Consider the following 43,859-nt stretch of genomic DNA (forward strand, 5'->3'; position numbering starts at 1 on the left):
ATTGACAGGTTATAATTTCTTCTATCATAACCCTGCACTTGGTTTCTTATTCAGTTCTCAAAGGTCTTTGTCTCTCTCAAGACAACTCCTACATTCTAGCAAATCTAGAATAGCTTGTCAACACTTTTTTTGAAGTTTTTTACTTCTCGTGTTCGCCACCCCTTCCGAAGCAGCTTATTTATAATATCATCTCTGACTTATCTTGTCAATAACTTTTTTAAAGTTTTTTTCAAACTTTTTTCAGTTACTGAACAATTTCCTTGAGACTTTATTAGTCTATCAAGTTTGTGAACCAATGTCAATACTTATTTTCTATGCAATAAGTGAAAGCAAAAAGAAGATCTCTAGTATCTCCTTTTTTCATTTTTTATAGAGCTGCTCGCATGCGTGCTTGTGAATTTTCGACATTTCGTATTGAGCGCGGTAAGAACGCACGGATGTCATCTTCTTTATAACCCACTTGCAATCTCTTATCATCAATTAAGATTGGACTTTTCAAGATTCTTGGGTTTTCTTGAATCAAATCAATCACTTCACTAACACTGAGCTCGTCGATATCACAATTTAGAGCTTTAGCATAGCGATTTTTTGATGAAACAATGCTCTCAACACCATTCTCTGTTTTTGATAGGATGTTTAAGATTTCTTCTTTTGTAAGTGGTTCTTTACCAAGGTTTTGTTCTTTATAAGGAAGTTGATGGTTGTTCAACCATGTTTTTGCTTTTTTACAACTTGTACAACTTGAGATTGTATAAATCTTAATCATGTTAATTCTCTCTTTCTGTCACATGATACTATTATCTTATCATTGTCCTTAGTTTAAGAAATCGGTCTAGCGACCTATTTTGAATCTAAGGGGACTTTTTCAATTATCATAGATCTTTTTTTGCTTAGATTAAATCAAAGAGAAAAAGAGCTCTTAGGCTCTTTTACACTTATTCTTCAATTTCAATGGTTGAATCAAGGTCTAAAACAAGTTCATCAGATGTTTCTTCAACTTGTGCTTCTTCAACACTATCCTCTTCATCTGGTTCAATCAAACCATAGTGTACACGTACTTTATGATCAATTTCTTCAAAAATATCTGGATGATCTGCCAAATATTTTTTAGCATTTTCAGATCCTTGACCAATCTTCTCTCCATTATATGAGAACCATGCTCCGGCTTTTTGAATAATTCCTAAATCACTAGCGATTTTTACAAGCTCACCTGTTTGTGAAATCCCTTCACCATACATAATTTCGACAAAGGCTTCTTTAAATGGTGGGGCAACCTTGTTTTTGACAACCTTGATTTTAGTTTCCTTACCAACATTTTGGTCTTTTTTATCACCAGTCCCTTTGATTTGCGTATTTCCACGTACATCAAGACGTACTGATGCATAGAATTTCAAAGCACGTCCACCAGGGGTCGTTTCTGGATTACCAAACATAATACCAACTTTTTCACGCAATTGGTTAATGAAGATAGCAATTGTTTTTGTTTTATTAATAGATGCAGATAGCTTACGCATGGCTTGACTCATCATACGCGCTTGAAGTCCAACATGACTGTCACCAATATCTCCATCAATTTCTGCACGTGGTACCAAGGCCGCAACTGAGTCAACAACAACCAAATCAACTGCACCTGAGTCAATCAGCTTACCTGCAATTTCGAGACCTTGCTCACCTGAATCAGGTTGTGACAAAAGAAGCTCATCGATATTAACACCTAGGGCTGCCGCATAAGCAGGGTCAAGGGCATGCTCTGCATCGATAAAGGCAGCGATTCCGCCTTCTTTTTGTGTCTGAGCAACAGCATGGAGGGCTACAGTCGTTTTACCTGATGATTCTGGTCCGTAAATTTCGATAATACGACCTTTAGGATAACCACCTGCACCAAGAGCAATATCCAAAGCTAGCGAGCCTGAGCTCATAACCTGAACCTTCTGCTCTGCACGCTCACCAAGACGCATAACTGCACCCTTACCAAAATCTTTTTCAATATTCTTCAAAGCATCATCAAGTGCTTTACGACGCTCATCTCCAAATTTCTTTGTAATTTCTTCTGTTTTCTTTGTTTTCTTAGCCACTTATTTTCCTCTTCTTTCTATAGTTAAGACAAACTTAAATCAAGTTGTCTCTTGTAATAAAGCTTGGCGAACTAGGTTAAAGGCATAGAGGGTACTAATATATCTAACATCAGAACGACTTCTTCCACCTATAACAACCTTGATTGACCTTACTTGATTCCTATCAGCAATACCAATAAATACTGTACCTGCTGGGTGTCCTTCTAATGAATCTGGTCCAGCTACACCGGTAAGTGCAATTCCGTAATCGCTATCTGTTTTAGCTCGGGCACCTTCAGCCATTTTTTCTGCAGTAAAATGACTGACAACACCATGTTCTTCTAGTTGCGACAAGGGAATATCCAACATTTTAGATTTTTCTTCAATGCTGTAAGTAACAAAGCCGCCTTTAAATACTTGTGAGGCTCCTGAAAAATCAGCAATACTAGCCTGAAATAAACCTGCTGTTAGGCTTTCAGCTGCAGTGATAGTCTTGCCATGGTTCTTAAGCAAACGGAAAGTTTCAAAGGCTAAACTATTAGACTCTCCATATCCATAAATAAAATCAGATAAGGATTTGCTATCTAGAGTTTTAGTAGAACGAATTTGTTTTTCTAAAACATCTAGTTTTTGATCTGCTTCTTCTCGTGAAGAAGCCTTTGTTGACAAGCGAAGTGTTACTTCCCCCACTTTAGCGTATGGAGCTATGGTTGGATCTGTTTGGTTAACAATAAAATCCTTCAGAATAGTCACCAATTGACTTTCTCCAACGCCAAAGAATCTTAGGACTCTCGAATAAAGACTTGCGTGATTCTCAGTAAGTGCTGGAACAAGTTCTTGATTCACCATAGGTTTAAGTTCACTTGGTGGCCCAGGTAGGACTACATAGGTCACCCCTTGAGTAGTAATGACACCTCCAACTGCAAGACCTGTAGGATTTTGCAAGGGGATAGCCCCCTCAACAATTTGCGCTTGACGTTCATTATTAGGCGTTCGTGTGTGTTTAGGGCGAGTAGCAAAGAAACTGTCCAGCTTTTTACTTGCCTCCTCATCAAAAACAAGTTTTTTTCCTAAGAACTTAGCTAGGGTTTGCTTGGTTAAATCATCCTCCGTAGGGCCAAGTCCACCACAAAGTATGACTAAGTCACTACGTTTACTAGCTTGGTCTAGAACTGAGAGTAGGCGTTTTTCATTATCACCTACTGCGGTGTGAAAATACACATCGATTCCTAGTTCAGCTAGTTTCTCAGATAAAAATTGGGCATTGGTATTGGTGATTTGCCCGGTTAGGATTTCGGTTCCTACTGCAATCAATTCAGCTTTCATTGGTTCACCTATATTACTATTCGTAAAATAATCTCAAAAACATGTTCGTTTATAAACTAACATGTTTTTCTCGTCTTGTCAATCAAATCTACTCATTTATTTGAAGTCACAGTTATTTTCATGATCATTCACAAATCCTGCGGCTTGTAAAAATGAATATATAGTAGTCGGTCCTAAAAATTTGAACCCTCTCTTTTTTAAATTTTTGGCAATCTGTTGGGATAAATCAGTTGATGATGGGACGTCCTTATATGTTGGAACATTATTTATCAAGGGCTTTCCGTCAAAGAACTGCCAAAAATAATGGGACAGGGAGCCAAATTCATCTTGGAGTTTTAGTACTTGTTTGGCATTATTTACGGTTGCTTCTAGCTTAAGTTTGTGACGAATAATATCCGGATTTTGAAGCGCTTCTTCAAGTTCACTTAGGCTAAACTGGGCAACACGCTCAATATCATAGTTATGAAAAACACGATTAAAGGACTGACGTTTATTTAAAACAGTTAACCAAGAAAGTCCTGACTGATAACTTTCTAAACAAAGTAGCTCAAAAAGTTTTTGATCGTCACCAATAGGGTTCCCCCACTCCTTGTCATGATAATCACAATATAATTTATTGTTTGTTGGTACCCAACGACAACGATTGACCATTGCTTACCTCATTTCATCAACATCTTAAGAGCTGATTTAATGTATTGCTCTGCCGTTTCATTAGTACCTTCGAAGAAGGCTTTGATTTTCTTAAGTTCTGCAGCTTTATAACCAAGAGCTAGCAAAGCTTCCATAGCCTCATCCAACTGATGATTTCCTTCAGGTTGACTTGGTGTCGTCTTGGTCGTTTCTGTTGGTAACTCTGCAAATTTCCCGGCCAAGTCCAAAACCATTTGCTGGGCTGTCTTTTTACCAATCTTTGGAAACTTCATCAGGTACTTGATGTCACTATTATCAATGGCAGCCACCAAGCCTTGATTATCATCTACAGCAACAATGGCTAGAGCAGTCGTCGGACCTATTCCAGAAACTGAAATAAGCTTAAGGAAGACCTCTTTCTCATCTTCAGTATGAAAACCAAAAAGAAGGTGGGCGTCATCCCTAATAACCTGATGAAGGTAGACTTGGATAGTCTGATTCATCTGGTCAGAAAAACTATATGGGTTCGCTACAGTGACAATATAACCTAAGCCGTTTGCTTCTATAACAATATACTTGGCGGTAATTTTCACTAGAGTTCCCTTGATGTAATCATACATAGCGTGTGATTTCCTTTCTCGTTCGTTTCTTCAATGGATTGCTTTGTTATTTTATACTTATAAGATAATTGTCTTGAGTGTTTATTTTGTCATCTCAAGCACTGCTGTACTATTGTAACAAAAAATCCACTCGAAAGTGGATTCTGTTTGCTCTATTTTAAGGATGACTACTCGTCTTTAAAGTATCTGTAATCATCTTTAGACCTAATAGAATATATGTTACAACGCCTAAAGTAAAGGCAATGCTAGAAACATTTACGAGAGTATTCTCCAAACTTGGTTGACCTAACCAGGCCAAAATATAGAAAATCAAGCTAGTCGCTAAAAATGTTAAGCCAACAAGTAAAAAGTGTTTATTAGTTTTTGTTAGGTGTCTCATCACTCTACCTCCTAACTTAAAAATCAGGCAATCATCCTACAATGATATGCTAAAACATTAGAAGATTCCTTATCTTCACCACTATTATAAATCTAACATTCCTATTCGTAAAGCAAGACCAAAAAAAGTTTTAATACTTCCCTAGGTCACGTAGACTTGTATGATTTTCTTGGATACGACGGAACATTTTTTCCATATCAGACTTGGTAAAGTTGACAAGTACTGGACGTCCGTGAGGGCAATTGTAGGGATTTTTACACTGTGCAAGCTGTACTAGGAGGTCACGCGCAGAGTAATCATCAAGTGCATGATTAGCCTTGATTGAACGTTTACAACTCATCATGATGGCTAGCTCAGCACGGTAGGTCTTGACAGACACTTCATTCGTCAAAAGAAGCATGTCACACATTTCATAGACCGCTGATTCAATCTCTTCTTCCTTCATCCAGATAGGATGTTCACGAAGAATGAAGGTGTTATTCCCATAAGGCTCTAAATAGATACCAACCTGGTTCAGAAGGGACATTTTTTCTTGTAAACTAATGTAATCTGAACCTGAAAATTCAAAGAGATAGGGAACCAAGAGCTGTTGTAGACTGCTGTCAACCTCACCGATCTTTTCACGATAGTACTCATACTTGACACGTTCTTGAGCAGCATGTTGGTCAATGATGTAAAGTCCACCTTGTCCTTGCGCAAAGAGATAGGTTCCATGCATTTGACCAAAAAACTCCAACTCAGGGAAGGTTGATGTTTCCTCATTATCCAAAGTTTCAAGCATGCGCTTCATTTTCGACTTGTTTTTATAATCAAGTTTTTCGTGTTCGTCATCACTTTCATCTACTGAACGTTGTGCCTGTTTAACAGAAGGTTGTGGTTTGTTTTCTACCGATGAAACTGGAGACTCTGACTCCGATATAAGAGGTTTGATATCTTCTTGGACTGTCTCTGGTTTGACAAAAAAATCATTACGACTGCTATCATAGTAAAGATTGGTTTGTTTGAGTGGAAGACTGGTTTGAACTGGCTTAGCTGCACCTCTGGTACTAGACTTGGCCAAATTTTCAAGGGCATCAGGAATCAAATCCTGCTCTCTAAGGCTTTGAGCAATGGCTGAGCTGATAAGGGCCATGAGCTCTTTTTCTTTAGAGATACGTACTTCCTGCTTTGTTGGGTGAACATTGACATCGGCCAAGTAGGGATCAATTTGAATATCAATAACCGCAATAGGAAAGCGTCCTACCATGAGTTTAGAACCATAACCATCAAAAATAGCACGGTTAAGCAGGAAGTTTTTAATATAACGTCCGTTAATGAGAATCGTGATGTAGTTACGATTCGCACGGGTCAACTCAGGGAGACTAACATATCCAGAAACTTCAAAATCAAGGTCAGAATTTGAAATTTCCACCATTTTTTTAGCCGTTGTTAAACCATAAATCCCGGCAATAGCTTGACGGAGGTCTCCAGTACCTGATGTCTGTGTCAACTGACGACCATCATTAAGCAAGGTAAAGGCAACCTCGGGATGAGCTAGACTTAGACGATTGACAACATCGACAATATGAGCCAACTCAGCCTGTAAACTCTTCATATACTTGAGACGAGCTGGGGTGTTATAAAATAGATTTTCAACGGTAATCTTTGTTCCAACCGGTGTTGAAATAGGATCCTGACTCTCAATTTTTCCACCTTTAGCAACCAGTTTAGTCCCATAGGCTTCTCCAGCCGCTGCTGTCACAATAGTTAGGTAGCTGATAGAAGCTATTGAGGGTAGGGCCTCACCTCGAAAACCAAGGGTTCGAATACGAAAGAGATCTCCTTGATTTTTGATTTTACTTGTTGCATGACGGCGCAAACTCATGGCCACATCAGCTTGAGCCATTCCTTCGCCATTATCTGTGATTTGAATTTTTGAGAGGCCTGATTCTTCAACTTCAATGGTAATCTGGGTGCTGCCTGCATCAATAGCATTTTCCACCAACTCTTTAACAACACTGGCTGGGCGCTCTACGACCTCACCAGCAGCAATCTGGTTGGCTAACACCTCAGGTAATTCGATGATTTTTGGCATAATTATTATTTTCCCTTCTAAAAGGTTGAGAGATCATTGTTTCTAACTGTTACTGATGCTTCCTATAAAGCCATAACTCACACACAACTGTTAGCCAAGATAAGGCTGTGGCTATAACAATCATATCCCCATGACGAAGGTTGAACCAAATGAGCCCAGAAAAAATCAAGAGATAGATGACTTGGAAAATCCATTGGTAGGTTTTGGGTGAGCTTGTCGAATCCATAAACTGCTTCACAAAGAAATAAAGCAAGAGCAAGTTCAGTGTTAGCGCCTTTTCAAAAGGTGTAAAAAAGCTCAAAATCAGACTGCAGACAAGAAAAATTCCTGCTAGCCATTTCACTATAGATTTCATGTGATTACCTCGTCAGTACGTTTTCATTAAGTATAGGGGTTTTCTAAAATATTTTCAACCACTTAAACACTATATAGGACCACATAGACGAGCGCTATTGCTGTGGACTAGTAAATAGTGTTTAATAAAGGTGTGAAAGGGAGGAGGCCTCCTCAATTACAAATAAGAAAGGATAGTTATGAAAATAAAAGTTCAGATTGACTCGGTATTTCAAGAAGAAATGTTGCAGATTCAGGCACCTAGTCGGACGCCAAAGATTCAGCAAGTCGTCGAGTTTGTTGAAAGTTTGGATGACAACCAGCGACTCAAAGGAAAAAAAGATGGAGAAACTTATCTTATTGAACCCAAAGCTATTTCCAGAATTTACATCGAAAATCGGCAGGTTCTAGCTGAAACTATTCAAGGAGAGTACCATTTAGGCTTACGTCTCTATCAAGTTTTAGAAAAACTCCCATCTTACTTTATCAAAATCTCACAATCAGAGATTGTCAACCTCAAAGAAATTGAGCGCTTCAACATTACCCCTAACGGCCTCGTTGAAATTCACCTTAAAAACAAGGAAACCACTTACTCATCACGCCGTTACCTCAAAGCAATTAAGGAGAAATTACAATGAAAAAGCAACTTTTTAAATCAGGCACAAAGGGCATCCTTATCGGACTTGCCGTATCCATGATTATGTCTCTTATCTGGGCACCAAGCTACATGCCTCTAAATCCCCACTCAGCCATTGGACAATGGATGACGTCACATCAGGTTCACGGATCTATAGTATTAGCCTACTGCCTCATTACTTGGTTTGCAATCGGTATCCTCTTTGAAGTCGCTAGTTATATTTTCCGTAAGGCTGAGTGGAGTTTGCTTCGCGCAACCATCACTCACTACGCTTTGACCTGTCTAGGTTTCATTCCACTAGCTACCCTCAGCGGATGGTTCCCTCTACGTTTGACTTTCTACTTGGAGCTAGTCATTGAATTCAGCCTTATCTATCTGCTCGTTTGGGTCTTCTCTTATTGGAAAATGAAAAAGGATATTGAAGAACTCAACCAAGAATTGAAACATCTGTAAAAGACAAGAAGCCTGTCAATTGACAAGCTTCTTTTATAGTTTCTGTTTTAAATCTGCTACAGCCATCATGACCTGCATCGGTGTCATATTGTAAATGTCCAAGTCTCGTAACTCTTGAAGAACTGGATTTTCAGTAAAATCATCAAAGAGAGAGATTTGCTCATTAATATGCGTTTCAGTGACAGGCTTCTCTTGAGGCGATACCTTTTCCTGAGGTTGGATAGTAACTGTCTCGCCCTCTAATTGTGTCAAGATGGTGTCAGCACGTTCCAGTAAATCTGCTGGTAAACCTGCAATCTTAGCCACATGAATACCATAAGATTTATCGGCTGGACCATCGACAATCTTGTGAAGGAAAGTCACCTCTCCGTCCTTTTCAAGTGTCGCCACATGAACGTTGACAAGGTGTGTCAAAGTATTTGACAGGGCTGTCAACTCATGATAATGGGTAGCAAACATGGTTTTAGCTCCTACCTTGTCATGAATAAACTCAATGATAGACTGAGCTAGAGCCATACCATCATAGGTGGCTGTTCCACGTCCCAACTCATCAAAAATAATCAAAGAATTAGGTGTCGCCCGCTTAATAGCCTGGTTAGCCTCCATCATCTCAACCATGAAGGTTGACTGACCTGAAATCAGGTCATCTGCAGCACCAATACGTGTATAGATGGCATCAAAAACTGGCAAATCAATACTATCTGCTGGTACGTAAGACCCCATTTGAGCCATAACGACTGACAAAGCTAACTGACGCATATAGGTAGATTTACCACTCATATTTGGTCCTGTGATGAGCTGAACATTGGTCTGACTGTCAAAGGTAATCGTGTTTGGAATGTATTCCTGAACGCCCATAACCTTCTCAACCACCGCATGACGACCTTGATCAATAACAATACGATGCTCATCATTGAACACAGGACGAACATAATGATTAGTCTCTGCTGTAACTGCCAAACTCTGAAGCACATCGACTGTCGCAATGGCCTTAGCCAAAGATTGCAAACGGTCAATATAGCGTTCAACCTGCTCACGGACACGCATGAAAATATCATATTCGAGCGTTGATGACTTTTCACGTGCCTCGAGCATCTCACCTTCAATCTTAGCCAACTCAGCAGTTCCAAAACGCTCTGAATTTTTCAGAGTTGCCTTGCGGAAGAAATGGTCAGGAACCAAGCTAAGGTTAGAGTTGGTCACATGGAAGTAATAACCATCTTTACGGTTATAATCAATCTTTAGTGTTGTAATACCAGACGCTTCACGTTCCTTGGCTTCGATATCCGCTATCCATGACGTTCCCTCACTCATCACCTTGCGATACTTGTCCAAGGTCTCATCAAAACCAGCACGGATAATGCCACCTTCTGTAATGGTTGCAGGGGCATCAGAATCAATAGCCGACCGAATCAAACTCTCTAATTCTGGCAGAGCATCTAACTCTTGTAAAAGACGTGACAAGGCATCGTCATTAAAAGACTCCAAAATCGCCTTAATCACCGGTACTTGAGCCAAAGTATGACCTAGCTGAATCAAATCTTTTGGATTAGCCTTGCCAAAGGAAACACGACTGGCCAGGCGCTCAATATCGTAAACACCTTTTAGACTCTCAGTCAAGTCACTACGCTCGAAGAAATTGTCCAAGAAAACTTGGATAATATTCTGACGCTCGGTGATAGTGGCTTGATTCACTAAAGGACGATCAATCCAAGTTCGCAAGAGACGCATTCCCATAGCTGTCTTGGTTTCATCCAAGAGCCAGAAAAGGGAACCGTGTTTCTTGCCCGTTCTAGCATTTTCTAGTAAATCCAAACTCGACTTGGTCGCATAGGACATCTGCAAGTAATCCTTAATCTCATAGTGCTGAGCCTTTTGTAAATGACTAAGCTCACGCATCTGAGTACGGTGCACATACTGGAGAAGTTTACCCGCCACACTGCTTTCCAAATCTGTCAAGCTAGTGTCAATCAAGTGGACATCATCGTAAACCTCTGTTTCCTTGGAAAGTAGAAGGTTGAGTTGCTTCACCAAAACTTGTTCATCAGCTTCAGGTAAATCATAACCAACCACTACTTCACGTGCCTTAAGGTTCTGAATTTCACTACAAACTGAACTGAAATCGTCCAACTCTGTCGCAAAAAATTCACCCGTTGACACATCCATATAGGACAGACCGAATCGACTTCCAGCCTTGTCAATGGCTACCAAGAAATTATTGGCATTATCAGGTTTAGAGCTGTCAACCACTGTACCTGGCGTGATAACCTGAACCACCTCACGCTTAACCACACCAACAGCCTGTTTAGGATCCTCCATCTGCTCAGCAATAGCTACCTTGTAGCCCATCTCAACTAAGACATCAATATAGGCTTGAGCTGAATGATAAGGAACACCAGCCATAGGAATGGGATTATCGGCGTTCTTATTACGACTGGTTAGGCTAATTTCCAAAATCTGGGCAGCCTTAACGGCATCCTCATAAAATAATTCGTAAAAATCACCCATACGAAAGAGCAAAAAAGCATCTGGATAATTTTCCTTGATATCCAAATACTGCTGCATTCCTGGAGATATTTTTTCCTTAGCCATGTCTTAACTCCTCGTTAATCCTTTCTTCGATAGACTTGGTCACATATTGGATCAAGTCACTGGCATCCTGCATTTTTTGACGGTAGTCCTGAACAATAGGCAAATTTTCCAGCTCATGCTGAATCAAATCTGCTTGCTCACCTGCCTCCTCATAGGCACGTTGTTTCTCAATTTTTTGAAAAAGCACTGCTTCTTGTTGATAAGCCTTCATCTGTCCAGCTAGATGACTGATTTGAGGTACCTGTCCAATGGCCTTCTCAGCCTCTTGAAAAGCAAGAACCGCCTCATGGTGTTTGAGGAGGTCGATTAACTCTTCTTTGGCTTTTTGGAGATCCTGATGAGGAGTGTTCATCAGTGAAACTCGCTTTCCAGTTTTTCAGCAACCACAGCATCCTTACAGATTACCAAGAGGGTATCTGCGCCAGCAACGGTTCCTAAAATTTCAGGGTTACCATCACTATCAATTAGGTTGGCCAAAACATCAGCTTCACCCAACTCTGTGTGGAGGACCAGCATAAACTGAGCACGGGAAACTGATTTAACATAGTCCTTAACCGTAGGATCCAAACTTGGAAGCACATGCTCAGACAAACTATAGTATAGTCTACCTTCTTCATCACGAAGCTTCAAGAGGCCAATCTCACGCAAGTCACGTGACAAGGTAGCCTGAGTAACCGTGATACCTTCCGCCTCTAGGCGTTGCTTAATTTCCTCTTGTGTCCCAATCTTATCTCTTGAAATCATCTGTTTGATAACAGCTTGACGATCTCTCTTCATTATCTTTCCTCTTTTTATGTATATTCTTTGCATATTATAACAGAATTTTTGTATTTTTTCATGCAATACTTCCTAATAGATGCTTTCTTGTCCCTACCCTATTAACTAAAATAATGGTAAAATAGGTATGAATGACAAGATTTGAAATGGAGTACCTATGAATACTAAAGAACTCATTGCAGCAGAAATTGCCAAAGTTGTTCCCGAATTGGAACAAGAAAACATTCAAAATCTGCTTGAAACCCCTAAAAATGCTGACATGGGGGACCTCGCCTTTCCTGCCTTCTCATTGGCTAAAGTCTTGCGCAAGGCTCCTCAAATGATTGCAGCAGACATCGCTGAAAAAATCGATGCCTCAAACTTTGAAAAAGTTGAAGCTGTTGGTCCTTACATCAACTTCTTCCTTGATAAATCAAAAATCTCAGCGGATGTTCTTGGACAAGTCATCGCTCAAGGCAGCCACTACGCTGACCAAAACATCGGTCACGGACGTAACATCGCCTTTGATATGTCTAGTCCTAACATCGCTAAACCTTTCTCTATCGGTCACTTGCGTTCAACAGTTATCGCTGATGCTCTTGCCAACATCGTAGCTAAACAAGGCTACAAACCAGTCCGCATCAACCACTTGGGTGACTGGGGTAAACAGTTTGGTATGCTGATTGTTGCCTATAAGAAATGGGGTAGCGAGGAAGCTGTCAAAGCTAACCCTATCAACGAACTCCTTCAACTTTATGTGCGTATCAATGCCGAAGCTGAAGAAGACCCATCTGTAGACAAAGAAGCTCGTGAATGGTTCCGCAAATTGGAAGCTGGTGACGAGGAAGCAACTGCCCTTTGGCAATGGTTCCGTGACGAAAGCTTGGTGGAATTCAACCGTCTTTACGATGAACTCGGTGTTTCTTTTGATAGCTACAACGGTGAAGCCTTCTACAATGATAAGATGGATGAAGTCGTTGACATCTTGACAGAAAAAGGACTTCTCCAAGAATCTCAAGGTGCCCAAGTGGTTAACCTTGAAAAATACGGTATCGAACACCCAGCCCTCATCAAAAAATCAGATGGTGCGACACTTTACATCACACGTGACTTGGCTGCTGCCCTCTACCGTAAACGTACTTACGACTTTGCCAAAGCCATCTATGTGGTTGGTAATGAACAATCTGCTCACTTCAAACAGTTGAAAGCTGTTCTTAAAGAAATGGGCTACGACTGGTCTGACGACATGACTCACGTTGCCTTTGGTCTTGTAACTAAGAACGGTAAGAAATTGTCAACTCGTAAGGGGAACGTTATCTTGCTTGAGCCAACTATTGCCGAAGCTGTTAACCGTGCCCAGGCTCAAATCGAAGCTAAGAATCCAAACTTGCCTAACAAGGAAGCTGTTGCTCATGCTGTAGGTGTCGGAGCTATCAAATTCTACGATCTTAAAACAGACCGTATGAATGGTTACGACTTCGACCTTGATGCCATGGTATCCTTCGAGGGAGAAACTGGACCTTACGTTCAATATGCACACGCTCGTATCCAATCTATCTTGCGCAAGGCTAACTTCACGCCATCTGCAGATGCTACATACAGCCTAAACGACGTTGAAAGCTGGGAAATCATCAAACTCATCCAAGACTTCCCACGTATCATCAACCGTGCATCAGACAACTTTGAGCCATCTATCGTTGCTAAATTTGCTATCAGCTTAGCTCAAGCCTTTAACAAATACTATGCACACACACGTATCTTGGACGAAAGCCCAGAACGTGACAGCCGTTTGGCTCTTTGCTACGCAACAGCAACAGTCCTCAAAGAAGCTCTTCGCCTTCTCGGTGTTGAAGCTCCAGACGAGATGTAATCTATACTTAAAACGCCTAAGGGCGTTTTTTTAATTGCCAAAAAAAGAACCCAACACATGGTGTTGAGCTCTTTTGGAGATTATGAAAAAGAAAAGTTCGTTGTTCTACAAAAAGTGTAAGCCAACGAGATTCACTGAACTACGTTCAGTAAAAGTTATTTAGGAGACTTAGAGTATAACTTGCCTTCCTTAAAGAAACCTTAAATCGCAGAAAAAAATCCCCTAAGGGATTTTCACAGCAGTTCAAAGACCACTGAAAAGATACGATTGTACAGGCTTCCCAACCTCTTCTTCCTAATCCTCCAAGGTGACCGCTTGTCCAATAGAATCTTTATATAACTATATTACCTTGTTTTGGAAGGGTTTTCAAGTATTTTCTTAAAATTCCCTAATAAAAGCTCAAAAAACAAGAAAAAAGCCTAGATTTCTAGACTTTCTTCGGGGAGATTAGTTATGAAAAAGTTTTTTTTACTACTAGCTCACCAAAGCTAGTTGTTTTATTAGGATGGTTATAATATAAACTAATAAACTTAAAACTTGCTTAAAGTTTTATTCTCTTGCTTCACTTTTTAAAATAATAAGCAAAATAAGTAATAGTAAGGACCCACTAGGGATATCCATATCTAAAAACCAAGAGGGGGCTTTGATACTTCCAAGATCATTCATGATGCGGATGATATTATAGGCAATGCTTACTATTAAGAGGCTAAGTTCCGGTAAATAGTTAAGTCGTCCTTTTAAGATTGCTAACTTCTCCTTTCTGATAGTTTTCTTACGATGACCCTATTATAAGGCTGAAAAAGAAACAAAACTAGTGACATAAATGTCACCATCAAAAAAAGCAGGGCAAACCTGCTTTCTGTTATTTTGTTTAGATTAGTCACCCAAACCGATGCGTTCGAAGATTTCATCAACACGTTTAGTGTAGTAAACTGGGTTGAAGATTTCGTCGATTTCTTCTTGAGTGAGGCGTGATGTTACTTCTGGATCTGCTTCAAGAAGTGGCTTGAAGTCTACTTGGTTATCCCATGATTGGGCAGTCTTTGGTTGAACAAGATCGTAAGCTTGCTCACGTGTCATGCCTTTTTCAATCAAAGTAAGCATAGCACGTTGGCTGAAGATAAGACCAAATGTAGAGTTCATGTTGCGAATCATGTTTTCTGGGAAGACTGTCAAGTTCTTAACGATGTTTCCGAAACGATTGAGCATGTAGTCAATCAAGATTGTTGTGTCTGGTGCGATGATACGCTCAGCTGATGAATGTGAGATATCACGTTCGTGCCAAAGGGCTACATTTTCATAGGCTGTTACCATGTGACCACGGATCACACGCGCAAGACCTGTCATGTTTTCAGAACCGATAGGGTTACGTTTGTGAGGCATTGCTGAAGATCCTTTTTGACCTTTAGCAAAGAACTCTTCCACTTCACGTTGTTCTGATTTTTGAAGACCACGAATCTCTGTTGCCATACGCTCAATAGAAGTTGCGATGCTCGCAAGAACTGCAAAATACTCAGCATGAAGGTCACGAGGAAGGACCTGTGTAGAGATTTCTTGAGCACGGATACCCAATTTGTCGCAGACGTATTTTTCAACGAATGGTGGGATGTTGGCAAAGTTACCAACCGCACCAGAAATCTTACCAGCTTCCACACCAGCAGCAGCATGCTCGAAACGCTCGATGTTACGTTTCATTTCGCTGTACCAAGTTGCCAATTTAAGACCAAAAGTTGTAGGCTCAGCGTGCACACCGTGCGTACGACCCATCATGATAGTGAACTTGTGTTCTTTCGCTTTGTCAGCGATGATGTTAAGGAAGTTTTCAAGGTCCTTGCGGATGATATCGTTGGCTTGTTTGTAGAGGTAACCATAGGCAGTATCTACTACGTCAGTAGAAGTCAAACCATAGTGAACCCACTTACGCTCTTCACCAAGCGTTTCAGAAACCGCACGTGTGAAGGCAACCACATCGTGACGAGTTTGCTGCTCGATTTCCAAAATACGGTCGATGTCAAAGTCCGCTTTTTCACGAATCAAAGCCACATCTTCCTTAGGGATTTCCCCCAACTCAGCCCATGCTTCGTCAGCCAAGATTTCCACCTCAAGCCAAGCACGGTATTTATTTTCTTCAGTCCAAATGTTCGCCATTTCTGGGCGAGAGTAACGTTCGATCATGTTTCTTTTACCTCTTTAAACTAGTCTATGATAACTTTAGCCGCCAATAAATATACTTCTCCATCCTCTTCATAAACTTCTCCCAAACTAACAATTAAAAAGAGTTCTGGTATCTCTCCCTTAGGTAAGTTTTCATCATTAGGAAAATCTGGATCAGTAACTGTTAGATAATAGTTTAACAAATCTCCTTTACTATTCTTATATTGAAATTTTATTTTTGGATGATTTTTTCTCTCACCATTAAATTCATTTATCTCAAAACTTGCATTATAAACTTTGATGAATGATAAAGATTTGTGTTTAATATTATTACTATTATAAAAATTCAATCTATTTTCTATTTTTATTGATGGCCTACCTGGATGAGCTCCTCTAGGGCGCTGATTGATTCCCAAAATTGTATTTGTACAATCACATCCCCACTTATTAATAATATCCGGCCATGTCATTCGTCCAAGTAATTTTACATAATATTGCTCATCAATAAGAACGTTCTCAGGTTGGTGTTCCACATCACTTTCTTCAGATAATAACTCTATTTCAATTATATCTAACTCTCTACATTCATAACCATCTTTTGTTATTAAATCTTCACTATCAATAACTCCTCTACTATTCTCCAAGCGGACCCATTCTCCACTATCAATATCCCTACCTGCTACACAAAAACCATTATGTTTATCAGATTTTGTTAAAATAACTACTCTTCTATTCATATTTACTTCCTCATAAATGGACAACTTTACATTCTATCCTTTTTACAATCTCATCAACAAGTAATCTCCTATGACAATGTTCAGGAGTATGTTCAGAACAAAGTATAACTACTTTTGAATAACCACAATAATTTTTTATAAAATTATCAACCATACCACGAGTCTGAATAAGTTTATTATACTTAAGCTCATAGTCATCCCAACTCATATTTCCCTTTTTGTAATCACTCAAAATATCCTTTGTAGGCGCATAATTTATTTCATGTACATATTCACAATTTGCTAGTTTTCTTAAAAAATAAGGTAAATCTCTTCCTTTTGAAAAACCAGCTAACTGAGATTGGTTATTCAACCGAGTATCAATTAGTACTTCTATTTCTTCATTAATAATTTTTTCAAAGAAATCTTCTGCAGATTTTTTCGTAAAACCAATAGTGTAAATAATCATTTCTAATGCTCTCATTCTAAAAGATTCTATAACCTATTTTTTCATTTAAATCATGATAGGCATCCTTAAGATATTCAGAATCATTCTTTTCAATAATTTCTAGTGATTCATTAGAATCTGCTACATCATCAAAACAGACCTCACAATCTCCTTTTCCAAATAAATCTAATGTTCCTTGCCCCTTTACAAAATCTTCACGGGGCTTTTGTTTATTTATCTTAATAATGTACGAATTCAATATATCCTTAGACATTTGACTCTGTGTTTTTATACTACCATCAGCTAAAATATGATAAGTTTCTATCCCATCTAACTCTAAATCTCTAGCAACCATAATTGTTCTATGACAGTCAATGGGATCCTTTTCTGTACACATTAATGCAATATTATGTTCAGTGATACCTCTGGATATTAATCCTTTTTTCGCTTTCAAAAATGGTACAGTTTTACACCACAATTCAAAATCTAGATAACCGTTAGGGTAACAATATCGATACTGTTCTCCCAATTGACGAGCTCCGAAATATTCTCCCATCTCATAGTAAGAGATTCCATATTTAGGTAATTTCTCCTTCAAATTACTAGAATTATACTGTGGAGCATAAGCTGAAAAAGGAACACTCCTAACATCAAACACCCAATCAATATTATATCTTTGCAATCGTTCAACCAAATAGGTGAAATCATAACTAGAATGACCGATTGTAAACAATCGCTTCATAGAATAGCCTCTCTTCTAAGTTTTATATTTGTATGTTTAGTTCAGAAAAGGTTCCGTAGTACTTTGAGACTCTTATATTATCAGTTGACATCTGTACCCAAATTCAGTCACATCATTTAGTTCATTCCTAAACAAAGTTGCATGAACCATTTTGAAAGTCCTAACTGGTTTCTATTTTACCATACCTCTGGAGGCTACACCTTAGATTTTTTGTAACTTAAGCTCTAAGTAATTCACCATATGTTTCTTGCCCATAGACCATGTCACGTTTCGGTAAGTACAAATGTCTGACGTTCTCTTTTGGTTTTGTCCTATCAAATATTCAACATTCTGATTTAATCGCGAGACCTAATATCTTTGCTTTCTATGTTTATGTATAATATTCTCTTGATATTGTACATAAATTAAGCGACGTAAGAATCCCTTATTCTAACTCCTCTTTCCCAATCCACACTGATGGATAGTGATCGAGTGTATTCAAATCAGTATCCATCGGCAAATCATAGATAGCTAAATAGTTTTCAGGATATTGAGCAACCAACTCTTCATACTTAGCTCTCACTTTTTCGTGATTGCTACTAGCATACAAGACTTCGACGACTGCTCCAGTCTTATCTTTTTCAACAAATGCGTTGACGATGAGTTGAATCATAAAATCTCCTAAATCGAAATTCCCTTCATATTTGCTTCCAGAATGGGCATCTCAATACCTAACTCCTGACCAGTCTGATAAACACTTTGACAACAATAGAAGATGTCCTGTTTATCATTGTGCAAGGTCATAATTTTTCGGGTCAGCTCATTTTTCGCAAACATGACTTTCATGGCTTTTCCTGCTATCCAAGCGGGAATTTTGTATGGCAAGAGTTCGGCTTTGTAAAGCTTCAAATTCACACCACGCGCTTCTACGACTTTCAAAGCTTCTCGAATGGCCTTAATGGCCAATGATAATTCCGAAGAACTATTCATCAAGTTCAAAGCCAATTCTTCTGGATTTTCCAAATTTCCTGAACGTGCAGCTGTCGAAGTAACACCCGCATTAATCGCCATGTGAATCCAAATCCACTCGACCATATCATGAGGAACTTCCCACTTCAAATCTGCAGAACTCAACAAAGTCGTCAAATCAGAATAGTTAGAAATGTACGCTTTTTGCTCACTTTCGAGCATTAAATGGTCAAACAAGACACCATCCAAATGGTCCTCTTGCATGTGACCTCCAGCTGTTGGAAAGGCCAGAATATAGTCATAATCTCCTGCCCACTCTTGGACATCTTTTCGTGTATTCCAGAAATTGCAGAAGAAAACGAGGGTGCCTTTGATATTATTTTTTCGCAAGGTTTCCACGGCTTCTTTGACAAAACCATGACGAACACTGAGAAAAATAAAATCATATTCCGAATCAGCTTTCGCCACATGAACCTCATAGGTATCATGCTTGTTCTCACCTTTGGAATGATAGCGACCATCTAGCAAATCAACCGAGAGGGATTTGGGAGCATTGTTCCGCTTACTGTCTCTAAGGACATGTTCTACTTGATGACCTGCTTTTTGAAAAGCATAGGCATAAGTCGTTCCAATGACTCCGAGTCCTAGGATTGCTATTTTCACCTAAAAATCAATTCCTTTCCCGAACTCAACCACATTGTCTGGATCATTACTAAACAAAGTCACATGACCCATTTTGCGATTGTGCTTCGCTTCTAGTTTACCATACATGTGGAGGTGGGCGCTTGGATTTTCTGTGACATAACGCTCAGCTGCTTCGACGTGTTGGCCGAGGACGTTGAGCATGACAGCTGGTGCATGGAGATGGATTGCTGGAAGTGGTGCTCCGAGAACGCCCAAGATATGTGTGTCAAACTGTGAAAAGTCACAAGCTTCGATTGAGTAGTGGCCAGAATTGTGTGGGCGTGGTGCGATTTCGTTGACGATGATGTCATCAGCTGTCGCAAACATTTCCACACAGAGGGTACCAGAGAGGTTAAGTTGTTCAGCAATCTTCACAGCCATAGCTTTAGCTTTCTCAGCTAGACTATCAGAAATGCGAGCAGGCACGATGGTTTTAGAGAGGATATTGTTGCGGTGGATATTTTCCTGAACTGGGAAAACTGTCACATCCTTGCCGTTACCAGACACGATGACTGAAATTTCAAGGTCGAAGTTGACGAACTCTTCCAAGACACACTCTGCTGAGTTAGCAAGTGCATTTGCCTCTTCCAAATCGTCGGCTGATGTGATGACTTTTTGACCGTGGCCATCGTAACCACCTGTCGCAGTCTTGAGGACGTATTTTTTAGAAAGGTCAATATCTTCCAAATCAAGGCTAGATGTCACGACCTTGTAAGGTGCAACTCTCACTTGGGCCTTGTTTGAGAGGAAGTCCTTTTCAAAGATACGGTTTTGTGAAATGCGAAGCAGGTCTGTCCCTTGTGGGAGCTGACCGTCTTTGATAACAGCGTCAAGGCCATCAGCGTCGACATTTTCAAACTCATAAGTGAGAACATCACAGCGGTCCGCCAACTGGCGAAGGGCGTCTACGTCGTCGTAGGGTGCCACGATAACCTCAGACACACGAGAAGATGGACAATCTGCTGCAGGATCAAGGGTGATAACCTTGTGGCCCATGTAGACAGCTGAAATAGCCATCATCTGACCGAGCTGGCCACCACCGATGATACCAATGGTTTTAGTTGAGCTCATTTGTAGACTCCTCTGCGATTTTTCCTTGTTCTTCAGCAAAGTTAGCAAGTGCATCCGCAATGGCCTTGTCTTCTACTGAGAGGAGACGGAGGGCAAAGAGGGCAGCGTTTGTCGCACCAGCTTCACCGATAGCCATGGTTGCGACAGGTACACCACCCGGCATCTGAACGATAGAATAGAGCGAATCTACACCGCTAAGAGCACGTGATTTGACTGGCACACCGATGACTGGAAGGGTTGTTTTAGCAGCAACCATACCTGGCAAGTGAGCAGCGCCACCAGCACCAGCGATGATGACCTTGATGCCACGGCTACGTGCTTCTTCGGCATGTTTGAACATGAGGTCTGGTGTACGGTGAGCGGAAACAACTTTCTTTTCGTAAGCAACACCGAAGTTGTCGAGGACTTCAGCAGCTTTTTGCATGGTTGCCCAGTCGGATTTTGAGCCCATGATGATGGAAATTACTGGTTTAGTCATAATTTTTCCTTTTTCTTCCTTTTTTGACAATCACCTTAGGTTGTGAGGGACGGCAGCAGCCACCAAAGGTGTCTCATGCCTAAATCGGAAGCCTTAAGTCTTCCGATTTCACTAAACGATTGGCTTTGTCAGCCAATCGTTTTTTCACAACAGTGGTGATTGTCGCTCATTAGCTCGCTTTCGCTCGCCTTTTACGACCTACGGTCGCTGATTATTTGTTTGCTTTGCTACCGATATCGTTTCGGTAGAAGAGGCCTTCTGTGTTTTGTTTGTTGAGTTCGTTGTAGATGATGTTTTGGCCGTCTTTGACGGTGTCTGCTGTTGTGACTAGCATGTAGACACGTCCGCCGTTTGAGAGAAGATCTTGGCCATTTTCAGCGAATTTAGCACCGGCATAGTAAGTGATGATGTCGCCTTCTGTCTTGGCTGGAAGCTTGACACCCTTCTCATAAGCCAGTGGGTAGCCGTTTGAGGCTACAACCACACCAAGTGTCACACCCTTGTCCGTCCAAGTGATAGTTGGCTCTTTGCCTTCCAAAATATCGGTGATATTTTGTGCAAAGTCAGAGGTCAAACGAGGCAAGATGATTTGTGTTTCAGGATCGCCAAAGCGTGAGTTGAACTCGATGACTTTAGGGCCGTCAGCTGTCAAGATAAGTCCCGCGTAAAGGACACCAGTGTAAGGACGACCTTCTTTGATCATGCCTTCAAGAACTGGCTTGACAATGGTGTCAACCGCTGTATCAACCACACTCTGTGGCAAGTGAGGAACTGGCGCATAGGCACCCATCCCACCAGTGTTAGGACCCTTGTCGCCATCATAAGCACGTTTGTGGTCCTGAGCCGTTGGCATAATGTAGAACTTGTCCCCATTGACAAAGGCAAAGAGAGAGAACTCTTCCCCGTCAAGGAATTCCTCGATGACCACACGCGCACCTGAATCACCGAATTTATTGTCCAAAAGCATCTCGTGAGCGGCTTCAACTGCTTGCTCAACCGTTTCAGCAACGACGACACCTTTCCCAAGGGCCAAACCGTCTGCCTTGACGACGATTGGAGCACCTTTTTCCTCGATGTAGGCCTTGGCTTCCTCGAAATCTGAAAATGTGCCATAGGCTGCTGTCGGAACGTCGTATTTGACCATGATTTCCTTAGCGAAATCCTTAGACCACTCCAGCTCAGCCGCAGCCTTTGTCGGACCAAAGGCTTTGAGACCAGCTACATTGAAATCATCCACGATACCAGCTGCAAGGGCATCATCTGGACCGATAAAGGTCCAAGCAATATCGTTGACTTTTGCGAAGTCAATCAGCTTAGAATGTTCGGAAATTCCGATATTGATCAAATCCAGACCATCTAATCGCATCCCGTCATTACCAGGAGCCACAAAAACCTGCTCAACGTCTTTAGACTCCAACAATTTCTTAGCAATCGCATGCTCACGACCGCCAGATCCAACAACCAAAAGTTTCATTTGAAAGATACCTCAATATCAAATAAGACTAGGGGCAAATGCCCGTTAACGACAATCATTCGGAAAAATTAGCAATTTTCACGAATTATACATAACCATTATAACATATTTGTTCGGAGATATGGGTGTGTATCCAAATTTGAACATAAAAAAGGCATCCCTTCAGGTAGCGGAATGTACTGCTCCCTCAAAGCTAGACAATTTATCATAACGAAAAAGTAGTAAGTACTTTCTCCCGTCGGAGATTTCCTCACTACTAATCTTAATTTTTTTATAACAACTTGATATAGTCGCTTTTAGAACTAAAGATGTGGGAGACTACAATCTCTTTTCTACTTTCGTCTATAAAATAAAGTATGACATAGCGTTTAACGACAAGTGCTCGTGTCTCAAATGTGTCATTGATTCTTTTACCATAACGTTGATCTGCATTAAAACCAGCCTCAGGAAAAGTCTTCAAACTTTCCATTCCTTGCAAAAGCTTCGAAACTATCTTCTTGGCAGCAGTTTCATTAGAAAGTACATCACGAATGTAGTCATATATACTTCTCAAAGAAGAGCGAGCACGCTTAGTGAGTGAAAGACTATAGGTTGTATTCATCCTTAACCTCCTCAAGGGGTATTATATTACCCGCCTGATACTCAGCTACACTCTCTGCTACTTCAGCTTTAAGCTGCCTAAACAGTCTTTCTTTTAGCAATTCATCCTCCGTCATTACTGGTATTTGCTCGGTAGCAACAATCGTCTCCAAAAACAAATTAAACGATTTACTCATATCTAAATTATTTGCCTTTACAATTTTTCTTGCCCTTTCCAACAAAATCGGGTTAGTTTGGAAATTTACTTGAACACGCTTCTCTACAACAGTCATAATTAACTCCTTATATATTATTTTATATAATTATATATAGTTTTTTGAAAATAGACAAATTATCTTCATTTTCCAGAAAAACTACGAATAGGTAGGTGGAGGTTAAAAATGAAGAAAAAATTACTTAATTGTCTTTTACCGCTAGCTTGTCTAGCGACTGTTTCGGTTTCGTGTAGCTCCTCTGCTCAGGCGGCTGTCCTCGGAGATGACTACCCTTCCTCTTGGAAATATGGAGGCTTCGGCGTTGATCCTTGGACTATGTACTGGCGTCAGTGTACATCCTTTGCGGCCTATCGCCTCAGTAACACCAATGGTTTCAACCTACCTGTAGGCTATGGGAATGCCATTACATGGGGAAGCATCGCACGTGCCAATGGTTACCGTGTCGACATGAATCCTGCCGTTGGAAGTATCGCTTGGTTTTCAGACGGTGTCAACGGAGCTGGATATATGGGACATGTTGCTTGGGTAGCCGAGGTAAATGGTGATCAGGTGACTATTGAAGAATACAACTATAATGCTGGGCAAGGGCCTGAGAAATACCATAAACGCAGTTTCCATAAGAGTCAAGTGTCTGGTTATATCCACTTTAAAGACCTCGAATCAGGAGCTCAAACTAGTAATCCAACCAACTCTTCTATCAAAGTTGGCGATACTGTCCGATTTACAGGTACTTTCCGTGTAACATCTATAGTAGGAAATAACATCACCAGCCAAGATTTAGCAGGAGGCACACCAACCAAACACAATATCGTTGATCCTGGACCTGTTCTTGAAGTTGATGGACAAGGCAATCCAACTTCAGACCAGTACCTCAATCCTGGTGAGACCTTTACTATTCCAGGTAACTTCAAAGTGCTAGCCATTGACCCACCTAGCGATGGCGTCCTCGTCCAAATCGGAAATCGCAAGACTTGGGTAACCCAGTCTGTCCTTGAAAAGGTTTAAATCTATTGAACAATCGTGAGAACGGTTGTTTTTTTGATACTATGAAATCATAACCATCCGTCTAATGATATGATATCAGAACGGGTGACTTGCTCTTCGGCTGAAAGCCTCTGCTACCGGCCGAGGCCTAAAGGCCCACCAAATGGTTTCCCTTTAGCACCACCTTTGCTAGCTGACCCGACTAGCGGATCTCTTTAATACTACTTTCTTTTATTCTTCTCACCTGTAAACGGATCATACTCCTCAAAAAGACTGAGCTGATCTGCTATCACGTCTTCTTGTATCGGAACCACTAGCACAGCTAGTGGTTTTCGTGAGACAACAAAAAAGCCCAGCGGATGCTGAGCTCTTAGGAGATTTATGAAAAAGAAAAGTTTTTTAGGATGGTATTAGTATAACTTGGAGAACTTAAAGGAAACTTAAGGCATCTAAAAAACATCCAATTTCTTGGATGCTTTGTAAATTCTTAATGACGGAAATGACGAACGCCTGTAAAGATCATTGTCAAACCATGTTTATCAGCCGCTTCGATTGACTCTTGGTCACGCACTGAGCCACCTGGTTGGATGATAGCCTTAATACCTGCCTTGGCGATTTCTTCCACGTTATCTGCAAATGGGAAGAAGGCATCTGAAGCAAGAACAGCGCCATCAAGACGGTCTTTAGCTTGGTCAATGGCGATACGGACTGAAGCCACACGGTTAGTTTGACCAGGGCCAACACCAAGTGTCATGTGGTCGTTAGTCACGATGATACCATTTGATTTGACGTACTTGATAGCTTTCCAAGCAAACTCAAGAGCTGTCGCTTCTGTTTCAGTTGGTTGGCGTTTCGTAACCACTTGCCAGTCAGCTGGACTTTCTTTAACAACATCTTGGTTTTGAACGAGAAGTCCACCGACAACACCAGTGTATTCTGCTTCTACTTCGCTAGCATCTTGAGCGTCAAATGGCAACTCAAGGATACGCAAGTTTTTCTTCTTGGTTGTCAAGATTTCAAGCGCTTCGTCTGTGTAGCTTGGTGCAATGATGATTTCAAGGAAAACACCATGCATTTTCTTAGCTGTCGCAGCATCAACTTCACGGTTGAGGACTACAATACCACCGAAGATTGACACTGGGTCAGCTTCATAAGCGTAGTCCCAAGCTGTTTCAATGTCATCAGCTTGACCGATACCACATGGGTTCATGTGTTTGAGAGCCACAACTGTTGGACGGTCTTTGAAATCACGGATGATACGGATAGCAGCATCAGCATCACGGATATTATTGAATGACAATTCTTTACCGTTAAGTTGTTTAGCTGAAGCAATTGAGTAAGCCGTTGGCAAACCTTTTTGGTAGAAGTCTGCGTCTTGTTGCGGGTTTTCACCGTAACGCATTGGTTGCTTGAGGTCATAAGTCAAAGTGAGTTTTTCAGGTTTTGTTTCACCCACTTGAGCTGTGAAGTATTCCGCAATCAAAGCGTCGTATGAAGCTGTGTGACGGTATACTTTCGCTGCCAAACGTTGGCGAGTTTCGTAGCTTGTTTCGCCGTTTGCTGACAATTCATCAAGAACAACAGCATAGTCAGCAGGGTCTACAACAACTGTCACGCTAGCATGGTTTTTAGCTGCTGAACGAAGCATTGATGGACCACCGATATCGATGTTTTCAACTGCGTCAGCGTAAGTTACGTCTGGTTTGAGAATGGTTTCCTTGAATGGATAAAGGTTTACCACAACAAGGTCAATCAATTCGATATTATTGTCCTTAGCCGCTTGAAGGTGGCTATCGAGGTCACGACGAGCGAGGAGACCACCGTGGATATTTGGGTGGAGAGTCTTCACACGTCCGTCCATCATTTCTGGGAAACCAGTCACATCGTCAATGGCGATAGTGTCTACCCCAGCATTGTCAAGGGCAACCTTGGTACCACCTGTTGAGATGATGTCCCAACCGAGTTTTTTGAGTTCTTGGGCAAATTCAACGATGCCCGCTTTGTCTGAGACTGAAATAAGTGCTCGTTTAGTCATTTTCTTTCTTTTCCTTTTTTAAAAAAGTTCTTTATCTGCTACAGTCGAAAATTTTCTTTCAGCTCTAGCACTTTCTTATTTTCTCGCTACACCCAAACTATCCAACACTTCTGGATAGAGTTTGTACTCTGCTTCGTGGATGCGAGTTTCGAAAGTATCAAGGGTATCACCTTCAAGGCGTGGCACACGGACTTGTTTGATGACCTTTCCGGTATCAACGCCAGAATCCACCCAGTGAATGGTCACACCAGACTGATCCACGCCAGCATTCCAAGCATCCTCAATACCATGAGCCCCTGGAAATTCAGGGAGATAAGCCGGGTGAATATTGATAATACGGCCTTCGTAAGCTGCTAGCAAGGTTGGGCCGACGATTTTCATATAACCGGCCAAACAAACCAAATCAATCTGGTGATCATCCAAGAGTTTGACGATAGCTTCTTCATAAGACGCTTTATTGTCAAATTCCTTGAGTTCAAAGGCATGGCTAACCACATTAAGATTCTTGGCACGTTCCAAGACATAGGCATTACGGTGATCTGAAAAAACAAATTCTACTGGAAATTGTTCCGCAATCACCTGAAAGTTTGAGCCGTTGCCAGAGGCAAAAACAGCAATCTTCATATTCGATACAAAGGGACGTTTCGGCTAGCCGAACAGTTTCGTAGAAAAATAGGAAATCATTGCTGGGTGCTTGCACACAAAATGATTTCTCTTTTTTCCTAGAAAATGAGTCCCGTGTTCAGTTAGGCTTACTAACCAAACACTCCTTTCTACAATTTCTCCGTACAAAATGGTGATAGCACCATTATTTAATCACCACACTAGCGCCATCTTTCTTCACAATACGACCGATTTCATAAACAGGTTCGTCAAGAAGTTCTTTGACACGTTCCACATTTTCCGGTTTAACCGCAAGCATGAGACCAATACCCATGTTGAAGATTTCAAACATTTCTTCGTGTTTGATTTCACCATATTTTTCAAGAGCTTTGAAAATTGGAAGAACTGGCACTTTGCTTTCGTCAATTTCAGCAGCCAAGTCATCTGAGAACATACGTGGCACATTTTCGATGAAACCACCACCTGTGATGTGGGCAATTCCATTCACCAATTCTTCTTTGATGAGTGGCAAAGCCGCTTTGACGTAGATACGAGTTGGTTCAAGAAGAACGTCTTTAAGTTTTTTGCCTTCAAGTTCTGGGAGAACTTCTTCACCTGTGTAATCCGCAAAGACACGACGCACGAGTGAGTAACCGTTTGAGTGGATACCGCTTGAGGCAAGTCCAAGAAGCACATCACCTTCAGCCACTTTTGAACCGTCAATGATTTGTGATTTTTCAGCGATACCTACTGCGAAACCAGCCAAGTCATAGTCGTCTTCACCGTACATACCAGGCATTTCAGCAGTTTCACCACCGATGAGGGCGGCACCAGCCTGCACACAACCTTCAGCCACACCAGCAACGACCTGTTCCAATTTAGCTGGTTCATTTTTACCAGTTGCTACGTAGTCAAGGAAGTAAAGGGGCTCAGCACCTGCAGCGATAATATCGTTAACACACATAGCCACACAGTCTTGACCGATAGTATCGTGTTTATCGTACTTGATAGCAAGCATGAGTTTAGTACCGACACCATCTGTACCTGAAATCAAAACGGGCTCTTTGACACCTGTTTTTGAAAGGTCAAACATACCACCGAAGCCACCGAGAGCTCCCATGACACCTGCACGCTCTGTACGGGCAACATGTTTTTTGATACGTTCAACAACTTCATAACCTGCTTCAACGTCCACACCCGATTGGGCATACGCATTTTTATTTGTCATTTGTTTATTCCTTTTCTTTTTTCGAGAAAAATACTAGTCAGGTCTCCAGCTTTGACTCCATAGGGCAAAGCGTCTACTGACAAATGCTTTAGCTTTTAGTCAGTAGTTAGACGTGGAGCGTAAGCATTTTTAGACATAATTTTTTACTCTTTTTTCCTTCTAGACTACTCTTAATAGAAAGAAGTGTGTTCTTTCAAACTTTCCAAATAGCGTTCTTCGTAATCGTACAATGGTGTTGGATATTTACCATCGAAGTAAGCCACACAAAGGCCACCGTTTGGTGCATCTGTGTCAATTCCAATAGAATCAATCAAGCCATCAATTGATAAGTAAGTCAAGCTATCCGCACCGATGATTTCTCGTGTTTCCTCAACTGTATGATTGGCCGCAATCAATTCCTTACGTGTTTGAATATCGATACCGTAGAAACATGGATAGGCAAGGGCTGGACTACCGATTGCTACGTGAACCTCTGTTGCTCCTGCTTCTTTTAGCAAATTAACGATACGACGTGAGGTCGTCCCACGTACAATAGAATCGTCAATCATAACCACACGTTTGCCTTTAACAACACCTGATACGGCAGAGAGCTTCATACGAACCCCTTGCTCACGTAATTCTTGTGTTGGTTGGATAAAGGTACGTTGAGTGTATTGGTTTTTAATCAAGCCCATTTCATTTGGCAAGCCTGATTCTTCTGCAAATCCCATGGCTGCGCTAAGTGATGAATTAGGCACACCAACTACAATATCTGCTTCATGTTTGAATTCACGTGCCAATTGAGCACCCATACGTTTACGAGCTGTATGGACATTGACCCCTTGGATATTTGAATCAGGACGGGCAAAGTAAATATACTCCATTGAGCAAACAGCCAATTGGGTGTCCGTTGTATAGTTATCGTAAGTAATGCCATTATCATCGATGATAACAACCTCACCTGGATTCACATCGCGAATCCACTCTGCTCCAACCACTTCAAAGGCACAGGTTTCAGATGAAACCACAATAGCTCCATTGGCCATCTTACCAATAGAAAGGGGACGGAAACCATTTGGATCCAAGGCTGCAATGAGCTTGTCCTCAAGCATGAGGAGGTAAGCAAATCCACCTTTAACAGTGTTCAAGGCTTCTTTCACCTTACCCATGAAGGATGGGTTATGGCTACGACGAATCAAGTGGGCCAAAATTTCTGAGTCAGAAGTCGAGTTAAAGATTGCACCATTTTTTTCCAACTCACGTCTAAGTGACTCTGCATTAGTCAAGTTCCCGTTGTGGGCAAGTCCAAACTGATTGTCATAAAACTTAAACAAGAAAGGTTGAATATTGTCTACAGAAGCTTCACCAGCAGTCGCATAACGAACATGACCGATAGCAGCTGTTCCAGTTAGCTTGTCCAAGTTGGCTGGATCACGAAAAACTTCTGAGAGAAGCCCCATATCACGATGACGCTTCAATTGACCCGCATCATTTGAGAGAATTCCTGCTCCCTCTTGACCACGGTGTTGGAGACTGTGAAGTCCGAAATAAGTTAATTTGGCAGCATCTGGGTGACCCCAGATACCAAAAACACCACATTCTTCATTAAGAGATTTAACTTCGTATGTCATTTTTTATACCTTTTATTTTTGATATTTTCCTTATGCAAGGCGAACGAAAAACTGTTTCTAGCCTCTCATTTCACTAATTGGAACTTAAGGTTTCAAGCTCTTTAAAACTACTGCTACATTGAAAAATATCATTACTGAGTGCACTTGACACTCTATTATTTTCCAGTAAAGTATTTAACCGCTGACGCAAAGAGGTGTTGGTCTTTATTTCCTGGAATATTTTGGAAGAGACCCTCTTCGAAACGTTCTGAGTGACCCATCTTACCAATAATTTGACCGTTCTTGCTTGTGATACCTTCGATTGCATTGACAGATCCGTTAGGATTGTATTTAGAATCCATGCTTGGTTTACCTTCGAAGTCAACATATTGGGTAAAGATTTGACCATTGTCACGAAGCTCTGCAAATTCCTCAGCTGTCACGACAAATTTACCTTCACCGTGTGATACTGGGATGGCATGGATGTCACCAACTTCTACTCCAGCAAGCCATGGTGAGTTCGTGTTGGCAATACGTGTTTCAACCATCTTAGCCACGTGTTGGTTGGCATCATTGTAGAAGAGTGTTGGACTCGTGCTGCTTGCATCTTCAAAGTTACCGTATGGAAGAAGACCTGATTTAACAAGGGCTTGGAATCCGTTACAGATACCAATAATCAAACCACCACGTTCGATGAAGCTATCAATAGCTGCACGTACTTTTTCATTGAGCAAGATGTTAACGATAAATTTAGCTGATCCATCTGGTTCATCCGCTGCTGAGAAGCCACCTGCAAAGAAGATAATGTTAGCTTTTTCGATATTGTCAACCATGATGTCAACAGACTTGACAATAGCTTCTTCATTAAGTGTTACAAATGGTACCAAGTTAACTTTTGCACCTTCTTTTTCAAAGGCCTTAGCTGAATCGTACTCAGAGTTAGTACCTGGGAATACTGGAATGTAAACCACTGGTGTCTCAACTGTTTCTTTAGCTTTAATCACAGCATCTGATGCCACAGCTGGTACTTCTTCCAACTCAGTTGCTTGTGCAAATTCCGTTGGGTAAACCTCTTCCAATTTACCTTGGAAGGCACTGTCAAGTTTGTGTCCATCAAGCGTTACACCATTGACAGTAAGTGTAAAGTCAGCTGCTGTTTGTCCAATCTTGGCAATACCTGCAATTTCTTCAGGCGATGTGAAGATGAATCCGCCCAATTGGGCTGTCAAGCTGGTGTCAAGGTCAGCTAATTCGACGTTAGCACCGATATGGTTCCCAAATGTTGCAAGGGCAAGAGCTTCAAGGACACCACCATATTTGACAGCTGATGCTGCTGTCACTTTGTGATCAGCTTGGATGGCTTCAAACTTAGCAAAGTTAGACTTGATAAGATCAAAGTCAATTTCTTGTGCCAAAGCTTGACCTGGGATGTAATAGATATTTTCACCAGCAGCTTTAAATTCTGGAGAAAGGACCTTACGGCTATCTGCAGTTGTGACACCAAAAGCAACTAAAGTTGGTGGTACTGTCAATTCTTCAAAGGTACCAGACATAGAGTCTTTCCCACCGATAGATGGCAACCCAAGTTGAATCTGAGCTTCAATGGATCCAAGAAGAGCTGATACTGGTTGACCAAAACGCTCTGCTTGTTTATCCATACGCTCGAAGTATTCTTGATAAGAGAAACGAGCCTTAGACCAGTTTGCACCAGCAGCAACCAAACGAGCGGTTGCTTCGATGACCGCATAAGCAGCACCATGATATGGAGACCATTCTGCTACATAAGGGTTGAACCCTTGCGCCATAACAGAAGCAGTTGTTGTCACACCATGTTGGACTGGCAATTTCTGTACAGAAGCTTCAGTTGGTGTGATTTGGTAGCGACCACCAAGTGGGTGATTGACTGTTGAACGACCAACTGAGCTATCAAAGATGGTTTGTAAACCTTTTTGACTGGCATGGTTAAGGTCAGCCAAAACTTCAAGAGTATCAGCTTCAAGGGTTTCGGCAGAGGTTTGGCGTTCTTCTGGAAGATTAACATCCTTGTCAACCACCTTAGCATCTACAACCACACGCACACCGTTTGTATCAAGGAAACGACGTTCCAAATCAACGATGGTTTCGCCATTCCAGTGCATGACAAGATTTGGTTTTTCAGTCACTGTCGCAACGACAACAGCATCAATATTTTCTTTATTACATTCAGCAACAAAAGCGTCTACATCATCTGGACGAACCACTACAGCCATACGTTCCTGAGATTCAGAAATGGCAATTTCTGTACCGTTCAAACCTTGGTATTTCAATGGTACTTTGTCTAGATCAATTTCAAGACCATCTGCCAATTCACCGATAGCCACACAGACACCACCAGCACCAAAGTCATTTGATTTCTTGATCAGACGAGTCACATCCCCATTACGGAAAAGACGTTGAATCTTACGTTCTTCGATGGCATTCCCTTTTTGAACCTCAGCACCAGCTGTTTCAACAGATTCAACCGTTTGAACTTTAGAAGAACCTGTCGCACCACCGACACCATCACGTCCAGTCTTACCTCCGAGCAAGATAATCACATCACCTGCTTCAGGTTTTTCACGGACAACATTTTCCTTAGGAGCCGCACCGACAACGGCACCTAGCTCCATACGCTTAGCAACGAAACCTGGGTGGAAGTATTCACGAACATAGGTTGTTGCAAGACCAATTTGGTTACCGTATGAAGAATAACCGTGAGCCGCTGTTTTAGAAATCACTTGTTGTGGCAATTTACCAGCACGAGTTTCAGCAATTGGTGTTGTAATATCACCAGCACCTGAGATACGCATGGCTTGGTAAACGTATGAACGACCTGACAATGGGTCACGAATGGCTCCACCAATACAAGTAGCTGCACCACCAAATGGTTCAATCTCCGTTGGGTGGTTGTGGGTTTCGTTCTTGAACATGAGAAGCCATGGCTCTTTCACACCATTGACATCCACTTCAATTTCAACAGAGCAGGCATTGATTTCATCAGACACTTCCATGTCGTCCAAACGACCATTGGCACGCTCATAACGACCAAAAATAGTCGCCATATCCATCAAGGTTTGAGGTTTTTCGGTACGTCCCAACTCATCACGCATGGCAATATACTTGTCATAAGTCGCTTGCAATTGTTTTTCAAATTTAGAAGCAGAGAAGTCGATGTTTTTCAACTCAGTCTCGAAAGTTGTGTGACGACAGTGGTCAGACCAGTAAGTATCCAACACCTTAAGCTCAGTCTCAGTTGGCACACGACCAATAGACTTGAAGTAATCTTGAATGAATAGAAGGTCATCCACTTCCATTGCCAATCCTTGCTCTGCCTTATACTTAGCAAAATCTTCTGCCGTATAAGTTTCAAAGAAATCCAAACTTGGAATGGTCTTGTTAGACTCAGAGAAATCCTGTTTAGCAATGCCAACAGTGATGTCTTTGAAACGAGAATCCACTGGGTTCAAGAGGTAGTTTTTGACAGCTTCCAACTCATTCGCATCAATATCCTTGTTAACCAAGTAAAGTTGCGCTGTGTTCACCGTTACATCATTTGAACTACCAAGCAAAAGCAAAGCTTCCTGTGAAGATGCCGCACGTTGGTCAAATTGACCAGGCAAACTTTCGATAGCAAAGAAAGCATACTTCTCAAGATCAGCCTTAACCGCGGCTTCATCCAAAACAGTATCGGTCACTTGCTCAGAGAAAATATGTTTTTCCGCACGCGCAAACAAGTCCTCTGCCAAATTAAAGACATCGTAAACTTGAACAATACGAAGATCATTCAAAGTTTTCAACTGAAGATTATGCTTTAATTCTTTTACTAAAGAGTGAGATTTCACACGAAAATCAGCTTTTTTCTCAACGAAAATACGTTTATCCATTTTATTTCCTTTATCTATTTCTACTTAAAGATTGTAGTGAAGACCAAGTATTCTATTTGTAAAAGGCTACTTCAATCCTTGTAATTTTTCCAATACAACTTCATAAACATCTGTCAAGCTACCAAGATCACGACGGAAGACATCCTTGTCCATATGGTGCCCTTCAGCATCCCAAAGGCGGCAGTTATCTGGTGAAAATTCATCTGCCAAGATAATTTTGCCATCCTTATCAAAACCGAATTCCAATTTGAAGTCAATCAAACGAAGACCAATTTGTGCAAACCAATCTTTCAGCAATTCATTGATACGACGCGTTTCTTCCTTGATATAAGCAATTTGTTCATCATTGGCAATATCCAAGAACTTCACATGCTCATCATTGATGAATGGATCATCCAAATCATCGTTCTTATAGTAAAATTCAACGATAGGAGTTTTCAAGTCCAAACCTTCTTCCACGCCAAAACGTTTAGAAAAAGAACCCGCAGTCACGTTACGAAGAACAACCTCCAAAGGAATGATTTTCACTTTCTTGTTGAGTTGTTCTGTGTCAGAAATACGTTCGATAAAGTGAGTAGCTACACCCGCAGCATTCAATTTTTCAAAAATAAGAGACGAAATCTGATTATTTAGCACACCCTTTCCCTTAATAGTCTCCTTACGAGCACCATTAAGCATAGTTGCTTGGTCCTTATAGACCGACTTAATCACATTTTCGTCTTCTGTACTATAAATATCTTTAGCTTTACCAGTATAAATTAGTTGGTTTGACATGGTATTGTTCGCCTTTCAAGTTTATTCTTTCTAATTATACCACACCAGAATCCAAAAACCAATATATAGCAAACTTTATTACTTTAGTAAAAAAACAACGTTCGTCTTTTGATTGTTTTTTAGAGTTTCCTAATAAAAAATGTATAGAAAAAAGGAGTGTGACAGAACTAAATCCATATAACATTTAGTTTCTTGCCTCACTCCCACAAAATAACAATCATATAATACACAACTATTATACTCTTATCTAACTCTAGCTTTCTTATTCTTTATTCAATTTCTCAGACAAATAGTCCAACAAATCAGCTACCTTAACCATATGGTCAATAGTATCATCGGAAATCTCAAGAGCAAACTCATCCTCCAAATTAATAATGAATTCCATAAGCTCTATTGAATCCACACCCAAGTCATCTAATTTGGTGTCTTCGGTTAAAACAATGTCCTCTTTACCCATCTGCTCTTGAATCACGAGCTGCATTTTCTGAAGAATTTCTACTCTACTCATCAGTTAGCCTCCTCTTTCGGACTAAAGGCTTCAACTAGCTGCTCAACAACCTTAGTATCAAGCATCGTACGAACCTGCTTAATAGTGTAGTAAACTGCCTTAGCATCACTAGATCCATGACATTTTACTACGGGAGCTTTAAGACCAAAGAGAACCGCACCTCCGGCGCTAGAGTAATCCATAGTCTCTTTCATACCTTTTAGACTATCCTTCAATAGGAAGGCACCTAACTTAGCTTTAAGACCACCATTCATGATAGCTGACTTAAGAGTCTTCATGGCACCAAGTCCCGTTCCTTCAATTGCCTTAAGAACTGCATTTCCTGTGAAACCATCAGCGACTACTACATCAGCAGCTCCTGACATAATTTCACGCGCCTCAACATTACCAACAAAGTTAATACTTGGCTCCTTAGATAGGAGTTCAAAAGCCTCCTTACGAAGACTATCCCCCTTTGTTTCCTCAGTCCCATTATTAAGGAGACCTACACGAGGGTTGGCAATGCCACGCACATTTTTAGCATAGAAAGAGCCTAAAATAGCATATTGATGCAAATGACTAGCTGTATTTTCCGCATTTGCACCTAAATCAAGCATATCAAAGGGTTGACCAGTAAAACTTGGCATTGTTGACATAAGACCTGGACGCTCAACTCCCTTAATACGTCCGACCACGAAGAGACCTGCGGCAAGAAGGGCACCTGTATTTCCCGCAGAAATCACGGCACCTGCTTTTTTCTCCTTAACAGCTTGTGCACCTAAGACCATTGAAGCTTTTTTCTTCTTGCGAATAGCTTTAGCTGGCTCATCATCCGAATTTATCTTTTCATCAGTATGCACAATGCTCACACGTTCATTCGCTGTCAAATAAGTCTTGATTTTAGCTTCATCACCATAAAGCTGGATTTCAATATCTTTGAAATCTGCTATAGCTTGGTTGACTCCCTCTACAATTGCTTGTGGCGCATTATCGCCACCCATAGCATCTACTGCAATTACATGCATAGCATTCTCCCTCTCGTCCTCTGCCATAAAAAACAAACTCAGATTTCTTTCAATAAAATATTAGGTAACTAAAATAGACTAGTTCACTGTTTCTAGCAGAGTCTTTCAGCTTATTATCTTATTATTATAGCACGAACTGACCTGCATTTTAACCCCTGAGACTGAAAACCATTACTTTCCTGTTTCACGTGAAACAAAAAGAAGATAATGTCTAGTCAGCACTATCTTCTTTATTCATAATATGGCCCCAAGAATTTAGATTATCAATAAACTTCTTACTTTTAAGATGTATTCCAACATAATTATCATAGAGGTCATCGATAAAATATCGTAGCTTTCGTTTCATGTCATCCTTAACAGATATGCTTCTCAATTCTTCAAAGGAAAGCCCCTGAAAACGATCTAAAAGATAAGGCACATTAGGGTCCAAGTGACTACGCCTTTCATCCTCTGCATAGTGATTTGGACAAAGTAGCCCCGAGAACTTAAACGAGAAATCAAAAGGAAGGCCTACACGATGACAAAAGACACACTCGTGAAAATTCAAGCGTACGCCGAAACGGTCTAAAACCTGAATCTCAAAGATATTAGTCAATATTTCATGATCCAAGCCTTCTTCCATTAATTCAAGCGTCTTCTCCAAGAATACAAATAATTGCGCATCTGTCACACCATCAGCAATAGTAGCATCTGTCAATGCAGCCAAATAGGTCGCATAAGACAGCTTGAAAATATCGCTTGTAATTTCCTTGAAGGACTCTGCCTGGCTATAATCTTCTATGAAAGATAGACCTTCATCATTTACAGTCATCATGAATTCAGCGATGGTCAAAGGTTGAATGACAGCACTTAATTTACCTGCCCCACCACCTCTAACAAAAAACATCCGTTTACCAGCTTGCTCGGTAAAAATTTTAACTAGTTTATCATTCTCACGATAATTACGATTGAAGAGGACAAGCCCTCTACTCTCAAGCTTCTGCATGTTCTTCCATAAACTCTTTCAAACGAGTCATAGCTGTTTCAATAGTATCCATGCTAGCCGCATACGACAAGCGAACAAAGCCTTCGCCATACTTCCCAAAAGCGACCCCTGGGATAATCGCAATAGCTTTTTCACGAGCAAAGTCTTGGCAGAACTTAAAGGAGTCTTGAGTATACCCTTCTGGAATCTTAGCAAAGATGTAGAAAGCACCGTCAGGTTTAATAATTCTGAAACCAAGTTCAGTCATTTTTTCAAGAATATAATCACGACGCTTCAAGTACTCAACTTTCATTGGTTGGGCATCATCCTTACCAGCAGACAAGGCTTCAATAGCTGCAAATTGCGCCATTGTTGCTGCAGCTGTTACCAAATATTGGTGACTCTTAATCAACTGAGCCGTCAAGACTGCAGGTGCGAAAATTAAACCAATACGCCACCCTGTCATCGCATGAGATTTAGACAAACCATTAATCAAAATCGTTTGTTCCGGCAAATACTCAGCAATAGATACATGGTGATCCACATAAGTTAGCTCAGAGTAAACTTCATCACTAACAACAAAAATATCGTATTTTTTCAGAACTTCAGCCAAATCTTTAATCTGTTGACGTGAGTAAGTCACACCTGTTGGGTTAGTCGGGTAGTTAAGCAAAATAGCCTTAAGCTTATCTCCCTGCTCCAAAATTGCCTTTTCTAACATCTCCGGAGTCAAAACAAAATCATTAGCTGTTGTATCAATTTCGACAATTTCAGCACCAACTAGATTTGCAATCGGCTCATATCCTGGATAGGCTGGTGCAGGTAAAAGAATCGTATCACCTGGCTCCAAAATCGCTGTCAAAGTTGCAGAAAGGGCTTCTGTAGCTCCAATAGTCACCAATATTTCATTTTCTGGGTTATAAGTAAGATTGTATTTTTCCTTAACAAACTCCGCAGCTGCCTGACGTAAGGCAGGAAGCCCTGCCATACCTGTATAGTGTGACTGGTTAGCATCGATAGCAGCTTTAGCAGCCTCTTTTACATGATCTGGAGTTGTAAAATCAGGTTCACCAAGTGTCAACTTTTTGATCCCTGGTACATCTGAAATTGATTGGTCAAACTGACGAATCATTGAAACTTCAATCTTATCTAAATTTTTATTAAAACGTTGTGTTAAATCCATCACGGTCACCTCTTTGCAATTATGCCTTACATTATATCAAAAACTCAAACGCATTTAAACATCAAAAAAGCTAGCCTAGGCTAGCTTTAGTCTATTTATGGCCCATTTCAAACAAAGGTGACAATGGACGTTTTTCATGAATACGAATAATTGCCTCTGAAATCAAATCAGCAATTGAAATTTGTTCAATTTTATCAATCAAACGTTCTTCTGGAAGATAAATCGTGTCCAATACGACAAGCTTCTCAATAGCAGATTTTTGAATATTATCAAGTGCTGGACCTGACAATACAGGGTGAGTACATGAGGCATAAACATGAGTTGCACCAGCTTCAGCAAGCGCATCCGCCGCATGACAGATTGTACCCGCAGTATCAATCATATCATCAATCAAGATACATGTTTTACCTTCAACGTTACCAATAATATTCATAACCTCAGAAGTGTTCATTTTATCAACACTACGGCGCTTATCAATGATTGCAATTGGTGTTTTCAAACATTGAGCAAGTTTTCGTGCACGAGTCACACCACCATGGTCTGGAGAAACAACAACAACATCATCCCCAGTAAGACCAGCACGATCAAAGTAATCTGCGATAAGTGGTGCACCCATCAAATGGTCTACAGGAATATCAAAGAATCCTTGAATTTGAGAAGCATGGAGGTCAACTGTCAAAAGTCGATCAACACCTGCAACCTCAAGCATATTAGCAACCAACTTAGATGTGATTGGTTCACGTGAACGTGCCTTACGGTCTTGACGTGCATAACCATAATAAGGCATAACAACACTGATTGTTTCTGCACTTGCACGTTTTAATGCATCAACCATAATCAAGATTTCCATCAAGTTATCATTTACAGGGGAGCTTGTAGATTGAAGAATAAAAACGTGATGACCACGGATAGATTCTTCAATATTAACTTGAATCTCACCATCTGAAAATTCACGAACACTTGATTTTCCGAGTTCAATACCCATTTTATCAGCAACTTTTGCTGCTAATTCCTGGTTAGACGATAAAGCAAACAACTTCAAATTCGTATAAGACATGATTTCCTCCAAAATATCTACTAAACCATTCTACCTTTTTTTAGATTGATTTTCAATGCAAAATAAATGGTGTCACAGTAACTTAACAAGACTAAAAAGATTTAACCTTAACCTCGACATTTTCCCGTCTAAAAGCTGTTCCAGAAAGTAAAGACATTTTGCCATAAAATAAAAACGACTCGAGAAAATTCGAATCGCTTTTTTTGTGTTCATTATGGGTAAATATAATATACAGAACCACCGTGAGCTGAAGATGTTGGATCAAATGTACCACGGTAGTTACCGATTGACATGTTACCAGCATAGTTTGATTCCATAACTTGAATTGAATTTGAACCTGATGCTGATGTTACGTAAGCTACGTGACCATAACCACCACCATCATTTGGCCAAACCGCAATTGCACCGGCTACAGGAGTCGTACCAACTGAGTGACCAGCTGCTTGTGCGCTAGCAATCCAGTTTTTAGCATTACCCCAGTAATTACCAACCCATGAAGCTAATGATTTAGCACCCCAAGTACATTGACCAACTGGATATGTATTAGGAGTTGATGCTGCTGATACTTTAGGTGTTTCAGCAGCAGGAGCTGGAGCTTCTGAAGCTGCAGGCGCTTGACTTGCAGGTGCTTCTGAAGTTGCCGCAGGTGCTTCGCTAGCAGGAGCTGGAGCTTCTGAAGCTGCTGGAGCAGCTGATTCTGGTTGTGCTTCAGATGTTACTGGGGCAGCAGGCTCTTGTTGTGCCTCTGACGCAGCTGATTCTGGCTGTGCTTCAGATGTTACTGGAGCAGCAGGCTCTTGTGTTGCTTCTGAAGTTGCAACAGTTGGCTCTTGAGTAGTTTCTGAAGTTTCTGATGAAACCGGTTCTTGTGCTACTTCTGAGGCTGTCGCTGTTTCTGAAACAGTAGCTTCAGAAGGTTGAGCTACAGCTTCTGAAGTTGCTGCCGCCTCTGATTGAGCTACAAATGCTGCCGCTTCTGAAGATGCTACTGCTTGTGCTGCTGCCTCTGATTCTGCAATTGCTTGAGACTGAGCAACTGATGCTGCAGTTGAAGCTGCCACAGCTTCTGCAGTTGATTTAGCAGAAACAAGTGATGTTTTTTCATCTTGTGCTGTAGCCAATTCTGCAGCCAAAGTAACTTGTGCTGCTTCTAGTTCAGCTTGTTGAGTTGTCAAACCAGCTTCTGTTGTTTCAAGCTCAGCTTTATTAGTTGCAATTTCATTAATAGCAGCTTGGTTTTGTTCTTGCTTTGCAGCAAGCTCTTTTTGATCAGACTCTTGTTTTGTCAACATGTCATTATTAGCCGTAACAACTTTTGAAATAGCTGTGATACGAGTAATAGCTTCAGAGATTGACTTAGAGTTCAAGATAGAGTTGATGTAGCTAGTCGCAGTATTATTTTGTTGAGCACTACGAGCTTGTTTCGCCAAAGAATCTTGACGAGCTACAATTTTACTTGATAATTCTTGAATTTCAGATTCCAAATCTGCTGACACTTTTTCAAGTTCAGCATTTTTAGTTTCCAATTCTGATTTTTGTGTTCTAAGTGTAGATACTTGAGATTGGATTGTAGCAACTTGTGCTTGTGCAGTCTCTTGTTGAGAAGCAAGGTTACTAATTGCATTATCTGCAGCAGCGATTTGCGAATCATAATCCTCTGCATGTACTGATGCAGCTGCTGATAAGGTTACACCACTTACCAACACTGCAGAAAGAATACGTTTTTTCATAATATAAAATACTACTCCTTTTCGATAAGACCTTCTTATTGTAACAAAAAATGACGCAAACTTTGTTACGCCAATATTACAGTTCTATTTAAATCTATCAACTGACAGATATAAAAATAATTTTTCAAGAATAGGTTTAATAAAGATAAAGATCAAAAGATTAAATACTATACTAGGACTTAGTTGATAAATAATAAAATCAGTCACAGACTCATTGGTGAAACCATAAAATACGGCAAAGCCAAAATTTATGGTATCAAAAAGAAATAAGAATAAAAACATTAACAAAAAATCAACATAGGTATTTCTCTTAACAATTCGTCCTAGCTGAGTTAACAGATAGCATAACAGTGGCAGAGTTAGAATCACTATACCAACTGTTTTGAAATAATAGGTATCATAAAGAAATCCAAAACAAATAAGGTAAAGAAATGCATACTTATTTGGAAAATCAAGAGTTAAGATGAAAATATAAATAATAAAAAGATGAGATGATAGAAAAAATTCAGGGGATAAATAATGATTAAGTATCATAGAAATATGACCATCCCATAGAAAAGGGACAATACTCAGTAAGAAAGGAATAATAGAATACTTGGACAATTTCATATTATTTACCATCTCCAACTAAAGTAACATAAGAAATTTTATCAAAATCAGCATAAGGTTTTACCAAAATCGTACGATTTCCTTCATAATCAATAACAGAGTCTACAGTACCAATTGGAACATCCTTTACTGATACATCATCAAGACCACTTGTGACTACTTCAGTGCCGACCTTAACGTTAGAAGATGAATTAAGTTGTGTCATCTCTAATAGCTTCTTTTTATTGTCATAACGTGATATAATCCCGAAAATCTGATTATCGTCCTCTGATTTAACACTAGATGCAAGGTAGCTATCACTAGAACTACTAGAAAGTAAAGAAATAGTTGTTGTATCATCATAAACTTTAGTTACAAAGCCAATAACTCCACCATTAGAAGTTGCTAGCATAGATTTACTAACATTCTTAGACTTACCCACATTAATAGTTAACTCTTTTAACCAAGTCACAGAAGGTCTCATAGAAACTTCAGCAGTGAGAACATTATCACGACTTAGCTTGTCCGAAAGATTAAGCGATGCTCTTAAAGAATCATTCTCTTCTTGCAAGTTAGAAATAATAGCCGATTGATTTTCTAAATTTGATAAAGATTTTTTTAAATCACGATTCTCAGAATAAGTTGATAAAAGATCAGAAAGAACATTGTGAGATTTTGATAGTGCAGTAAATGGAACTGAAACCACAGAGTCTACTTTTGTAACCAAACCAGATACATTAAAAGAGATATCCTTCGTTAATTTTTTATTAGTAAAGACAAAAGAAAAAAGCATTACAAAAAATAGAATAATAATAAACCCATAAAGAAGAAATCGATAAAAACTATTTTTCATTTTGTCACCTCAAAAAAAAGAAAACGAATTATCTAAAAGATAATTCGTCATAATACTACGGAGAATGGGGGATTCGAACCCCCGCGCCAGTTACCCGACCTAACGATTTAGCAAACCGTCCTCTTCAGCCTCTTGAGTAATTCTCCAATATGGGCACGAGTGGAATCGAACCACCGACCTCACGCTTATCAGGCGTGCGCTCTAACCATCTGAGCTACGCGCCCAAGCAAATGCTTGGCTATAATATCCAAATAAAGCGGGTGACGAGAATCGAACTCGCGACAACAGCTTGGAAGGCTGTTGTTTTACCACTAAACTACACCCGCTTAACAAAATGGCGCGAGACGGAATCGAACCGCCGACACATGGAGCTTCAATCCATTGCTCTACCAACTGAGCTACCGAGCCATATTGCGGGAGCAGGATTTGAACCTACGACCTTCGGGTTATGAGCCCGACGAGCTACCTAGCTGCTCCATCCCGCGTTAATTATAAGGAGGATGTGGGATTCGAACCCACGCACGCTTTTACACGCCTGACGGTTTTCAAGACCGTTCCCTTCAGCCGGACTTGGGTAATCCTCCAAATATTATAATTAATATATGGACCTTGTAGGACTCGAACCTACGACCGCTCGGTTATGAGCCGAGTGCTCTAACCAGTTGAGCTAAAGGTCCAAGAAATCCATATATATAGCGGCGAAGGGGATCGAACCCCCGACCTCCCGGGTATGAACCGGACGCTCTAGCCAGCTGAGCTACACCGCCATAAATCGGGAAGACAGGATTCGAACCTGCGACCCCTTGGTCCCAAACCAAGTGCTCTACCAAGCTGAGCTACTTCCCGATAAAATGCACCCTAGAGGAGTCGAACCTCTAACCGCCTGATTCGTAGTCAGGTACTCTATCCAGTTGAGCTAAGGGTGCTCATTATTTTATTATGCCGAGGACCGGGATCGAACCGGTACGAAAGTTTCCTTTCGCAGGATTTTAAGTCCTGTGCGTCTGCCAGTTCCGCCACCCCGGCTCCTCAAGCGAACGACGGGATTCGAACCCGCGACCCCCACCTTGGCAAGGTGATGTTCTACCACTGAACTACGTTCGCATTTTATGCCGGCTACATGACTTGAACACGCGACCCTCTGATTACAAATCAGATGCTCTACCAACTGAGCTAAGCCGGCTAACTTTTCTAATGCGGGTGAAGGGACTTGAACCCCCACGCCGTTAAGCGCCAGATCCTAAATCTGGTGCGTCTGCCAATTCCGCCACACCCGCATATATGACCCGTACTGGGCTCGAACCAGTGACCCATTGATTAAAAGTCAATTGCTCTACCAACTGAGCTAACGAGTCTCAAATATTTCTACTTGAACGGTCCCGACGGGAATCGAACCCGCGATCTTCGCCGTGACAGGGCGACGTGATAACCGCTACACCACGGGACCTATGGGAGTTAACGGGATCGAACCGCTGACCCTCTGCTTGTAAGGCAGATGCTCTCCCAGCTGAGCTAAACTCCCTTTGCGCTAAGCGACTACCGTATCTAACAGGGGGCAACCCCCAACTACATCAGGCGTACTAGGGCTTAACTTCTGTGTTCG

40 protein-coding genes, 17 tRNA genes and 2 pseudogenes are annotated in these 43,859 nt (G+C 40.8%); 4 read left to right on the plus strand and 55 right to left on the minus strand.

What is annotated here, in order from left to right; genetic code table 11:
- Positions 1-367: 367 nt before the first annotated feature.
- The 8 genes from spx to H7T93_RS08385 all read right to left on the minus strand — a co-directional run bounded on the left by spx (position 368) and on the right by H7T93_RS08385 (position 7,438).
- Positions 368-766 carry a transcriptional regulator Spx gene (gene spx / locus H7T93_RS08350; RefSeq protein ID WP_002886328.1) on the minus strand — a complete coding sequence of 133 codons (399 nt, stop codon included), beginning with the start codon at positions 764-766 and terminating at the stop codon, positions 368-370.
- A gap of 169 nt (positions 767-935) precedes the next feature.
- The gene (recA, locus tag H7T93_RS08355; protein ID WP_002889600.1) at positions 936-2,075 is read right to left on the minus strand and encodes a recombinase RecA; all 1,140 of its coding nucleotides are present in this window, start codon (positions 2,073-2,075) and stop codon (positions 936-938) included.
- Positions 2,076-2,114: 39 nt separating this feature from the next.
- On the minus strand, positions 2,115-3,380 hold the full coding sequence (locus H7T93_RS08360; protein ID WP_175057354.1) for a competence/damage-inducible protein A: 1,266 nt from the start codon (positions 3,378-3,380) through the stop codon (positions 2,115-2,117).
- A gap of 96 nt (positions 3,381-3,476) precedes the next feature.
- On the minus strand, positions 3,477-4,031 hold the full coding sequence (locus H7T93_RS08365) for a DNA-3-methyladenine glycosylase I (protein ID WP_175057353.1): 555 nt from the start codon (positions 4,029-4,031) through the stop codon (positions 3,477-3,479).
- 8 nt (positions 4,032-4,039) lie between these two features.
- A complete protein-coding gene (ruvA, locus tag H7T93_RS08370) occupies positions 4,040-4,630 on the minus strand; it encodes a Holliday junction branch migration protein RuvA (RefSeq protein WP_037599413.1) in 591 nt (196 codons plus the stop codon).
- A 157-nt stretch (positions 4,631-4,787) separates the two neighbouring features.
- A complete protein-coding gene (locus H7T93_RS08375; RefSeq protein WP_002886321.1) occupies positions 4,788-5,009 on the minus strand; it encodes a hypothetical protein in 222 nt (73 codons plus the stop codon).
- A gap of 130 nt (positions 5,010-5,139) precedes the next feature.
- Entirely contained in the window at positions 5,140-7,083 is a 1,944-nt protein-coding gene (gene mutL, locus H7T93_RS08380) for a DNA mismatch repair endonuclease MutL (protein WP_084915129.1), read from the minus strand.
- 49 nt (positions 7,084-7,132) lie between these two features.
- Positions 7,133-7,438 carry a hypothetical protein gene (locus tag H7T93_RS08385; protein WP_004181965.1) on the minus strand — a complete coding sequence of 102 codons (306 nt, stop codon included), beginning with the start codon at positions 7,436-7,438 and terminating at the stop codon, positions 7,133-7,135.
- Between the two features lie 178 nt (positions 7,439-7,616).
- Between H7T93_RS08385 and H7T93_RS08390 the strand changes: the two genes are divergently transcribed.
- Together H7T93_RS08390 and H7T93_RS08395 are read left to right on the plus strand one after the other, a co-directional pair.
- A complete protein-coding gene (locus H7T93_RS08390) occupies positions 7,617-8,054 on the plus strand; it encodes a LytTR family DNA-binding domain-containing protein (protein ID WP_004181975.1) in 438 nt (145 codons plus the stop codon).
- The gene (locus tag H7T93_RS08395; RefSeq protein ID WP_070475797.1) at positions 8,051-8,506 is read left to right on the plus strand and encodes a DUF3021 domain-containing protein; all 456 of its coding nucleotides are present in this window, start codon (positions 8,051-8,053) and stop codon (positions 8,504-8,506) included. Before H7T93_RS08390 ends, H7T93_RS08395 begins: the two co-directional genes overlap by 4 nt.
- 33 nt (positions 8,507-8,539) lie before the next feature.
- Here H7T93_RS08395 and mutS read toward each other — a convergent pair whose 3' ends face one another.
- The 3 genes from mutS to argR are packed head-to-tail and all read right to left on the minus strand — an operon-like array spanning position 8,540 to position 11,878.
- Positions 8,540-11,098: a DNA mismatch repair protein MutS gene (gene mutS / locus H7T93_RS08400; protein WP_201041804.1), complete on the minus strand. Its 2,559-nt coding sequence runs from the start codon at positions 11,096-11,098 to the stop codon at positions 8,540-8,542.
- Positions 11,091-11,450 carry a YlbF family regulator gene (locus H7T93_RS08405; RefSeq protein WP_002889586.1) on the minus strand — a complete coding sequence of 120 codons (360 nt, stop codon included), beginning with the start codon at positions 11,448-11,450 and terminating at the stop codon, positions 11,091-11,093. Before H7T93_RS08405 ends, mutS begins: the two co-directional genes overlap by 8 nt.
- On the minus strand, positions 11,450-11,878 hold the full coding sequence (gene argR, locus H7T93_RS08410; protein ID WP_170314548.1) for an arginine repressor: 429 nt from the start codon (positions 11,876-11,878) through the stop codon (positions 11,450-11,452). The genes H7T93_RS08405 and argR overlap by 1 nt, the downstream gene beginning before the upstream one ends.
- 154 nt (positions 11,879-12,032) lie before the next feature.
- Here argR and argS point away from each other — a divergent pair, with 154 nt between their 5' ends.
- Positions 12,033-13,724 carry an arginine--tRNA ligase gene (argS, locus tag H7T93_RS08415; protein ID WP_048790892.1) on the plus strand — a complete coding sequence of 564 codons (1,692 nt, stop codon included), beginning with the start codon at positions 12,033-12,035 and terminating at the stop codon, positions 13,722-13,724.
- Positions 13,725-14,600: 876 nt separating this feature from the next.
- Here argS and purB read toward each other — a convergent pair.
- From purB to H7T93_RS08470, 12 genes and pseudogenes are all read right to left on the minus strand, one after another.
- Positions 14,601-15,899 carry an adenylosuccinate lyase gene (purB, locus tag H7T93_RS08420; protein ID WP_002948159.1) on the minus strand — a complete coding sequence of 433 codons (1,299 nt, stop codon included), beginning with the start codon at positions 15,897-15,899 and terminating at the stop codon, positions 14,601-14,603.
- A 20-nt stretch (positions 15,900-15,919) separates the two neighbouring features.
- A complete protein-coding gene (locus H7T93_RS08425; RefSeq protein ID WP_201041805.1) occupies positions 15,920-16,615 on the minus strand; it encodes a dual OB domain-containing protein in 696 nt (231 codons plus the stop codon).
- Positions 16,616-16,625: 10 nt separating this feature from the next.
- On the minus strand, positions 16,626-17,078 hold the full coding sequence (locus H7T93_RS08430) for a DUF488 family protein (protein WP_201041806.1): 453 nt from the start codon (positions 17,076-17,078) through the stop codon (positions 16,626-16,628).
- 1 nt (position 17,079) lies between these two features.
- On the minus strand, positions 17,080-17,784 hold the full coding sequence (locus tag H7T93_RS08435; RefSeq protein ID WP_201041807.1) for a DUF488 family protein: 705 nt from the start codon (positions 17,782-17,784) through the stop codon (positions 17,080-17,082).
- Positions 17,785-18,208: 424 nt separating this feature from the next.
- On the minus strand, positions 18,209-18,436 hold the full coding sequence (locus H7T93_RS08440) for a phosphoribosylaminoimidazole carboxylase (RefSeq protein WP_201041814.1): 228 nt from the start codon (positions 18,434-18,436) through the stop codon (positions 18,209-18,211).
- Positions 18,437-18,444: 8 nt separating this feature from the next.
- A complete protein-coding gene (locus H7T93_RS08445; RefSeq protein ID WP_201041816.1) occupies positions 18,445-19,395 on the minus strand; it encodes a ketopantoate reductase family protein in 951 nt (316 codons plus the stop codon).
- Positions 19,396-20,487, minus strand: a complete 1,092-nt coding sequence (gene purK / locus H7T93_RS08450; RefSeq protein ID WP_201041818.1) for a 5-(carboxyamino)imidazole ribonucleotide synthase — start codon at positions 20,485-20,487, stop codon at positions 19,396-19,398. It abuts the gene before it with no gap.
- Positions 20,474-20,965 carry a 5-(carboxyamino)imidazole ribonucleotide mutase gene (gene purE, locus H7T93_RS08455; protein WP_006150912.1) on the minus strand — a complete coding sequence of 164 codons (492 nt, stop codon included), beginning with the start codon at positions 20,963-20,965 and terminating at the stop codon, positions 20,474-20,476. The genes purK and purE overlap by 14 nt, the downstream gene beginning before the upstream one ends.
- Positions 20,966-20,995: 30 nt before the next feature.
- Positions 20,996-21,058 (minus strand): annotated as a pseudogene (locus H7T93_RS10070) (phosphoribosylaminoimidazole carboxylase); the annotation flags it as partial.
- A 118-nt stretch (positions 21,059-21,176) separates the two neighbouring features.
- Positions 21,177-22,439, minus strand: a complete 1,263-nt coding sequence (gene purD / locus H7T93_RS08460; RefSeq protein WP_175057345.1) for a phosphoribosylamine--glycine ligase — start codon at positions 22,437-22,439, stop codon at positions 21,177-21,179.
- A 271-nt stretch (positions 22,440-22,710) separates the two neighbouring features.
- On the minus strand, positions 22,711-23,040 hold the full coding sequence (locus tag H7T93_RS08465; protein ID WP_002889576.1) for a type II toxin-antitoxin system RelE/ParE family toxin: 330 nt from the start codon (positions 23,038-23,040) through the stop codon (positions 22,711-22,713).
- Positions 23,024-23,311: a hypothetical protein gene (locus H7T93_RS08470; RefSeq protein WP_002889575.1), complete on the minus strand. Its 288-nt coding sequence runs from the start codon at positions 23,309-23,311 to the stop codon at positions 23,024-23,026. Before H7T93_RS08470 ends, H7T93_RS08465 begins: the two co-directional genes overlap by 17 nt.
- A 108-nt stretch (positions 23,312-23,419) precedes the next feature.
- Here H7T93_RS08470 and H7T93_RS08475 point away from each other — a divergent pair, with 108 nt between their 5' ends.
- A complete protein-coding gene (locus H7T93_RS08475) occupies positions 23,420-24,259 on the plus strand; it encodes a CHAP domain-containing protein (RefSeq protein ID WP_175057344.1) in 840 nt (279 codons plus the stop codon).
- Positions 24,260-24,459: 200 nt separating this feature from the next.
- Here H7T93_RS08475 and H7T93_RS10000 read toward each other — a convergent pair.
- The 32 genes and pseudogenes from H7T93_RS10000 to H7T93_RS08630 form a co-directional block, all read right to left on the minus strand.
- A pseudogene (locus H7T93_RS10000) lies at positions 24,460-24,543 on the minus strand (IS200/IS605 family transposase); the annotation flags it as partial.
- A gap of 182 nt (positions 24,544-24,725) precedes the next feature.
- Complete coding sequence (gene purH, locus H7T93_RS08480) at positions 24,726-26,273, minus strand: bifunctional phosphoribosylaminoimidazolecarboxamide formyltransferase/IMP cyclohydrolase (protein WP_002889572.1); 1,548 nt, start codon at positions 26,271-26,273, stop codon at positions 24,726-24,728.
- A gap of 75 nt (positions 26,274-26,348) precedes the next feature.
- Positions 26,349-26,897 (minus strand): phosphoribosylglycinamide formyltransferase, encoded by a 549-nt coding sequence (gene purN, locus H7T93_RS08485; RefSeq protein WP_037604047.1) that lies wholly within the window; start codon positions 26,895-26,897, stop codon positions 26,349-26,351.
- Positions 26,898-27,081: 184 nt separating this feature from the next.
- Complete coding sequence (purM, locus tag H7T93_RS08490; protein ID WP_013989890.1) at positions 27,082-28,104, minus strand: phosphoribosylformylglycinamidine cyclo-ligase; 1,023 nt, start codon at positions 28,102-28,104, stop codon at positions 27,082-27,084.
- A 170-nt stretch (positions 28,105-28,274) separates the two neighbouring features.
- Positions 28,275-29,714, minus strand: a complete 1,440-nt coding sequence (gene purF / locus H7T93_RS08495) for an amidophosphoribosyltransferase (RefSeq protein ID WP_002889568.1) — start codon at positions 29,712-29,714, stop codon at positions 28,275-28,277.
- Positions 29,715-29,869: 155 nt separating this feature from the next.
- Complete coding sequence (locus H7T93_RS08500) at positions 29,870-33,595, minus strand: phosphoribosylformylglycinamidine synthase (RefSeq protein WP_201041821.1); 3,726 nt, start codon at positions 33,593-33,595, stop codon at positions 29,870-29,872.
- 66 nt (positions 33,596-33,661) lie between these two features.
- Positions 33,662-34,369, minus strand: a complete 708-nt coding sequence (gene purC, locus H7T93_RS08505) for a phosphoribosylaminoimidazolesuccinocarboxamide synthase (protein ID WP_037599463.1) — start codon at positions 34,367-34,369, stop codon at positions 33,662-33,664.
- Between the two features lie 262 nt (positions 34,370-34,631).
- Positions 34,632-34,877, minus strand: coding sequence for a phosphopantetheine-binding protein (locus tag H7T93_RS08510; RefSeq protein WP_049545080.1), 246 nt, complete (start codon positions 34,875-34,877; stop codon positions 34,632-34,634).
- Positions 34,877-35,881 carry a phosphate acyltransferase PlsX gene (plsX, locus tag H7T93_RS08515; RefSeq protein ID WP_013989885.1) on the minus strand — a complete coding sequence of 335 codons (1,005 nt, stop codon included), beginning with the start codon at positions 35,879-35,881 and terminating at the stop codon, positions 34,877-34,879. Before plsX ends, H7T93_RS08510 begins: the two co-directional genes overlap by 1 nt.
- A 211-nt stretch (positions 35,882-36,092) precedes the next feature.
- Entirely contained in the window at positions 36,093-36,866 is a 774-nt protein-coding gene (gene recO, locus H7T93_RS08520) for a DNA repair protein RecO (RefSeq protein WP_195918216.1), read from the minus strand.
- Complete coding sequence (locus H7T93_RS08525) at positions 36,853-38,028, minus strand: pyridoxal phosphate-dependent aminotransferase (protein WP_175057342.1); 1,176 nt, start codon at positions 38,026-38,028, stop codon at positions 36,853-36,855. Before H7T93_RS08525 ends, recO begins: the two co-directional genes overlap by 14 nt.
- Positions 38,029-38,119: 91 nt before the next feature.
- Positions 38,120-39,085 (minus strand): ribose-phosphate diphosphokinase, encoded by a 966-nt coding sequence (locus H7T93_RS08530; protein WP_002886286.1) that lies wholly within the window; start codon positions 39,083-39,085, stop codon positions 38,120-38,122.
- Between the two features lie 212 nt (positions 39,086-39,297).
- Positions 39,298-40,815: a CHAP domain-containing protein gene (locus H7T93_RS08535; protein ID WP_175057341.1), complete on the minus strand. Its 1,518-nt coding sequence runs from the start codon at positions 40,813-40,815 to the stop codon at positions 39,298-39,300.
- Positions 40,816-40,899: 84 nt separating this feature from the next.
- The gene (gene mreD / locus H7T93_RS08540; protein ID WP_175057340.1) at positions 40,900-41,424 is read right to left on the minus strand and encodes a rod shape-determining protein MreD; all 525 of its coding nucleotides are present in this window, start codon (positions 41,422-41,424) and stop codon (positions 40,900-40,902) included.
- Position 41,425: 1 nt separating this feature from the next.
- The gene (gene mreC, locus H7T93_RS08545) at positions 41,426-42,256 is read right to left on the minus strand and encodes a rod shape-determining protein MreC (protein WP_049545166.1); all 831 of its coding nucleotides are present in this window, start codon (positions 42,254-42,256) and stop codon (positions 41,426-41,428) included.
- A gap of 58 nt (positions 42,257-42,314) precedes the next feature.
- Positions 42,315-42,402, minus strand: a tRNA-Ser gene (locus tag H7T93_RS08550).
- Between the two features lie 4 nt (positions 42,403-42,406).
- Positions 42,407-42,480 (minus strand) — tRNA-Ile (locus tag H7T93_RS08555).
- 31 nt (positions 42,481-42,511) lie between these two features.
- A tRNA-Gly gene (locus tag H7T93_RS08560) sits at positions 42,512-42,582 on the minus strand.
- A gap of 9 nt (positions 42,583-42,591) precedes the next feature.
- Positions 42,592-42,664, minus strand: a tRNA-Phe gene (locus H7T93_RS08565).
- Between the two features lie 3 nt (positions 42,665-42,667).
- Positions 42,668-42,741: transfer RNA gene (locus tag H7T93_RS08570), tRNA-Met, on the minus strand.
- Between the two features lie 9 nt (positions 42,742-42,750).
- A tRNA-Ser gene (locus H7T93_RS08575) sits at positions 42,751-42,840 on the minus strand.
- Positions 42,841-42,859: 19 nt separating this feature from the next.
- Positions 42,860-42,933 (minus strand) — tRNA-Ile (locus H7T93_RS08580).
- Positions 42,934-42,949: 16 nt separating this feature from the next.
- Positions 42,950-43,023: transfer RNA gene (locus H7T93_RS08585), tRNA-Met, on the minus strand.
- A 5-nt stretch (positions 43,024-43,028) separates the two neighbouring features.
- A tRNA-Pro gene (locus H7T93_RS08590) sits at positions 43,029-43,102 on the minus strand.
- Positions 43,103-43,108: 6 nt separating this feature from the next.
- A tRNA-Arg gene (locus H7T93_RS08595) sits at positions 43,109-43,182 on the minus strand.
- A gap of 14 nt (positions 43,183-43,196) precedes the next feature.
- A tRNA-Leu gene (locus tag H7T93_RS08600) sits at positions 43,197-43,282 on the minus strand.
- Between the two features lie 6 nt (positions 43,283-43,288).
- Positions 43,289-43,360, minus strand: a tRNA-Gly gene (locus H7T93_RS08605).
- A gap of 6 nt (positions 43,361-43,366) precedes the next feature.
- Positions 43,367-43,439: transfer RNA gene (locus H7T93_RS08610), tRNA-Thr, on the minus strand.
- Between the two features lie 12 nt (positions 43,440-43,451).
- Positions 43,452-43,533: transfer RNA gene (locus H7T93_RS08615), tRNA-Leu, on the minus strand.
- Between the two features lie 5 nt (positions 43,534-43,538).
- Positions 43,539-43,611, minus strand: a tRNA-Lys gene (locus H7T93_RS08620).
- Between the two features lie 19 nt (positions 43,612-43,630).
- A tRNA-Asp gene (locus H7T93_RS08625) sits at positions 43,631-43,703 on the minus strand.
- 2 nt (positions 43,704-43,705) lie between these two features.
- Positions 43,706-43,778: transfer RNA gene (locus H7T93_RS08630), tRNA-Val, on the minus strand.
- Positions 43,779-43,859 lie beyond the last annotated feature (81 nt).

The sequence above is a fragment of the Streptococcus sp. 9.1 genome, from assembly GCF_016648815.1.
GTDB classification, from domain to species: Bacteria; Bacillota; Bacilli; order Lactobacillales; family Streptococcaceae; genus Streptococcus; species Streptococcus salivarius_E.

Coding starts and splice junctions, on each gene's coding strand:
- spx (WP_002886328.1), bottom strand. CDS start 766: ATGATTAAGATTTATACAATCTCAAGTTGTACAAGTTGTAAAAAAGCA.
- H7T93_RS08360 (WP_175057354.1), bottom strand. CDS start 3,380: ATGAAAGCTGAATTGATTGCAGTAGGAACCGAAATCCTAACCGGGCAA.
- H7T93_RS08365 (WP_175057353.1), bottom strand. CDS start 4,031: ATGGTCAATCGTTGTCGTTGGGTACCAACAAACAATAAATTATATTGT.
- ruvA (WP_037599413.1), bottom strand. CDS start 4,630: ATGTATGATTACATCAAGGGAACTCTAGTGAAAATTACCGCCAAGTAT.
- H7T93_RS08375 (WP_002886321.1), bottom strand. CDS start 5,009: ATGAGACACCTAACAAAAACTAATAAACACTTTTTACTTGTTGGCTTA.
- mutL (WP_084915129.1), bottom strand. CDS start 7,083: ATGCCAAAAATCATCGAATTACCTGAGGTGTTAGCCAACCAGATTGCT.
- H7T93_RS08385 (WP_004181965.1), bottom strand. CDS start 7,438: ATGAAATCTATAGTGAAATGGCTAGCAGGAATTTTTCTTGTCTGCAGT.
- H7T93_RS08390 (WP_004181975.1), top strand. CDS start 7,617: ATGAAAATAAAAGTTCAGATTGACTCGGTATTTCAAGAAGAAATGTTG.
- H7T93_RS08395 (WP_070475797.1), top strand. CDS start 8,051: ATGAAAAAGCAACTTTTTAAATCAGGCACAAAGGGCATCCTTATCGGA.
- mutS (WP_201041804.1), bottom strand. CDS start 11,098: ATGGCTAAGGAAAAAATATCTCCAGGAATGCAGCAGTATTTGGATATC.
- H7T93_RS08405 (WP_002889586.1), bottom strand. CDS start 11,450: ATGAACACTCCTCATCAGGATCTCCAAAAAGCCAAAGAAGAGTTAATC.
- argS (WP_048790892.1), top strand. CDS start 12,033: ATGAATACTAAAGAACTCATTGCAGCAGAAATTGCCAAAGTTGTTCCC.
- purB (WP_002948159.1), bottom strand. CDS start 15,899: ATGATCGAACGTTACTCTCGCCCAGAAATGGCGAACATTTGGACTGAA.
- H7T93_RS08425 (WP_201041805.1), bottom strand. CDS start 16,615: ATGAATAGAAGAGTAGTTATTTTAACAAAATCTGATAAACATAATGGT.
- H7T93_RS08430 (WP_201041806.1), bottom strand. CDS start 17,078: ATGAGAGCATTAGAAATGATTATTTACACTATTGGTTTTACGAAAAAA.
- H7T93_RS08435 (WP_201041807.1), bottom strand. CDS start 17,784: ATGAAGCGATTGTTTACAATCGGTCATTCTAGTTATGATTTCACCTAT.
- H7T93_RS08440 (WP_201041814.1), bottom strand. CDS start 18,436: ATGATTCAACTCATCGTCAACGCATTTGTTGAAAAAGATAAGACTGGA.
- purK (WP_201041818.1), bottom strand. CDS start 20,487: ATGAGCTCAACTAAAACCATTGGTATCATCGGTGGTGGCCAGCTCGGT.
- purE (WP_006150912.1), bottom strand. CDS start 20,965: ATGACTAAACCAGTAATTTCCATCATCATGGGCTCAAAATCCGACTGG.
- purD (WP_175057345.1), bottom strand. CDS start 22,439: ATGAAACTTTTGGTTGTTGGATCTGGCGGTCGTGAGCATGCGATTGCT.
- H7T93_RS08465 (WP_002889576.1), bottom strand. CDS start 23,040: ATGAATACAACCTATAGTCTTTCACTCACTAAGCGTGCTCGCTCTTCT.
- H7T93_RS08470 (WP_002889575.1), bottom strand. CDS start 23,311: ATGACTGTTGTAGAGAAGCGTGTTCAAGTAAATTTCCAAACTAACCCG.
- H7T93_RS08475 (WP_175057344.1), top strand. CDS start 23,420: ATGAAGAAAAAATTACTTAATTGTCTTTTACCGCTAGCTTGTCTAGCG.
- purH (WP_002889572.1), bottom strand. CDS start 26,273: ATGACTAAACGAGCACTTATTTCAGTCTCAGACAAAGCGGGCATCGTT.
- purN (WP_037604047.1), bottom strand. CDS start 26,897: ATGAAGATTGCTGTTTTTGCCTCTGGCAACGGCTCAAACTTTCAGGTG.
- purM (WP_013989890.1), bottom strand. CDS start 28,104: ATGACAAATAAAAATGCGTATGCCCAATCGGGTGTGGACGTTGAAGCA.
- purF (WP_002889568.1), bottom strand. CDS start 29,714: ATGACATACGAAGTTAAATCTCTTAATGAAGAATGTGGTGTTTTTGGT.
- H7T93_RS08500 (WP_201041821.1), bottom strand. CDS start 33,595: ATGGATAAACGTATTTTCGTTGAGAAAAAAGCTGATTTTCGTGTGAAA.
- purC (WP_037599463.1), bottom strand. CDS start 34,369: ATGTCAAACCAACTAATTTATACTGGTAAAGCTAAAGATATTTATAGT.
- H7T93_RS08510 (WP_049545080.1), bottom strand. CDS start 34,877: ATGAGTAGAGTAGAAATTCTTCAGAAAATGCAGCTCGTGATTCAAGAG.
- plsX (WP_013989885.1), bottom strand. CDS start 35,881: ATGCATGTAATTGCAGTAGATGCTATGGGTGGCGATAATGCGCCACAA.
- recO (WP_195918216.1), bottom strand. CDS start 36,866: ATGCAGAAGCTTGAGAGTAGAGGGCTTGTCCTCTTCAATCGTAATTAT.
- H7T93_RS08525 (WP_175057342.1), bottom strand. CDS start 38,028: ATGGATTTAACACAACGTTTTAATAAAAATTTAGATAAGATTGAAGTT.
- H7T93_RS08530 (WP_002886286.1), bottom strand. CDS start 39,085: ATGTCTTATACGAATTTGAAGTTGTTTGCTTTATCGTCTAACCAGGAA.
- H7T93_RS08535 (WP_175057341.1), bottom strand. CDS start 40,815: ATGAAAAAACGTATTCTTTCTGCAGTGTTGGTAAGTGGTGTAACCTTA.
- mreD (WP_175057340.1), bottom strand. CDS start 41,424: ATGAAATTGTCCAAGTATTCTATTATTCCTTTCTTACTGAGTATTGTC.
- mreC (WP_049545166.1), bottom strand. CDS start 42,256: ATGAAAAATAGTTTTTATCGATTTCTTCTTTATGGGTTTATTATTATT.